The 54,774-nt window shown below is 71.3% G+C and carries 35 protein-coding genes; 14 read left to right on the top strand and 21 right to left on the bottom strand.

Annotation, left to right across the window (positions count from 1 at the left end):
• The first annotated feature begins 133 nt into the window (after positions 1-133).
• Both ACTB72_RS04160 and ACTB72_RS04155 read left to right on the top strand, forming a co-directional pair.
• On the top strand, positions 134-1,360 hold the full coding sequence (locus tag ACTB72_RS04160) for an RSP_2647 family RNA methyltransferase (protein ID WP_463035725.1): 1,227 nt from the start codon (positions 134-136) through the stop codon (positions 1,358-1,360).
• Entirely contained in the window at positions 1,357-1,956 is a 600-nt protein-coding gene (locus tag ACTB72_RS04155) for an RSP_2648 family PIN domain-containing protein (RefSeq protein WP_463035724.1), read from the top strand. The genes ACTB72_RS04160 and ACTB72_RS04155 overlap by 4 nt, the downstream gene beginning before the upstream one ends.
• 3 nt (positions 1,957-1,959) lie before the next feature.
• Here the strand turns inward: ACTB72_RS04155 and ACTB72_RS04150 are convergent, their stop codons facing one another.
• Positions 1,960-2,667, bottom strand: a complete 708-nt coding sequence (locus tag ACTB72_RS04150) for a M48 family metalloprotease (RefSeq protein ID WP_463035723.1) — start codon at positions 2,665-2,667, stop codon at positions 1,960-1,962.
• A gap of 109 nt (positions 2,668-2,776) precedes the next feature.
• Here ACTB72_RS04150 and ACTB72_RS04145 point away from each other — a divergent pair, with 109 nt between their 5' ends.
• Positions 2,777-3,670, top strand: a complete 894-nt coding sequence (locus tag ACTB72_RS04145; RefSeq protein ID WP_463035722.1) for a sulfotransferase domain-containing protein — start codon at positions 2,777-2,779, stop codon at positions 3,668-3,670.
• 126 nt (positions 3,671-3,796) lie between these two features.
• Here the strand turns inward: ACTB72_RS04145 and ACTB72_RS04140 are convergent, their stop codons facing one another.
• The 4 genes from ACTB72_RS04140 to ACTB72_RS04125 form a co-directional block, all read right to left on the bottom strand.
• The gene (locus tag ACTB72_RS04140; RefSeq protein ID WP_463035721.1) at positions 3,797-4,984 is read right to left on the bottom strand and encodes a vWA domain-containing protein; all 1,188 of its coding nucleotides are present in this window, start codon (positions 4,982-4,984) and stop codon (positions 3,797-3,799) included.
• Positions 4,985-5,248: 264 nt separating this feature from the next.
• Positions 5,249-5,419 (bottom strand): hypothetical protein, encoded by a 171-nt coding sequence (locus ACTB72_RS04135; protein ID WP_463035720.1) that lies wholly within the window; start codon positions 5,417-5,419, stop codon positions 5,249-5,251.
• Positions 5,416-5,856 (bottom strand): N-acetyltransferase family protein, encoded by a 441-nt coding sequence (locus ACTB72_RS04130; protein ID WP_463035719.1) that lies wholly within the window; start codon positions 5,854-5,856, stop codon positions 5,416-5,418. The genes ACTB72_RS04135 and ACTB72_RS04130 overlap by 4 nt, the downstream gene beginning before the upstream one ends.
• Before the next feature lie 158 nt (positions 5,857-6,014).
• The gene (locus tag ACTB72_RS04125) at positions 6,015-6,854 is read right to left on the bottom strand and encodes an AAA family ATPase (RefSeq protein ID WP_463035718.1); all 840 of its coding nucleotides are present in this window, start codon (positions 6,852-6,854) and stop codon (positions 6,015-6,017) included.
• A 415-nt stretch (positions 6,855-7,269) separates the two neighbouring features.
• On the opposite strand from ACTB72_RS04125, the gene dksA reads away from it, so the two are divergent.
• Entirely contained in the window at positions 7,270-7,692 is a 423-nt protein-coding gene (gene dksA / locus ACTB72_RS04120; protein WP_463035717.1) for an RNA polymerase-binding protein DksA, read from the top strand.
• Positions 7,693-7,882: 190 nt separating this feature from the next.
• On the opposite strand, the gene ACTB72_RS04115 is transcribed toward dksA, so the two are convergent.
• Positions 7,883-9,478 (bottom strand): 2-isopropylmalate synthase, encoded by a 1,596-nt coding sequence (locus ACTB72_RS04115; RefSeq protein WP_463035727.1) that lies wholly within the window; start codon positions 9,476-9,478, stop codon positions 7,883-7,885.
• Between the two features lie 359 nt (positions 9,479-9,837).
• Here ACTB72_RS04115 and ACTB72_RS04110 point away from each other — a divergent pair, with 359 nt between their 5' ends.
• A complete protein-coding gene (locus ACTB72_RS04110; RefSeq protein WP_463035716.1) occupies positions 9,838-12,426 on the top strand; it encodes a nitrate- and nitrite sensing domain-containing protein in 2,589 nt (862 codons plus the stop codon).
• 530 nt (positions 12,427-12,956) lie between these two features.
• Here the strand turns inward: ACTB72_RS04110 and ACTB72_RS04105 are convergent.
• Positions 12,957-14,723, bottom strand: a complete 1,767-nt coding sequence (locus ACTB72_RS04105; RefSeq protein ID WP_463035715.1) for an MORN repeat-containing protein — start codon at positions 14,721-14,723, stop codon at positions 12,957-12,959.
• 387 nt (positions 14,724-15,110) lie between these two features.
• Between ACTB72_RS04105 and ACTB72_RS04100 the strand changes: the two genes are divergently transcribed.
• The 8 genes from ACTB72_RS04100 to ACTB72_RS04065 all read left to right on the top strand — a co-directional run bounded on the left by ACTB72_RS04100 (position 15,111) and on the right by ACTB72_RS04065 (position 36,715).
• Positions 15,111-16,775, top strand: a complete 1,665-nt coding sequence (locus tag ACTB72_RS04100; RefSeq protein ID WP_463035714.1) for an NAD+ synthase — start codon at positions 15,111-15,113, stop codon at positions 16,773-16,775.
• 3 nt (positions 16,776-16,778) lie between these two features.
• On the top strand, positions 16,779-17,399 hold the full coding sequence (locus ACTB72_RS04095) for a hypothetical protein (RefSeq protein WP_463035713.1): 621 nt from the start codon (positions 16,779-16,781) through the stop codon (positions 17,397-17,399).
• Positions 17,396-18,712, top strand: a complete 1,317-nt coding sequence (locus ACTB72_RS04090) for a glutamate--tRNA ligase (RefSeq protein WP_463035712.1) — start codon at positions 17,396-17,398, stop codon at positions 18,710-18,712. The genes ACTB72_RS04095 and ACTB72_RS04090 overlap by 4 nt, the downstream gene beginning before the upstream one ends.
• 99 nt (positions 18,713-18,811) lie before the next feature.
• Positions 18,812-20,875: a CHASE2 domain-containing protein gene (locus ACTB72_RS04085; RefSeq protein ID WP_463035711.1), complete on the top strand. Its 2,064-nt coding sequence runs from the start codon at positions 18,812-18,814 to the stop codon at positions 20,873-20,875.
• A 261-nt stretch (positions 20,876-21,136) separates the two neighbouring features.
• On the top strand, positions 21,137-21,469 hold the full coding sequence (locus tag ACTB72_RS04080; protein WP_463035710.1) for a hypothetical protein: 333 nt from the start codon (positions 21,137-21,139) through the stop codon (positions 21,467-21,469).
• A 449-nt stretch (positions 21,470-21,918) separates the two neighbouring features.
• Positions 21,919-23,631, top strand: a complete 1,713-nt coding sequence (locus tag ACTB72_RS04075) for a ShlB/FhaC/HecB family hemolysin secretion/activation protein (protein ID WP_463035709.1) — start codon at positions 21,919-21,921, stop codon at positions 23,629-23,631.
• Positions 23,632-23,633: 2 nt separating this feature from the next.
• Positions 23,634-34,091, top strand: a complete 10,458-nt coding sequence (locus ACTB72_RS04070; RefSeq protein ID WP_463035708.1) for a two-partner secretion domain-containing protein — start codon at positions 23,634-23,636, stop codon at positions 34,089-34,091.
• Entirely contained in the window at positions 34,088-36,715 is a 2,628-nt protein-coding gene (locus ACTB72_RS04065) for a CHAT domain-containing protein (protein ID WP_463035707.1), read from the top strand. Before ACTB72_RS04070 ends, ACTB72_RS04065 begins: the two co-directional genes overlap by 4 nt.
• 197 nt (positions 36,716-36,912) lie before the next feature.
• Here the strand turns inward: ACTB72_RS04065 and ACTB72_RS04060 are convergent, their stop codons facing one another.
• The 12 genes from ACTB72_RS04060 to ACTB72_RS04005 all read right to left on the bottom strand — a co-directional run bounded on the left by ACTB72_RS04060 (position 36,913) and on the right by ACTB72_RS04005 (position 51,662).
• Positions 36,913-37,479, bottom strand: a complete 567-nt coding sequence (locus ACTB72_RS04060) for a hypothetical protein (RefSeq protein ID WP_463035706.1) — start codon at positions 37,477-37,479, stop codon at positions 36,913-36,915.
• 89 nt (positions 37,480-37,568) lie between these two features.
• The gene (locus ACTB72_RS04055; protein WP_463035705.1) at positions 37,569-40,595 is read right to left on the bottom strand and encodes a glycerophosphodiester phosphodiesterase family protein; all 3,027 of its coding nucleotides are present in this window, start codon (positions 40,593-40,595) and stop codon (positions 37,569-37,571) included.
• Between the two features lie 153 nt (positions 40,596-40,748).
• Positions 40,749-41,591 (bottom strand): carbohydrate ABC transporter permease, encoded by an 843-nt coding sequence (locus ACTB72_RS04050; protein ID WP_463035704.1) that lies wholly within the window; start codon positions 41,589-41,591, stop codon positions 40,749-40,751.
• Complete coding sequence (locus ACTB72_RS04045; protein WP_463035703.1) at positions 41,588-42,502, bottom strand: carbohydrate ABC transporter permease; 915 nt, start codon at positions 42,500-42,502, stop codon at positions 41,588-41,590. The genes ACTB72_RS04050 and ACTB72_RS04045 overlap by 4 nt, the downstream gene beginning before the upstream one ends.
• 85 nt (positions 42,503-42,587) lie before the next feature.
• Positions 42,588-43,853 carry an ABC transporter substrate-binding protein gene (locus ACTB72_RS04040; protein WP_463035702.1) on the bottom strand — a complete coding sequence of 422 codons (1,266 nt, stop codon included), beginning with the start codon at positions 43,851-43,853 and terminating at the stop codon, positions 42,588-42,590.
• A gap of 28 nt (positions 43,854-43,881) precedes the next feature.
• Positions 43,882-45,012, bottom strand: coding sequence for an ABC transporter ATP-binding protein (locus ACTB72_RS04035; RefSeq protein ID WP_463035701.1), 1,131 nt, complete (start codon positions 45,010-45,012; stop codon positions 43,882-43,884).
• Positions 45,009-45,791: a DeoR/GlpR family DNA-binding transcription regulator gene (locus tag ACTB72_RS04030; protein ID WP_463035700.1), complete on the bottom strand. Its 783-nt coding sequence runs from the start codon at positions 45,789-45,791 to the stop codon at positions 45,009-45,011. The genes ACTB72_RS04035 and ACTB72_RS04030 overlap by 4 nt, the downstream gene beginning before the upstream one ends.
• A 127-nt stretch (positions 45,792-45,918) precedes the next feature.
• Positions 45,919-47,292 (bottom strand): GTPase HflX, encoded by a 1,374-nt coding sequence (gene hflX, locus ACTB72_RS04025; RefSeq protein ID WP_463035699.1) that lies wholly within the window; start codon positions 47,290-47,292, stop codon positions 45,919-45,921.
• Positions 47,293-47,302: 10 nt separating this feature from the next.
• A complete protein-coding gene (hfq, locus tag ACTB72_RS04020; protein ID WP_463035698.1) occupies positions 47,303-47,545 on the bottom strand; it encodes an RNA chaperone Hfq in 243 nt (80 codons plus the stop codon).
• Between the two features lie 175 nt (positions 47,546-47,720).
• A complete protein-coding gene (locus tag ACTB72_RS04015) occupies positions 47,721-49,232 on the bottom strand; it encodes a potassium transporter TrkG (RefSeq protein WP_463035697.1) in 1,512 nt (503 codons plus the stop codon).
• A 15-nt stretch (positions 49,233-49,247) separates the two neighbouring features.
• Positions 49,248-50,594 (bottom strand): Trk system potassium transporter TrkA, encoded by a 1,347-nt coding sequence (gene trkA, locus ACTB72_RS04010; RefSeq protein ID WP_463035726.1) that lies wholly within the window; start codon positions 50,592-50,594, stop codon positions 49,248-49,250.
• 48 nt (positions 50,595-50,642) lie between these two features.
• Positions 50,643-51,662 carry a DUF2239 family protein gene (locus ACTB72_RS04005; protein ID WP_463035696.1) on the bottom strand — a complete coding sequence of 340 codons (1,020 nt, stop codon included), beginning with the start codon at positions 51,660-51,662 and terminating at the stop codon, positions 50,643-50,645.
• Between the two features lie 92 nt (positions 51,663-51,754).
• On the opposite strand from ACTB72_RS04005, the gene ACTB72_RS04000 reads away from it, so the two are divergent.
• Positions 51,755-52,093, top strand: coding sequence for a GIY-YIG nuclease family protein (locus ACTB72_RS04000; RefSeq protein WP_463035695.1), 339 nt, complete (start codon positions 51,755-51,757; stop codon positions 52,091-52,093).
• Positions 52,094-52,123: 30 nt separating this feature from the next.
• Here the strand turns inward: ACTB72_RS04000 and der are convergent, their stop codons facing one another.
• Positions 52,124-53,572 carry a ribosome biogenesis GTPase Der gene (der, locus tag ACTB72_RS03995; protein WP_463035694.1) on the bottom strand — a complete coding sequence of 483 codons (1,449 nt, stop codon included), beginning with the start codon at positions 53,570-53,572 and terminating at the stop codon, positions 52,124-52,126.
• Positions 53,573-53,693: 121 nt separating this feature from the next.
• Positions 53,694-54,774, bottom strand: a 1,081-nt coding sequence (locus ACTB72_RS03990; RefSeq protein ID WP_463035693.1) for an outer membrane protein assembly factor BamB family protein, incomplete at its 5' end; no start/stop codon positions are given.

Here is a 54,774-nt window from a genome sequence, read left to right as displayed (position 1 = left end):
CGACCCGAGCCCCCCTCCCCACGCCGCGCGGGCGCCCCGCCGCCACCTGCGCCGCGGCCGGCGCGCGGCCCCGCGCGAAGATCGCGTGCGCGAGCCGCTTCCCGACAGGCGCGAAACCGGCTAAGCCCCGCGCATGACAGATCTCGATGACCTCCCCGCCGACGACGCCGATCCCTCCGCGCGCCCCGTCATCCGCCTGAAGCCCAAATCCGGGCGCCGGTTCCTCGCCGGCGCGCCTTGGGTCTATCAGGACGAGATCGTCATGGACCGCCGCACCAAGAAGATCCAAGCCGGATCCGTGGTCGAGCTCCAGGACCCCGAGCGTCAGACGCTCGGCCTCGTGGCCTTCAACGCCGAGAGCGCGATCTCCGCGCGCCTGCTCGACGCCGATCCCAAGGCCGAGATCGACGCCGCTTGGCTCGACGCCCGCCTGACCTCCGCGCTGGCCCATCGCGCGCGCCTCTTCGACCGGCCCTTCTACCGCCTGGTCCATGCCGAGGCCGACTTCCTGCCCGGTCTCATCGTCGACCGCTTCGGCGACGCCGCCGTGTTCCAGCCCAACGCCGCCTGGGCGGACGCCCGCGCCGACCTGATCGCCGAGGCGATCATCCGCGTCACCGGCGTCTCCACCGTCGTGCTCAACGCCGGCTCCCGCGCCCGCGCGCAGGAAGGCCTGAACGCCGAGACCCGGATCATGGCCGGGTCCCTCGACGCGCCGGTCGAGACGTTGATGAACGGCGCCACCTATCTCGCCGACCTGCTGGGCGGCCAGAAGACCGGCCTCTATTACGACCAGCGTCCCAACCACGCCTTCGTCGCCCGCCTCGCGCGGGACAGATCGGTGATCGACGTGTTCTCGCATGTCGGCGGATTTTCGCTGGCGGCGCTCGCCGCCGGGGCCGCCTCCGCCCTCGCCGTCGACGGGTCCGAACCCGCGCTGGCGCTGGCCCGGCAGGGGGCGGAGCGCACCGGCGTCTCCGACCGGTTCGAGGCGAAGCGCGGCGACGCCTTCGACACCATGGCGGCGCTGGCCGAGGAAGGCCGGACCTTCGACGTCGTGGTCTGCGACCCCCCCGCCTTCGCGCCCAACCGCTCCGCCTTCCAGAACGGCATGCGCGCCTATTCCCGCGTCGCGCGGCTGGCGGCCAAGATCACCGCGCCGGGCGGCTACCTGACGCTCTGCTCCTGTTCGCATGCGGTGGACATGGAGCAGTTCCGCGGCGCCTGCGCCCACGGCCTGCGCACCGCGGGGCGCCCCGCCCAGCAGATCCGCGCCGGCGGCCCGGGCCCGGATCACCCTAGCCTCCCCGCGCTGCCCGAAACCTCTTACCTCAAAGCCCTCACCTGGCGGCTTCCTTGAGCGGCGAAGGCGACGAGGGGGCCGGCGCCGCCGCGCCCCGCGCCTTCCTCGACGCTTGCGTCCTCTTCCCGCCGCTGACCCGCGGCCTGCTGCTGTCGGCGGCGACCGAAAACCTGATCGACCCCGCCTGGTCCCCCGGCGTGGTCGCCGAATGGGCCCATGCCACCGCCCGCGACCATGGGCCGGAAGCGGCCGCCGCCGTGCATCGCGAGGCCGGTCTGATGGCCCGCCGCTGGCCTGCGGGTCTCGCCTCCCCGACGCGCGAGTCCGCCGACGCAATATCGCTTCCCGACGAGGATGACCGCCACGTGCTCGCCGCGGCGCTCGCCGCCGGGGCCTCGCTGCTGGTCACCGCCAATCTGCGGGATTTTCCGGGGGCGAAGCTGCGTCCGCTCGGCCTCGCGCCGATCCATCCCGATGCGCTGTTGTGGGAGATCGCGGGCAAATCCCCCGCGCCCATGGCCCGCGCGCTGACCCAGGCGTTGGCCGCCTTTCCCGCCCTGCAAGCGGACCGGTTCGAGATGCTCCGCGCCCTCAAGCGCGTCGGCCTGCCGCGCCTCGCGAAACTGATCCGTCAGGGCGCGCTCGACGCCTGAGCCTCAGCGCAGCCTCTGATCGCCGCCGCCGGGCCGGTCCCAGCTGGCCTGCAACGCCTCGATCGCCTCGATCCTGGCCTTCGAGGGCGGATGGCTCATCAACCAGGCGAACTGGCCGGCGCCGGGCGGGGACATCTTGTCCAGCTTGGCCAGCAGGCTCGCCTGCGCCGCGCCGTTCAGCCCCGCCTTGCGCATCAACGCCGCGGCGAAGGCGTCCGCCTCGAATTCATCCCGCCGGCTCAGCCGGGCCGAGATCAGCCGGGTCAGCGCCACCGCGATCCACGGCCCGATGAACGGGATCAGCCGCCCCAGCAGCGCGCCCAGCACCAGCCGCACCGCGTTCTGCCCGGTCCAGTCCACCATCCGCCGCTTCGAATGGCCCAGCGCCACATGGCCGAGCTCATGGGCGATGATCGAGGCGACCTCGTCGGCGCTCACCCGCCCCATCGCGTGCTGGTCGAGCACGCCGCGGGTGACGAAGACCCGCCCGTCGGGCGCGGCCAGCCCGTTGAACACCGGAATGTCGTAGACCAGCGCCCGCAGCTCCGGCAGATCCACGGCCCGCCCCAACCGGCGCACCGCCGCCTCCAGCTCCGGCCGGTCGAGCGGCGCGGATTTCTCGGAAAGCTCGCGCTTGAGCCGCCAGGTTGAGAACTGCCAGCTCAGCAGCCCGTAGGCGATCAGCGCGATGAAGGGGAGCAATTTCAACATGCCCCGAAGATAGGGCTCCCGACCGCTTCAGGCCAGCCTTCCGCGCATCACGCTTGCATGCGCGACGCCGCGCATTCACCCTCTTCGCCGTTCCCAGGGAGGGCATCACGTGACCGCGTATCCGACCAAGACCCGCGAGATCCACAGTCATCATTTCGATTCGACCGTCTGGAACGATTTCCCGTTCCGCGACGACGACATCGTCATCGCCACCTATGCCAAGTCGGGCACCACCTGGCTGCAGCAGATCGTGGCGCAGCTGCTGTTCAAGGGCGACCCGACGGTGGATGTCGGCGAGATGTCGCCCTGGCTCGACCTCCGCGTCCCGCCCGCCGAAGTGAAGCTCGCGGCGGTCGAGGCGCAAACCCATCGCCGCTTCCTCAAGACCCATCTGCCGGTCGACGCCCTGGCGATGTCGCGCAAGGCCCGCTACCTCTACGCCGCCCGCGACGGGCGCGATGTGGTGTGGAGCCTCTACAACCACCACGCCAACGCCAACGACCTCTGGTACCAGGCGCTCAACGACACGCCGGGCCGGGTCGGGCCCCCCATCGCACCGCCCGAGGGCGACGTGGTCGCCTATTTCCGCGACTGGCTGGCGCGGGACGGATACCCGTTCTGGCCCTACTGGGAGCATATCCGCGGCTGGTGGGCGATCCGCGATCTGCCCAATGTGCTGCTGATCAACTACGCCGATCTCAAGCGCGACCTGGCCGGAGAGATGCGCCGCATCGCAGGCTTCCTCGAGATCGAGGTGGCGGCGGCCGACTGGCCGGTGATCGTCGAGCATTGCGGCTTCGCCTACATGAAGGCCAACGCCGCCCGCAGCGCCCCGCTCGGCGGCGCCTTCTGGGACGGCGGGGCGGAGACCTTCATCCACAAGGGCGTCAACGGACGCTGGACGGACACGCTCCCCCAGACCGACCGCATGGCCTACGAGGCCCGCGCCGAAGCCGAACTCGGCCCCGACTGCGCCCGCTGGCTGGCGCATGGCAAGGGCTGACGGCGCAAAGGAAAAGGCCCCGGTTTGATCCCGGGGCCTCTTTCGTCGGGCGATCTCAAATCGAGGGATGGCGGGCGGGGCGTCGGCGCCAAGCCGCGCGTCCGGACGACATCCCGAAGCCGCGCCCTAGCGGCTCAGCTCCTTCATCGCGGCGCCGAGGCCTTCCAAGGTCATCGGATGCATCCGGCCGCCGAAAATCTCCTGCACCATCTGGATGGAGTGGGTGTACTTCCACTGCCGCTCCGCCACCGGGTTGATCCAGGTGCAGGCCGGCCATTTGGCGATGGCCCGCTTCAGCCAGACCTCGCCGGCCTCCTCGTTCCAGTGCTCCGACGCGCCGCCCGGATAGGCGATCTCGTAGGGGCTCATCGAGGCGTCGCCGACGAAGATGCACTTCCAGTCCTTGGGGAACTTGTTGAGCACGTCGATGGTCGGCATCTGGTCGGTCCAGCGCCGCTTGTTCTCCTTCCACACCCCTTCATAGAGGCAGTTGTGGAAGTAGAAATGCTCCATGTTCTTCAGTTCGGTCTTTGCGGCGGAGAACAGCTCCTCCATCACCTTGACATGGTCGTCCATCGACCCGCCGACATCGAGGAACAGCACCACCTTCACCGCGTTGCGCCGCTCGGGCCTTGTCTTCACGTCGAGATAGCCATGCTCGGCGGTGGAGCGGATGGTGTTGTCGAGATCCAGCTCCTCGTCCGCCCCGTCCCGCGCCCAGCGGCGCAGGCGCTTGAGCGCGAGCTTGATGTTGCGGGTCCCCAGCTCTACATCGTCGTCGAAATCGCGGAACTCGCGCCGGTCCCAGACCTTCACCGCGCGGCGGTTGCGCGATTCCCTCTGGCCGATGCGCACGCCTTCGGGGTTGTAGCCATAGGCGCCGAAGGGCGAGGTGCCGGCGGTGCCGATCCATTTGGACCCGCCCTGGTGCCGCTCCTTCTGCTCCTCCAGCCGCTGGCGCAGCGTCTCCATCAGCTTTTCGAAGCCGCCGAGCGCCTCGACCTCGGCCATCTCCTCCTTGGACAGGTGCTTTTCGGCGAGCCGACGCAGCCATTCCTCGGGCAGGGCGACCGCTTCGGGCCCCTCCTTGGCGCCGGAGATGGCCTCGAGGCCCTTGAAGACCTCCGAGAACACCCGGTCGAACTTGTCGATGTTGCGCTCGTCCTTCACCAGCGCGGCGCGCGAGAGGTAGTAGAACCCCTCCACGTCGTACTGGACCAGACGTTTGTCCATGGCCTCGAGCAGCGTGAGATACTCACGCAGGCTGACCGGCACCTTGGCCTCGCGGAGGCCCAGAAAGAGATCTACGAACATGGCCCGACACTAACGCGGCCGTGGGCCGGGCGTCGAGCGGGAAAGCGGTTTGGGACGGGCGCGGCGCGCAAATTTCAGCCGGCGGATATCGGGGCGGCCAACCGGGCTTGCCGGGCGGCCGCGGTCCAGATCGCCTGCCGGGCCCCGCGCAGAGGGAAGCATCCGGCGTCCAGGGATCGCCCTTCGCCCACCGCACGCTGTTTTTCCGCGATCCCGACGGCAATCTGCTGGAGATCTACGCCGAGATCTGAGCCGCCTGAGGCCTCAGAACAGCCCCTGCCAGTCGCCCAGCGAGGCGACGGCGTAGGCGACCAGCGTCGGCGCGAGCCCGAGGATGAAGCCGTAGCGCAGCCGGTCGGCGATCCCGCCCCCGGCGCGGCGCGCCTTGAACCAGCCGAAGACGAAGCCGGCGGCGAATATCGCAAGCAGGATCATCGCTGATACTTGATGAACGGGGTCAGGGTCGCGATCCGGTCGTAGAGCATCCGGGCCGTGTGGTTGAATTCCTGGGTCATCCAGTAGACCGAGGGGCAGCCGGCCGCGTCGGCGGCCTTGTAAACCGCCTCGATCAGCGCGCGCCCCGCTCCGGTGCCGCGGGCGCCCGGGTCGACGAACAGGTCCTGCAGGTAGACCACGTCCTCCACCCGCCAGTTGTGACGATGGAAGATGTAATGCACCAGCCCCACCGGCTTGCCGTCGCTCAGCGCGATCAGGCCGTGCAGGTCGGGATGGTCGGGCGACAGCATGCGCGCGAAGCTGTTGGCGTAGACCTCCTCGGCCACGGAGCTCTCGTAGAACTCCAGGTAGCCGGTCCAGAGGCGGCGCCATTCGGTTTCGTCGCCGGGTTCGAGCGGTCTGATGATCAAGGTCATGGCGCAGGTTCTGCCTTGCGCGCGCCCGCGCCGCAAGAGGACGCGCGGGCGCAGGGGCGCCCGGATGCGAGCCCCTGATGCGAGAGCGCCCCGGACGCGAAAAGGCCCCGGCGCGACGCCGGGGCCTTCTCAAATCCAGACGCCCGCCCCGAAGGGGCTCAGCGCTCGCGCCGCGCCATGAAGGCCAGCCGTTCGAACAGGTGCACGTCCTGCTCGTTCTTCAGCAGCGCGCCATGCAGGCGGGGCAGGGCGTCGGTGGGGTTGGCGCGCAGATCGGCCGCGTCCAGATCGTCCGACATCAAGAGCTTCAGCCAGTCCAGCACTTCCGACGTCGAGGGCTTCTTCTTCAGCCCCGGGGTGTCGCGCAGATCGTAGAACTGGGTCAGCGCCGCGCGCAGCAGGCTCTGCTTGATGTCGGGGAAGTGGACCTTGACGATCTCGGTCATGGTCTCGTTGTCGGGGAACTGGATGTAGTGGAAGAAGCAGCGGCGCAGGAAGGCGTCGGGCAGCTCCTTCTCGTTGTTCGAGGTGATCAGCACGATCGGCCGGACCTTGGCGCGCACCAGCTCGCCGGTCTCGTAGACGTAGAATTCCATGCGATCGAGCTCCTGCAGGAGGTCGTTCGGGAACTCGATGTCGGCCTTGTCGATCTCGTCGATCAGCAGCACCACCTTGTGGTCCTGGTCGAACGCCTCCCAGAGCTTGCCCTTCTTGATGTAGTTGCGCACGTCGCGCACCCGCTCGTCGCCGAGCTGGCTGTCGCGCAGGCGCGACACCGCATCATATTCGTAGAGGCCCTGCTGGGCCTTGGTGGTGGACTTCACGTTCCACTCGATGATCGGCAGATCGAGCGCCGAGGCCACCTGGCGGGCCAGCTCGGTCTTGCCGGTGCCCGGCTCGCCCTTGACCAGCAGCGGGCGCTCCAGGGTGATGGCGGCGTTGACCGCGATCTTGAGGTCATCGGTGGCGACGTAGTCGCGCGTGCCTTCGAATCTCATGGGCGTCGCCCGCTCCTTCGCGTCGGTTTCCTCCGCGCGCCCGACTTCGCGGACGCCGCTGGGGTCGATAGGTGGCACATACGGCAGCGTATGAGCAAGGGCGCCGGCGCGAGCGTCGGACCATATCCGCCGGCGGGCGCCGCGGGGCGCAGACCGCGCGATCCGGGCGCCGCGCGATTCGGCAAAAGCATGGTTGGGGCGCCCCCGATTCGGGCGTTCGGGGCCACGCGCCTGCGCCTGCGCCGCTTAAGGAACCTTTCGCGTGACTTAATCGCCCCCCGCGGCTATACGGACCGCGGCGGCGCGACGGGAGTGCGGCGCACAGGCCCTCCGCAGCGGGACCCTGCTGGAGGCCGCCGGCTCCCCTCGATCCCCCGTGCCGCGGGGTGGATGACGAGCATCGAGGTGCCTGGCGATGAAGTCCGAAATCGTGATGGAAAGCGAATACTTTCCGACGGAAGACGAACCTTTCATGAACTCCCGGCAGAAGGAATACTTCCGGCGAAAACTCGTGGACTGGCGTGACAGCATCCTGGCCGAGAGCAAGACCACGCTCGAGGGGCTCCAGGAAAGCGGCCAGTCGGTGCCCGATCTCGCCGACCGCGCGTCGGCCGAGACGGATCGTGCGCTCGAGCTGCGCACGCGCGACCGTCAGCGCAAGGTGATCTCCAAGATCGACCAGGCCCTGCGGCGCATCGAGGACGGAACCTACGGCTATTGCGAAGTGACCGGCGACCCGATCAGCCTCAAGCGGCTGGACGCGCGCCCGATCGCGACCCTGAGCCTCGCCGCCCAGGAGATGCACGAGCGCCGCGAAAAGGTCTATCGCGACGACTGAACCCGCGCCGCCGGACCCGCCGTTGGGAGCGACGACGGGTCCGGCGGAGCGCGAGGATGGCAAGGGCCGGCCTTTCGGGGCCGGCCTTTTTCGTGTCGGGACGGAAGCTGGCTTGCTCGAAGCGCTCGGCTTCGCCCGTCGCGTCGCCTGCCCCCCGGAGATGGAGAGGGGGCAGGGTGCGCCGCGCGGCTTACGCGGCCGCGGTTGGATGCGCTTTCTGGTTGCGGACCTGCAGCCGGTTCAGCGCATGCACATAGGCCCGGGTCGAGGCGAAGATGGTGTCGGTATGCGACGACCGCCCCGTCGCGATCCGCCCGTTCTCCTCCAGCCGCACCGAGACCGTGGCCTGGGCGTCGGTGCCCTCGGTCACAGCGCTCACCTGGTAGAGCTGCAGGATGGCGTTGTGCGGCACCAGCTTCTTGACCGCGTTGAAGCAGCTGTCGACCGGCCCGTCGCCCGAGGCCTCGGCCTTCAGCACCACGCCGTCGACCTCCATCTCGATCTTCGCCGACGGCGTGACCGAGCCGCAGACCACTTCCAGCGCCGTCACCTTGTAGCGCTCGGGCGCGCCGTCGGCCCCGGTTTCGGCCATCAGCGCCAGGATGTCCTCGTCGAAGACCTCCTTCTTGCTGTCCGCCAGCGCCTTGAAACGCACGAAGGTGTCGTTGAGCTGGTTGTCGCCGACCTCGTGCCCCAGGTCCTTCAGCTTGGCGCGGAAGGCGGCGCGGCCGGAATGCTTGCCCATCACCAGGCTCGACTCGGTCAGGCCCACCATCTCGGGCAGCATGATCTCGTAGGTCGACTTGTCCTTCAGCATCCCGTCCTGATGGATGCCGGCCTCATGGGCGAAGGCGTTCTTGCCCACCACCGCCTTGTTGTACTGCACCGGGAAGCCGGTGATCTGGCTGACCATGCGCGACGCCGCCATGATCTTGGTGGTGTCGATGCGGTTGTCCCAGGGCATGATGTCGTGGCGCACCTTCATCGCCATGACGACCTCTTCCAGCGCCGCGTTGCCCGCCCGCTCGCCCAGGCCGTTGATGGTGCATTCCACCTGCCGCGCCCCGGCCGACACCGCGGCCAGCGCATTGGCCACCGCCATCCCCAGATCGTTGTGGCAATGGGTGGAGATCACCACGTCGTCGATCCCCTGCACCCGCTGCTTGAGCATGCGGATGATCGCCGCGCTCTCGTCGGGGGCGGTGTAGCCGACGGTGTCGGGGATGTTGATGGTGTTGGCGCCGCTGTCGATGGCCAGCTGCACCGCCTGCACCAGGAAGTCATGCTCCGACCGGGTGGCGTCCTCCGGCGACCACTGCACGTCGTCGGTGAATTCGCGGGCGCGGCGCACGGCGAACTCGATCTTCTCCAGCACCTGCTCGGGCTCCAGCATCAGCTTTCGGGCCATGTGCACGGGCGAGGTGGCGATGAAGGTGTGGATCCGGCTGCGTTTCGCCTTCTCCAGCGCGCGGCCGGCGCGCTCCAGGTCGGCGGCGCCGGTGCGGGCGAGGCCGCAGACCACCGCATGGTCGATGATGCCTGAAATCGCCTGCACCGCCTCGAAATCGCCTTCGGAAGCGTTGGGGAAGCCGGCCTCGATGATATCCACGCCCATCTCGTCCAGATGGCGGGCGATGCGCAGCTTCTCGTCCAGGCTCATCGTGGCGCCGGGCGACTGCTCGCCGTCGCGCAGCGTGGTGTCGAAGATCAGCACGCGGTTGGGGTCGGCCTTCACCGCATCGGTGATCGGGCCGGAAGCGGGCGCGGAGGCGCCGGTGTCGGTCATGGTCGTCATGGGAATGATCCTTGCTGGCAGGGAGGTCGCGCGGCGCGTCTCATGTCCCCTGAGCGCGCGCGCCGACGTCCCGGCACGCTCAGGGGCGTGTAAGGAGAAGCGCGAGGCCGAGCCCGGTCCGCAGCGAGGCGGTGGCGGCTGTGCAGGCGTTCGTGACCATGGCGCGCAATATACGCGCGGCGCGACGGAAGGAAAGAGGAAAGCGCGGCGTCCTTCCGTCCCGGTTTTCGCCGATTTCGGACGGGCGCGGCGACGAAGCCTGGCTTCGTTGACCTCTTGGAAAGGCGAAGCGTTCATTTTCCGGCGACCATGACGCAGACGCACCGCCCCTGATCGTGAGGATCGCGCCCATGTTCCGACTGACCATCGCACGCCGATTCCTGATCGCCGTCGGCATCCCGTCGCTGATGCTGCTGGCCTTCGCGGCGATCGAGGCGCGGCAGGCCTGGCGGCAGGCGGAGATGGCCGCAGCGGCCGAGGAGGGGGTCGCGCTGGTGCGGATCGCGTCGGGACTGGTGCATGAGCTGCAGAAGGAACGCGGCGTGTCCGCCGGCTATCTCGGGTCCGGCGGCGCGGGCGACTTCCGCCAGCGGATGGACGGCCAGCGTCTGGCCACCGACGCGGCCGCGACCGACTTCGCCGCCCGGCTCGCCGCCTATCGCCGGGTCGGTCCGCCCGCGGTGGTGGCCCAGGCCGACGAGGCGCTCGCCATCGCGGCGGAGCTCGACGCCAAACGCCGGGCGGTGGATGATCTGGCGATTCCCCTGGGCGACATGGCCGGCTGGTACACGCGCCAGATCGCCGAGCTGATCAGCGTGGCGCCCACGCTGCGCACCGCGATGAGCTTCGCCGAGGGCGACGCGCTGCTCGCCGCGCTGACCGCGCTGATCAATGCCAAGGAACGGGCGGGACTGGAACGGGCGATGGGGGCCAACGGCTTCGGTTCGGGCGCCTTCGCGCCGGAGGTCTACGCCCGCTTCGCCAATTTCGCCGTGCGCCAGGACGTCTATCTCGACGAGTTCCGGGAGGTCGCGCCGCCGGACTTCGTCGAGGGACTGGATCGGCTGCTCGCCAGCCCCGAAACCGCGGAAGTGGCGCGCATGCGCGTGGTCGCCGCCAACGGCATGCGGCTCGGTTTCATGAGCGGGGTCGACGGGCCCGCCTGGTTCGACGCGATCACCGCCAAGATCAACCTGATGAAGGATCTCGAGGACCGGATCGCGGACCGGCTTCAGGTCGTGGCCGCCAGGGCCGGCGACGTGGCGCAGAGGTCGCTGGCGACGACCCTCGCCGTCATCTGCGCGGCGCTGATCGCCTCCTTCGCGCTCGCCTATGTCTCGGCGATGGGCCTGGTGCGGCCGCTGCGCGCGATCTCCGCCGCCTTCGTCAATATCAAGGCAGGGGCGGATCTCGGCCTTGACGAAAAGACCCTCGCGCGTCGCGACGAAGTCGGCGGCCTCGCCCGCAACGCCCGCGAGATGAGCCATACCGCCGACCGCGCCCACCGGATCACCTCGGCGCTCGACGTGTCTGCGGGGCCGATACTGGTTTGCAACAGCCGTTTCTTCATCACCTACGCCAACCCGGCCTTCCAGAAGATGGTCGACCCGTCGGTCGGGTATTTCTCGGCGATGGGCGCCGATGTCAGCGACATCAACGGCAAGAACATCGATATTTTCCACAAGGACCAGCCTCGCATCCGCCAGATGCTCGAAGCGTTGCAGGGCCAGCACAAATCGACCATCACCTTCGACGGGCGCATGTTCGACGTCACCGCCGCGCCCATCGTCGACAACCATGCGCGGCGCATCGGCTACGTCATCGTCTGGGACGACGTCTCCGACACCCGCCGGCTCGAAATCCAGCTGCGCGACATGCTGACGGCGGCCGGCCAGGGCGATTTCGCCAAGCGCATCGACATCCGCACCGAGGACGTCTTCCTGCGCGACGTGGCCACCGGCATGAACCGGATCTGCGAGATCGTCGCCGCCTTCTCCGCCGATGTGGACGCCGCGGTGCGCGCGCTGGCCGAAGGCGACCTCACCCAGCGGGTCAAGGGAACCTATGGCGGCGCGTTGCGCACGCTGGCCGAAGGCGTGAACGAGACGGTGGACCGGCTCGACGGCCTGATCACCGACATCAAGTCCGCCGGCGGCCGGGTGCGCAGCGCGTCGGACGAGATTGCGTCGGGCGCGGGGTCGCTCGCCGAGCGGGCCGAGAGCCAGGCCGCGGCGCTGGAGCAGACCCGCGCGCTGATGGAAGAGATGACCGGCTCGGTGAAAGCCAACGCCGTCTCCGCCCACGAAGCGCGTGCCGAGGCCATGGAGGCCGACGGCCGCGCCGATGGCGGACGCGCGGTGGTGGACGAGGCGGTCTCGGCGATGAGCCGCCTGTCCGAAAGCTCGCGCCGCATGACCGAGATCGTCGACGTCATCGCCTCGATCGCCACCCAGACCAACCTTCTGGCGCTCAACGCCGCGGTGGAGGCGGCGCGGGCCGGCGACGCGGGCAAGGGCTTCGCGGTGGTCGCCTCCGAAGTCGGAGCCCTCGCCCGACGGTCGCGCGAAGCCGCCGACGACATCCGCGGCCTGATCGCCGAAAGCGCGGAGCGGGTCGACGCCGGCGTCGGCCTGGTGGAGCGCACCGGCTCGGCCCTGTCCGAAATGGCCGAGGCGATGCAGCGGATTTCGGAACGGGTCGGCCGGATCGACCTGGCGAGCCGCGAGCAAGCCTCCGGGGTCGAGGAAATCAATCAGGCCGTGGTGCAGATGGACGAGACCACCCAGCGCAATGCGGCGCTGGCCGAAAGCTCGGCCCGTTCCGCCCGGTCCCTGGCCTCGGATTCCGAAGAGCTCGACCGCCTCACCGCGATGTTCCGCACCCGCGATTCCCTCCGCGACGCTGGCCGGGACGCCGGCCGCCAGAGCCGGGTGGCCTGACCCCGGCGCCCTCGCGACCCTGAACCTTCCGGTTCCGGTCAGCCAATGGCGGGATGTCAGGTGGCGTTGGAGGGCGATGATGCGCGGCCGACGATTCTGGCGCGACGGGTCCTTCCATCCTATATCAGGCAGGGATCGTCGGGATCGCGCTGCAGGCCGTCCGAAATGCGGGATTCCGATCTGCGATAGCCCTGGTTTCGGAAGGTTTCGACTGGCCGGCGCTCCGTTCCGCATGGCGCCGGACGCGACGTTCTCGCATTGCGCCTCGGACGGTTGGATATCGCGATGCGCCAAACCACCCGCGCAGGCGGCTGTTCCGGTGTCGCGAACTCGTCGCCACCTCGCGCCGCCATTGCGGTATCGGCCTCGCCCTGCGCAGCGGACGTTCCCGGCCCTTCGCCATCCGCCGGGATCCGCTCCTGATCCTCCGCCTTCATGGAAAGCTCACGTGCGCCGGTTCACCGACCGACCCGGTCGGGGGCGCCGCATGATCGCCGCGCGGTCGCGCATGGCATCCAGCGCAGGGCGGTTCACCCGCCGCTGGACTGGACGCCGCTGGCCGGGGCGCCGTCCAGCCATTCGCCCTCGAACACCGAGCCGTCCGCATAATCCATCCGGCCCTGGCCCTCGCGCCGGCCCTTCACGAAATGGCCCTTGTAGACGTCGCCGCTCATGTAACGGGCCTCGCCCACGCCATCGATCTCGCCGGCCGTCCACTCGCCCTCATAGGTCGAGCCGTCGGGGAAGGTCATCGAACCGCGGCCTTGCTGAAGGCCCGCCTGCCATTCGCCCTCATAAGCGTAGCCGTCGGCATAGATCAGCTTGCCGATCCCGTCATATTGCCCGGCCGCGAAATGCCCGACATAGCGCGAGCCGTCGGCGAAGCGGGCCTCGCCCGCGCCGTCGAGCCGGCCCGCCGCCCAGGTTCCCTCGAAGACGTCGCCGTCGGCATAGGTCAGCACGCCGGCCCCCTCGGGCTTGCCGTCGACGAAGGCGCCCTTGTGCACCCGTCCGTCGGGATAGCGCGCCACGCCCTCGCCCTGCATCGCGCCGGCCTTCCAGTCGCCCTCATAGACGAAGCCGTCGGGCAGGGTGAGCTTGCCCTGGCCGTCGCGCAGACCGTCGGCGAAGCTTCCTTCGTAGACCGAGCCGTCGGGGAACGCCTCGCGCCCCTGGCCGTGGCGGACCCGCGCCTTCCAATCGCCCTCGTAGACATAGCCGTCGGGATAGGTGAGCTTGCCCTCTCCCTCGTATTTGCCGGCCTTGAAGCCGCCCGCGTAGCGCACGCCGTCGGCATAGGCGGCGACGCCCTCGCCCTCCAGCCGGCCCTCCGCCCAGGTCCCCTCGAAGCGGTCGCCGTTGGGATAGGTCAGCACGCCCGCGCCTTGCGGCTTGCCGGCGACGAAGGCGCCTTCATGCACACGGCCGTCGGCGTATTTCGCCACGCCCTGGCCTTCGATCCGCCCGTCGGCCCAGCCGCCTTCGTAGGCGAATCCGTCGGCGGCCACGAACTTGCCCTGGCCGTGCCGGCGGTCTTCCTTGAAGTCGCCCTCGTAGACGTCGCCGTTGGCGTAGATGGCCTTGCCGCGCCCCTCGCGCTTGCCATCGACGAAGCCGCCTTCGTAGAGGTCGCCATTGGCCTGCGTCGCCGCGCCCGCGCCTTCGAACCGGCCCGCGACCCAGGTCCCCTCGTAGACGTCGCCGTCGGGCAGGGTCATCTTGCCGGCGCCCTCGCGCAGCCCGGCCTGGATCTCGCCGACATAGATCGAGCCGTCGGGATAGCGCAGCTCCGCCGCGCCCTGCGGCTCGCCGGCGACGAACCCGCCTTCGTAGCGATAGCCGTCGGGGCGCGTCAGCACGCCGTGGCCGTCGGGCTGCGAGTTCTTGAACGTGCCCTCGTAGACCATCCCGTCCACGTATCGCGCGACGCCGGCGCCCTCGATCCGGCCCTCGATCCAGTCGCCTTCGTAGCCGCCGCCCTCGGCATAGGTGATGCGGCCGTGGCCCTGCGGCTTGCCGCCGACGAACGCGCCTTCGTAGATCGAGCCGTTGGGGTATTTGGCGACCCCTTCGCCCTCGATCCAGCCGTCGCGGAATTCGCCGACATAGGAGAACCCGTCGGGCCGGGTGAGCGTGCCGGCGCCGTGCTGGCGGCCTTCCTTGAACTGGCCCTCGTAGACCTCGCCGCTGTCGTAGCGCTTGGTCTCGACATCCGATTGCGCGGCGAGATGCAGCGGCGCGACGAAGGGCGCGGCCGCGAACAGCGCGGCGGCGGCGCATATGTGACGCAGGCGCATGCCCCGGCGCTCCTCTCGGCTTGGCGACGGGCCGACCTGTCGCCAGGCGGCCCCGTTTCTGGGGGGAGCGGCGCATTCGCGACGGCTCCATGCGCGCCAGGCGGGGCCCGGCGCGGGATCGGCCAGACGATAGGGGCGGCGCGCGACGCTGGCAACCGGCGCGCGCCTGCGAAACTTCGTTCCACCGGGGGAGGATAGATGGAATTGTTCGCAAGCCCGACCGCGCCCCGACCTGTCGTCGACCTGGCCCCGACCGGACCCGACGCCCCCGCGTCGCCCCGCGGTCTTGCGAAGCGGCCCCGGGCGCCTGTAACTGCGGCCCCGGACCGACCCCCGGCCGCCTCCCCGACGCGGAGCGCGCGCGCAAGGCCCTGCGGAGACCCGAACATGCCCGACGCCTTCCGCCTCACTCTCGCCCAGCTCGACCCATCGGTCGGCGATGTCGGGGGCAATGCCGAGCGGGCGCTCGCCGCCTGGGCCCAGGGCCGCGAGGCCGGCGCGCATTTCGTGGCGCTGCCCGAGATGTTCCTCGCCGGCTACCAGCCGCAGGATCTGGTGCTGAAGCCCGCCTTCGTCGCCGCCTGCGCGCGACGGCTCGAGGCGCTCGCCGCCGCCACCGCCGAAGGCCCCGCGCTCGGCATCGGGGCGCCTGCCGTCGCGCTCGACCGCATCGAAAACGCCTATTTCGTGCTGCACAGGGGCCGCATCCACGCCCGCGTCGCCAAGCACCACCTGCCCAATTACGGGGTGTTCGACGAAAAGCGCCTCTATCGCTCCGCCGACCCGCACGGGCCGGTGCAGATCGGGCCGGTGCGCCTCGGCATCCCGATCTGCGAGGACGCGTGGTTCCCCGATGTGGCCGAGACCGCGGCCGAATCCGGGGCCGAAGTGCTGTTCGTCCCCAACGGATCGCCGTGGGAACGCGGCAAGCACGACCTGCGCATGAACCTGATGGTCGCCCGCGTGGTCGAGACCGGGCTGCCGCTGATCTACCTCAACCGCACCGGCGGGCAGGACGATCAGGTGTTCGACGGCGGCTCCTTCGCGCTCAACGTCCATGGCGGGCTCGCGGCCCAGCTGCCGATGTTCGAGGAGGCGACCGTCACGCTGTCCCTCGCGACCTCCAACGAGGGCTGGCGCTGCGCCCCCGGTCCGATGGCCCCGGTGCCCTCGACCGAGGAGCTGGAATACAAGGCCATGGTCATCGGCACCCGGGACTACGCGCGCAAGACCGGGTTTTCGAAGGTGCTGCTGGGGCTTTCGGGGGGCATCGACAGCGCCATCGTCGCGGCCATCGCCGCAGACGCCTTCGGGCCGGAAAACCTGCGCTGCGTGATGCTGCCGTCCCGCTACACCTCGCCCGAGAGCCTGGCCGATGCGGAAGCCGTGGCGAAGAACCTCGGCGCGCCGCTTTTCACGGTGCCGATCAGCCCCGGCGTCGATGTGGTGGAGGAGACCCTCGCGCCCGCCTTCGAAGGCCGCGCCCCGGACCTCACCGAAGAGAACATCCAGTCCCGCCTGCGCGGCCTCTACCTGATGGCGATGTCCAACAAGTTCGGCGAGCTGCTGCTGACCACGGGCAACAAATCCGAGGTCGCGGTCGGCTACGCCACGCTCTACGGCGACATGAACGGCGGCTGGAACCCGATCAAGGACCTCTACAAGACCGAGGTCTTCGCCGCCTGCCGCTGGCGCAACGCCAATCACCGGCCCTGGATGCGGGCCCCGGCCGGCGAAGTCATCCCGGCCCGGGTCATCGACAAACCGCCCAGCGCCGAGCTGCGCCCCGACCAGCGCGACGACGACAGCCTGCCGCCCTATCCGGTGCTCGACGCCATCCTGCGGATGCTGATCGAGGGCGACGCGTCCATCGCCGACATCGTCGCCGCGGGCCACGACCGCGCCACGGCGGAGCGGGTCGAGCACCTGCTCTACCTCGCCGAATACAAACGCCACCAATCCGCCCCCGGTCCGAAGCTGGGGCCCAAGGCCTTCTGGCTCGACCGCCGTTATCCCATCGCCTCCTCCTGGCGCGACCGCGAGAACGCCTGACCCGTGACCGACAAAACGCCCGACCAGACGCCCGACGAGACCCCGGGCACGCCGCCCAAGCCGACGCGCGAGCAGATGCAGGGCATGACCGACGACGAGATCCTCGCCGCCCATGGCATGGAACTCGGCCCCGCCCTGCCGGCCGAATTCCGGCTGATGGCGGGCAAGCAGGTGCTGCTCGCCTTCCTCTGCGCGCTGGCGGTCGGGCTGGTGATCTCGCGGATCGTCGACCCTGAGGCGTCGGGCGGGGATTCGGCCTTCCTGTGGCTCTCCGGCCTGGTGTTCCTCGCCGCCGGCCTGTTCTTCTGGCGGGAGGGGCGCAACCCGCGCCCGATCCTCATCGTCGACCATGACGGGATCACCGACCGCTCTTTCGGCCGGATCCCGTGGGGCGACGTGCAGGCGTTCCGCATGAACGGCTCGCTGTTCAACCCGGGCTTCGGCTACACCCTGCGCAAGGGCGTGCGCCCGCCGAAGAAGGCCGGGATCTACCGGCTGGGGGGGCTGATGAACCGGCTTTCCGGCCTGCCGGAGCGGACGTTCCGCAAACAGATGATCGCCGGGGGCTGCGACGCGATCCTGCTCGCCTTCCGCAAGGCGCGCCCGGATCTGGAGGGGAAATGACCCTCACCCGTTTCGCGCCCTCGCCGACCGGGCTTCTGCATCTGGGCAACCTGCGCGCCGCGCTGCTCAACTGGCTGATCGCGCGCAAGGCCGGCGGGCGCTTCCTGCTGCGGCTCGACGACACCGACCCGGCCCGCTCCCGCCCCGAATTCGCGGACGCGATCCGCGAAGATCTGACCTGGCTCGGCCTCGCCTGGGACGACGCCTTCCGCCAGTCCGACCGTCTGGCCGAATACGAGGCCGCCGCCGCTCGCCTGCGCGCCTCGGGCCGCCTCTATCCCTGCTGGGAGACGCCGGACGAGCTGGCGCTGAAGCGCCGCGTCCTCCTCTCCCGCGGTCTCCCCCCGATCTACGACCGCGCCGCGCTGGACCTGACCGAGATCGAGCGCGCTGCGCTGGCCGAGGCCCGGCCCCCCCATTGGCGCTTCAAGCTCGACCTCGCGCGGGTGGAATGGGTGGACGGCATCCTGGGCCCGCGATCCGTCGATGCCGGCTCCATCTCCGATCCGGTGCTGATCCGCGAGGACGGGCAGGTGCTCTATACCCTCGCCTCCGCCGTGGACGATGCCGGGATGGGGATCACCGACGTGGTGCGCGGCGCCGATCACGTGACCAACACCGCCGCCCAGATCCAGATCATCGAAGCGCTGAGCTTCATGCCCCCCCGCTTCGCCCACCACTCCCTGCTGACCGGCCCCGACGGCGAGGCGTTTTCGAAGCGCGCCGACGCCCTGTCGCTGCGGGCGCTGCGCGAGGCGGGGCAGGAGCCGATGGCGCTGCTCTCCCTCCTCGCCCGGCTCGGCACTTCCGACCCCGTGGTCGCGCAGCCGAGCCCCGAGGCGCTGGTCGCGGGCTTCGACCTTTCCCGTTTCGGCGCCGCCCCCACCCGGCTCGATCCCGCCGACCTCGACCCGCTGACCGCGCGTATCCTGCACGAGGCGCCCTTCGCCGCCGTCGCGCCGCGCCTCGCTCCGATGGGCGTGGACGAACCGCTCTGGCTCGCCATCCGCGGCAACCTCGCCCGCCTGACCGAGGCCGCCGACTGGGCCGCGCTCTGCGCCGAGGGTGCGATTCCGAAGATAGACCCCGAAGACGCGGCGTTCGTGGCCGAGGCTCTGGCCCTGCTGCCGCCGCGCCCCTGGGGCCCGACCGCGTGGAAGGACTGGACCGGGGCGGCGAAAACCGCCTCGGGCCGCAAGGGCAGGGCGCTCTTCCAGCCGCTGCGCCGGGCGCTGACCGGGCGCGATCACGGCCCGGAGATGGCGGCGCTGATGCCTTTGATGCGCGGCCCCGTCCCCAGGCTCCCTGCCTGACCCTGCATTCCGAAAACCTTGACGCCACGGCCCCCTCGTGATGATTCGTCGCTCGGGGGCGGCGCGCAGGCCGCATGGGGACGAGGGAGCTGGCCCGGCGTGAGCATCGACGCGGACGAGCCGATTCCCGCGCCCGCGGCCCGTTCGCGCCCGCCGCCGGTGCGCCTGCTGCTCGGCCTCGCCATCGCGCTTTGCGTGGCCGCCGTCGCCATCTCCGGGTTTCGCGGCCTCTCCACCCTGCGCAGCCTCGAAGCCGGCCTCAACGACCGCCTCCGGGTGATCCTCTCGCCCTATTCGGAAACCCAGGACCCGCGGATCTCGATCCTCACCGTCACCGAGGACACGCTCGCCCGGTTCCCCTACCGATCCCCCGTCGACCGCGACTTCCTCGCCGACCTGATCGGGCTGCTGAACGACGCCGGCGTCGCCGCCATCGGCCTCGACATCCTGATCGACCAGGCGACCGAGCCCGCCAAGGACCAGCGCCTGATCGACGCCATCCGCGCCTTCCCCGGCCCCCTGGTGCTCGCCTGGGCCGACGCGCGCGCGGGGCTGCGCCCGGCGCAGGAGGCGTTCCTCGCCGAATTCATGGAGCATTCCGGCGCCACCCCTGGCTTCGCCACCGTGCGCTACGATCCCGACGGCGTGGTGCGCCGCTTCGAAAGCCGCCTGCCGGGGGCCGAGCCGATGAGCTTTTCGGCCGCGCTTCTCACCGCGACGGGCCGCGACCTGAACCCGACCGAGGGCCTGGTCGACTGGCGGCGCGAGACCCCCGACGGCTCCGACGCCTTCCAGAAGATCGCGAGCCAGATCCTGCTCAACCCCGCGATGCCCCGGCAGATGTTCAAGGCCTGGTTCGCCGGGCGCTATGTGATGATCGGCGCGGATCTGGAGCAGACCGACCGGCACCAGACCTCGCTGTCGGTGGACCCGACCATCTCCAACCGCACCAATCCCGGGGTGTTGCTGCACGCGCATATCCTTTCCCAGATGCTCGACGGGCGGGTGGTGCGCGATTTCGACGTGGACGGGGCGCCGGGCGCAGCCATCGTCGGGGTGATGGCGCTGCTCGGGGCCGCGGTGGGCATCTGGAACGCGGCCCTTCTCTGGCGGCTGATCGCGCTGGGGGCGGGGGTGGCGGGCTACGTGGCGCTGGCCATCGGGCTCTCGTCGCTCGCCGGGCCTTACCTGCCGGTCGCCCCGGCGCTGCTCGCCTTCATCCTGTCCTTCGGCCTCGGCGGCGCGGCGGAGGCGGTGCTGTCCTCGCGCGAGAAGCAGTTCATCCGCATGGCCTTCTCCCATTACCTCGAACCCGCCATGGTCGACCGCCTCGCCCGCGACCGGTCATCGTTGCGGCTCGGCGGAGAACGGCGCGAGATCTCCTTCATCTTCACCGATGTCGCGGGCTTCACCGACATGTCCGAGAACCTCGAGCCGGAGGTGCTGGCCGAGCTGCTCAACGGCTATTTCGACGGGATGTCCGACATCATCTCCCGCCATTCGGGGACCATCGACAAGTTCATCGGCGACGCGGTGGTGGCCCTTTTCGGGGCGATGACGCCCGAACGCGACCACGCCCTCAACGCCATCCGCTGCGCCGCCGAGATGGACGCGTTCGCCGAGGACTACCGGATCCGCATGGCGCATCTGGGCCTAGGCATCACCCGGATCGGGGTGCATAGCGGCGTCGCCTCGGTCGGCAATTTCGGCGGGCGCAAGCGCTTCGACTACACCGCCATGGGCGATGCCATGAACACCGCCGCCCGGCTGGAGAGCGTCAACAAGCGCCTCGGCACCCGGATCACCGTGTCGGAGGCCGCCCGCATCGCCGCCCTGCGCCATGCCGACGAGTCGCGGCCGCTGCCCGATCTGCGTCCCGTGGGCCGGGTGATGCTGAAGGGCAAGGTCGAGCCGGTGCCGGTCTGGAACCTCGACCGCGTCACCCCGCAGGCCGAACGCGACGCCTATGCCCGCGCGCTCGCCCTGATCTCCCAGGGCGGATGGGGGCAGGGCGGGGCCGGGGCCGAGATGACCTCGGACCCCGAGGCCGCGCGCAGCGCCTTCGCCGCTCTCGCCGCGACCGCCGAGGGCGACGTCGATCCGCTGGTGCGTCTGCATCTGGACCGGCTGGATGCCGGGGCGCGCGACGACCGAATCGTCTGATCCCCAGACGGGGCGCCGAAGACCTGCATCGAATTGTGAAGACCCGCCCCTCGAAATGAGCGTGGAGCGGTGTTACCTTCATGCTGCGTTACAGTGAGACAGCTTAACGTAAGGAAGCCAGGGTCACGGCGCGTGCGTCCTGCCTGAAGCCGTCCGGAGAATCTTTCCGGAAAAACGCAGCCCCGCCGGGAGCGTCTGTATTTTCGCCGCGTTTTTGATGTCAGAGGGCACGGATGTCGCCTTTACCTTGGAGAGTTTGAGATGAACCGGCTAGTCGCAGCCTTGTTCGTCGCAGTCGCAGCGTTGACGGCCCAGGTCGCCGCCGCTTCGGATTTCGTCGTGCTCGAAAGCAATGTCGCGTCCTACGCGCCCGGATCGGTGATCGCGGGAAGCCAGAAGGTGCAGCTCGACGGCGGCGCGCGCATCGTGATGATCGCCGCGGACGGGTCCACCCGTTCGATCTCCGGCCCCTATGCCGGCGCCATCGCCGACGCCGGCGCCGACGCCCCGGGCGCGCTGGAGCGTCTGGTCGCCTCGCGCGAAGAGAAGAACCATGTCGTCGGCGCCATCCGCGCGCCGTCCTGGGACCAGTGACGCGGCGCCGGGGCCGGTGACCTCGACGCCCTCGACCTGAGCGGCCCCGACTAGAGCGCCGGCAGCGGACCGGCGGAAGCCGACGCGGCGGCGGACGATGGCGAGTCCGCAGGCGCCCTTGCCGCTTCACGCGGCGAGGCGCATGAGTCCAGGCCTTTCCTCGCCAGAAATTCCCAACTGATCTCAAATGCTTAACCCTGTTGATCAGGGTCTTGCGGTTTGACCGCGGCCCGTCGCCGGTGCTATTAACGTTTCGGTGACTTCTGGTGTGGACGGGGGACTGGCTTTTGCAATCGGAGGGGCGCGTTTGCCGGAGGGCGTCCTCGCGGCACTCTGCAGCATGCGCCTTGGCGTGCGGCCATGGTCTGGCATCCGCGCGTCCGGGCCCGGTCGCAGCCTTCGCCGGATCGCGCCGCGCCGCCCGAGCAGGCCTTGCCGCAGCGGCGGCATTGGGCGCGGCTTCCGCGCTCCACGCTCAGGCGCTGCCGGGGGCGCAGCTGCCTTCGACCCTCTCCAACGCCCCCGCCGCCCTGCGCGCCGCCACCGACCGCTCCCGCGCCGAAGCGCCCGGGCCGCTCGGCCCCGACACCGAGCTGCGCTTCACCTCCCAGACCCCGCCCGCCAACGCCCGCGAGATCCGATTCGTGCTGCGCGGCGTCGAACTCGCCGGCGGCACGCTCTACGCGGACGCCGAGCTCTCCCCGCTCTGGGACGCCGAACTCGACCAGGAGATCGACCTGGCCGAGGTCTTCGCCCTCGCCGCCCGCATCCAGAACCGCTACCGCGAGGACGGCTACCTGTTCACCCGCGTCGTGGTCCCCGCCCAGCGCATCGGCGGCGGCCAGGTGCGGTTCGAGATCGTCGAGGCCACCATCGCCGACGTCTCCATCGAGACCCCGGGCCTGCCGCTCGGGCCCATGCGCGATCTGGCCGAACGCACCATCGCCCCCCTGCGCGGCCTGCGGAACCCGACGCTCGCCCAGATCGAACGCACGCTGCTGCTGCTCAACGACATTCCGGGCGTGACACGCGCCGCCGCCGTGCCCAAACTCGGCGACAGCGAACGGGGCGCGGTGGACCTGCACATCAACATGGAACGCAAGGCGGTCGGCTTCACGGTCTTCGCGGACAACCGCCAGTCGCCGATCATCGGCCGGGGTCTGGTCGGCGGCGTGCTGGCGCTCAATTCCTGGTCGTCGGCCGGCGACACCACCACGATCAGCGCCTTCAACTCCGCGGATTTCGACGACCCGTTCCCCGAGGATTTCACCGAACGCCACACAATCCAGGTGGAGCATCGCCGGATCCTCGACCCCTCGGGCCTGTGGGGGTCGTTTCGCGCGCTCTATGCCGAGAGCGCGCCGGGCGACAAGGTCGAGATCTTCGACATCACCTCCGACCAGACCGAGCTGACCGCAACGCTGGGCTACCCGGTGATGCGCACCCGCCCGCTGTCGCTCGACCTTTTCGGCGGCGTGCAGTCGGTGTCGGTGAATTCGGTGACTCCGGCCATCGGCGGGTTCGGCACGGATCTCGTCACCGACGACCGGCTGCGGGTCCTCTTCGCGGGCGCCCATCTCGACTATCGGGACGCGCTCGGCTCCGGCGACGGCCGGATCGAGCTGCGCCACGGCCTCGATATCTTCAACGCGAGCCCCTTCGGCGGATCCGAGATCAGCCGTCAGGACGGCGACCCGGAGTTCTTCTCGCTGCGCGCCGAGCTGTCGCGCACCCAGCCCTTCGACGATCATCTCAGCTTCTGGGCCAAGGGCTGGGCGCAGGCCGCCGACCGGCCGCTGCTCGCCTCCGAGGAATTCGCCATCGGCGGGCCGGAGCTGGGGCGGGCCTATCACCCTTCCGAACTCAGCGGCGATCTCGGCGCGGGGATCTCGGTGGAGGTGCGCTTCGCCGACGAGGCCAATCTCGGCGACGCCCGCGTGCCGTTCGAGCTTTACGCCTATGGCGACTTCGCCGAAGTGCGCAATCTGGACGGCGGCGAGCCGGTGCATGCCTCGCTGATCTCGGCCGGCGTCGGGGTGCGCGCCCAGCTGCCGGGGCGGCTGTCGCTGAACATGGAGCTCGCCCGCCCCATCAACCGGCCGCTGGCGCATGACCAATCGGACGACTGGCGCCTGCTGTTCAGCGCTTCGAAGGATTTTTGACGATGCGGGCCCCCCATTTCCCCCTGATCCGCGCCGCCCTTCGCCCGGCGCTGGCGTGCAGCGCCGCCACCGCGCTGGGGCTCGCCGCGCTCGGGTCCGCGGGCTTCTTCGCCCTGCCGGCCGCAGCCGGGCCCACGGGCGGCGAAGTGCGCGGCGGCGAGGCCCGCATCGTCACCCGCGGCAACGTCACCATCATCCGCCAGGGCAGCGAGCGGGTGGTGATCGACTGGTCGAGCTTCGACATCGACGCCAACGACGTGGTGCGCTTTCTGCAGCCGGGCGGAAACGCCGTGGCGCTCAACCGCATCCTGTCGGGCATGCCCAGCCATATCCGCGGCAAGCTGACCGCCAACGGCAACGTCTGGCTGGTGAACCCGTCGGGGGTGATGTTCCACGCGGGCTCGGTCATCGACGTGGGCGGGCTGATCGCGACTTCCGCCGATATCGGGAACGCGGCCTTCATGGCCGGCTCCGGCGCCTTCGACAAACCCGGGGAGCCGGGCGCCCAGGTCATCAACGAAGGCCGCATCACCTTCGCCGAGGCCGGGCTCGTCGGCCTCGTCGCCCCCCATGCCGAAAACCGCGGGACCATCCGCGGCAAGCTGGGAAAGATCGTCATCGCGGGGCAGGAGAGCCTTTCGGTCGACCTCTCCGGCGAGGGCCTGTTCGAAATCGACCTGCGCGACGCGGCGAAGATCGAAGGCGCCCATGCCGGCAATTCCGGGGTGATCCTGGCCGAGGGCGGCACGGTCGTCATCTCCGCCGCCGCCGCGCGCGACGCGGTGGAGGCGGCGGTCTCGGTCTCGGGCGTCATCGTCGCCTCCTCCGCCCGGGTGGAGGGCGGGACCATCGTGCTCGACGGCGGCGCCGGCGGGGTGGAGGTCTCGGGGCGGCTTGCAGCCACGTCCGACGTGGCCGGCGGCGGCGCCATCGACGTCTCCGGCGCGCGCATCCGTCTGACCGAGACCGCGCGGCTCGACGTCTCGGGCGAGACCGGCGGCGGGCGGGTGCGGATCGGCGGCGACATCGCCGCGATCAAGTCGGGGACCGCGCCCGCGATGGCCGAGGCCAGGCGGACCGAAATCGCGGCCGGCGCCCGGATCCGCGCCGACGCGCTCGGCGCGGGGCAGGGCGGCGAGGTCGCCGCCTGGTCCTCGGAGGCCACCGTCGCCAACGGCGCGATCAGCGCGCGCGGCGGGCGGCTCGGCGGCGACGGCGGCTTCGTCGAGCTCTCGTCGCGTCTCGGCCTCGGCTTCGCGGGAACCGTGGACCTCTCCGCCGCCGACGGGCGCACAGGGCTTCTGCTGCTCGACCCCCGCGACGTGATCATCCAGACCGGCGGCGCGCCGATCACCGGCGACGTGGATGGCGGCGACGGCGCCCTAACCCTGGTCCTCGACCCCGCCGCGCTGGCGGCCTCCCACGCCGATATCCGCATCGAGGCGACGCGCGACATCGACGTGCGCAGCGCAGTGACGATGCGCGAGGCCGACGCCTCGCTGACCCTCGCGGCCGGGCGCAACATCCTGCTGAAGGCGAATTTCGACATCGCCGGCGACCTGTCGCTGATCGCCGACGCCGAAGTTCAACTCAGCGACGGCCCGCTTGTCGGCGACGGCATCGGCCGCATCATCCTCTCGGGCGACATCGACCTGCGCGTGCCCACCGGGCGGCTGGTGCTGAGCACGCCGCAGGGCATCGACGGCTCGGCCATGTCCGCGGGCGCGCGGCTGCGTCTGGTTTCGGGCGAAAGCCTCGACCTGCCCGAAACCTCGCTCGCGGGCGGGCTCGAGATCGACGTGGCGGGGGACGTGACCCTGAACGGGCTGACCGCCGCCTCGCTCGACATCGTCGCGCAGGCGACGACGACCTACGGGACGTTCTTCGCCGGCGACATCGGCCAGACCGCGGCGGTCACCGTCGCGGGGACCACGCATCTGGAGACGCCGGGCGACGTGACGCTCGACCTCGGCAATGATTTCGGCGGCGCGGTGACGGTGCAGGCCGCGAACGCCAGTCTGCGCGACGTGAATTTCCTGGAGATCCGCGACTCCGACCTCTCCGGAGACCTGATCGCCGCCGCCGGAACCGCGGCCGAGACGGTGCTGATCGGCGGCCGCGCTTCGCTGGCCGCCCTGCTGCTCGACGGCGTCGACGTGGGCTCGGGCGCGGGCGCCCTGACGCTGACCACCGTCGAGGGCGGCGTGGCGTTGACCGGGATCCGCGCCGGCGCGACCCGCATCGCCGCGGCGGGCGGGGGCGCCGTCGCGGGCGACGTGCAGGCCGGTTCGATCTGGACCCGGGACCTCCGCATCGCGGCCAGCGGCGCTGCGGCGCTCGGCGGCATTCTGCTGGAAGACGCGCGGATCGACGGCGCGCTGACCCTGTCGGACGCGACCGACGTGACCCTGCTCGGCGTCACCGCCAATGCCGAGGCCGGCATCGACCTCGGCGCCGTGCCCGGCCTGCTGACGCTCGAGCGGGTGCGGATCTTCGGCGACGCCGCCATCCATGTCGACGGGGACATCGACCTCGCCCTGGTCGAGACCCTTGCCGGCGACGCCACCGCCGGCAGCCTGACCCTTTCGGCCGGGGGCGACCTGCGCCAGCGGCGCAGCGACGCCATCGCCCTCGCCGCCGCGGGCGAAGGCGCGGGCGCCTTCGCCCTGCGCCTGTCCGCCGACGAGACCGTCCTGGTTTCCGCCGCCCATGCCGGCGCCTACGCGCGGCTGCTGGCGACCGCCGGCGACCTCGATCTTTCCGCCAGCGGCGACCTGCTGCTGCCGGGGATCGCCTCGCCGTCCGACCTGCGCATCGCGGTCGGCGGCGAGACAAGGCTCGCGGCCAATGGCGCGCTGGTCGCCGATTTCGTCGGCGACGTCACGCTGGCCGGGCTCGACGCCGGCGCCGGCGCCACCTTGCGGGTCGAAGGCGCGCTGGGGCAGAGCGGGGCGGCGGTCGTCGACGGCCGGCTCGACCTGCTGGTCACCGACACGGTGACGCTGACCGACGCCGGCAACGATTTCGCGACCGTGGCCGGGTCGCTCGGCTCGGCCTCGGCCACCTTGGTCGACGCGGACGGCTTCACCGTCGCCGATTTCCGCGGCGACGGGCTGAGCGCGCGATCACTCGCCGGCGACGTGACCCTGCGCGACGTGGCGCTCACCGGGGCGCTGGGGGCCGAGGGCGATCGCCTGACGCTGTCCCGCGTCTCCGCCGCCGGCGGCGCGACGCTCACGGCCCGCACCGGCGATCTCGTCGCCCGCGATTTCGCCGCCGGCGCGCCGGCGTCGGTCGTCGCCGCGGGCGGCGCGACGCTCAAACGGGTCGCGCTCGACGCGCTGTCGGTCGAGGCGACCGGCGACGTGTCCCTGACCGACGCGGGCGCGGCGGGCGTGGTGTTGACCTCCGCCACCGGCGCGGTCTCGGTCGCCAACCTGCGCGCCGCATCGCTCGACGCCACCGCCGGAACCGGGATTTCCGCGGCCGGGGTCCTGGCCGGCGCGATAGCGCTCGACGCGCGGAACGGCTCGGCGACGCTCGGCGGCGTGGTCTCGACCGGCGCGCTGCGGGTCTCGGCGTCGGGCGACGTGCTGTCGCTCGCCGACGGCCCGTCCGCGATGGACGCGGTCACGGTCGCCGGGGCCCGCGCCGCGCGGATCGGGCAGCCGGTGGACGCGCTTCTGGGCGATGCTGCGCAGGACCGGATCGTCGCGGACCTGACGGCGGTCTCCGCCCGGACCCTCGCGGCCGAGGCGCTGACCTCCCTGGTCCGGGCCGACGGCGACGCCGCCTTCGTCGCGGGCGGCGACATCTCGATCCGCTCCGGGGCCCCTTCCACCGGCGGCCTGCTCAACCGCTTCGCGGGAACCCTGGCGCTCAGCTCCGGCGGCTCGGCCACGGTCGAGGCGGCGGGCGCGGTGACCCTGGCCGCCTCCGCCATCGCCTCCGACCTGTCGTTGCGCGCCAATGCCGGCGGCGAGACCACGGCCGGCGGCGCTCCCGGCATCGGTCAGGTCGGCGACGTCTCGGTCGGCGGGACCGCGCGGTTCGTGACCGGCGCGGGCGCGACGCCCCCCGACGCGCAGCGCGGCGACGTGGCGCTCTCCCGCGCCGGCAACGCCTTCGGCACGGTCACGGCCGTGGCGGGCGCGCTGACCCTGCGCGATGCCGACGGGTTTTCGTTGATCGGCGCCGATCTTGCCGGGCGCCTTCGCGTCGGCTCGGCCGGCGCCGCGCAGGAAGGCGACGTCATCCTCGCCAACGTCGCCGCCCAGGGCGGCGCGTCGGTGCGGGTGGCGGGCGGGCTCGACCTTTCCGACCTGGCGCTCGGCGCGGCGTCGCGGCTGGAGGCCGGCGGCGCGCTGACCGCCACCCGGATCGCCGCCGGAGCCACGGCGCTTTCGGCCGGCGCAGGGCTGACGGCGTCGAACCTCGACACCGGCCCGCTCGTCGTCTCCGCCGGCGACGCCCTGTCGCTGACCGACGTCATCTCGACCGGCGACGCGACTCTCGCTTCCGGCGGCGCCCTGAGCGCAAGCCGCCTGACCGCGACCGGCGCCGTCTCCGCCGCAAGCGGCGCGGCCATGACCCTGTCCACGCTGGACGCCGCCTCCCTCTCGGCCCGCTCCGGCGGAGCGCTCGCCGCCGATGCCATCCGCTTCGCCACCGCCACCCTCGCCGCCGCCGATGCCGCGACGCTCACCGGATTGTCCGGCGGCGATCTCGCGCTCACCGCCCGATCCGTCTCCCTGACCGCCTCGAATCTCGGCGAGACGACCGTCTCATCCCGCTCCGACCTTGTCGCAAGCGACCTCAGCTTCGCCTCGCTCATCCTCGATGCCGACCGCGACGTGACCCTGAAACGCCTCTCCGGCGGTCGGCTCGAGGCTGCGTCCGGCGGGGCGACGACCGTCGGGACCGCGGTCCTCCACACCGTCGACCTCTCCGCCGCGACCCTCGACCTGCGCGAGGTGGCGACGACCGGGAGCCTTGCCGCCGAGGCCGGCGGCGTCCTCTCCGCCGCCGACATCGTCGTCGGCGGAGACGCGCGTCTCATCGCCGGCGGCGCGCTGACCGCCGCGCGCCTCGCCATCGGCGGCGCCTTGGCGCTGGAGGCGGCCGGCGATCTCTCCGTCGTCGACGCGACCTTCGAGACCGCCGCGGCCGATACCCGCGGCGACGCCACCCTCGCCCGCCTCGCCGGCAGCACGTTGACGCTGTCGGCCGATGGCGACGCGACCGCGGCGGCGCTGGACCTCGACCGCGCCGATCTCCGAGCCGGCGGCGCGCTGAGCCTCGTCGACAGCCGCCTCGGCGATTTCGAGCTCGTCGCCGGCGCCGCGCTGGACCTCTCCGATACCGATCTCGGAACCGGCGCCGCGACCGCCGGCGCCGGCGCCGACCTGCGCGACGTGAGCGCCGTCGACCTCGCCCTGATCGCCGAGGGCGACATCTCGGCCGAGGACCTGTCCGGCGGCGCCATCTCCCTGACCTCCGCGTCGGGCGATATCGGCGTGCTGCGCGCGAGCCTGCCCACCGGCCGGCTCGACCTTCTCGCCGCCGGAACCCTGGACCTGGCCGAGGCGCGCTTCGCCACGGCCACCCTCGAGGCCGGCGGCGATCTGAGTCTGTCGAAGCTCACAGGCGGCGTCGCCACGGCGCGGTCAGGCGGGATGCTCGATGCCTCGGATCTCGACCTGGTCGCCGCGGATTTCACCGCGGGCGCCGGCGCGACGCTCGCCCGGATCGAGACCGACGCCCTGACGCTCGTCGCCGGCGGCGACGCGACGGTCAAGGCTCTGGACTTCGGGACCGCGACCTTGTCCGCGGGCGGCGCGCTGTCGCTGACCACGCTCGAGGGAGGGCGTCTGACCGCCTCGGCGCATCAGCTCGAAGCAACCGGGCTGACCGCGACCCGGGCCGATCTCGGGTCGGTCGGCGAGACGGTCCTGTCGGGTGCGACCGTCGGCGCGCTCACCCTCGCCGCGGGCGGGGACGCCTCGGCGAGCGACGTCGAGTTCGGGACCGGGCGCCTGTCCGCCGACGGGACCCTCGCGCTCAGCGGGCTCGACGGCCGCGCGCTCATCGCTTCGGCGGGCCGCACGATGACCGCAACCGATATCGTCGCGGCGCGCGCCGAGTTCACCGCCGGCGCCGGCGCGACCCTCGCCCGGATCGCCGCCGGCACGCTTGACCTGACGACCGCCGGCGACGGGGCGGTGTCCGGGACGACGTTCGGCCGCGCCGATCTCGCCGCCGCCGGCGCGCTGACCCTCCGCAACCTCGATGGCGACGCCCTCGACGCCGCCAGCGCGCGGCTCGATGCGGCGGACATCCGCGCGGGCCGGGCCGGGTTCGCGACCACCGGCGACGCCAGGCTGGCGCGGATCGCGGCCACGACGCTCGACCTCTCGGCCGGCCGCGACGCCGACGTCTCCGCCACCCGCTTCACCGAAGCGCGGCTCTCCGCCGGCCGCGCCCTCGCGCTCGCCGAACTCGACGGCGAGGGGCTCGACGCGCAAGCCGGCGCCGGGGGCCTTTCGGGGACCCGCCTCGACGTGGACCGGCTGGACATCGGGTCGGCGGGGGCGGTCGCGCTCGACACCATCGCGGCGCAGACCCTGGCCCTGACCGGCGGCGGCGACGCCCGGGTCGGAACCTCGTCCCTCGGCGAGGCCGTCATCGACGTCGCGGGCGACCTCGCCCTCGTCGATCTGCGGGCGACGCGGGTCGAGGCGGTCGCCGGCGGCGCGGTCTCGGTCGCCACCTCGGTCATCGCGACGCTGGACGCCGAGGCCGGGCGCGCGCTGTCGGTGGTCGGCGGCGCGCTGGACCAGGCGACGCTGGTCTCGGGCGGCGATCTCTCGGCCACCGGCGCGCGCGGCGCCGACTGGGCGATCGAGGCGGGCGGCATGGCGATCCTGAACGACCTGGCGCTGACGCGCCTCTCGGCGCGGTCGGGCGGGGCGATGCGCGTGGCTGATCTGACGGCCGGGACCGCGACGCTGGCCGCGGAGGGATCGGCGCGGCTCGACCGGGTGCGGGTCGACACGCTGGGTCTGGAGACGGGCGCCGGGGCCAGCGGCGCGGCCCTGACCGCGGGGCGCGCGACGGTGCGGGCCGGCACGACGCTGAGCCTCTCCGACGTCGCGTTCGACACGGCCGATCTCGGAGCCGGCGAGGATCTCACGGTCTCCGTCGGCGCCGGGCGCGACTGGACCGTCGCCGCCGGCGCGGACATGACGCTCGACGATATCGCCACCGGGGCGCTGACCGCCGACGCCGGCCGCGGCCTCGTCATCGCCGACCTCGACGCCGATGCCGTCGCGCTGACCGCCGGCGCGGCGGCGCAGCTCGACCGGGTGACCGCCGTCAGCCTGACCCTCGATGCTGGGGCAGGGATCGGGGGCGCCGACCTCACGGCCGACACCGCGCGGATCGAGGCCGGGGCCGGGCTGGCGATCAGCAACGCAACCCTCGGCGCTGCGGAGCTGATCGCGACCGGCGCGATCTCGGTCGAGGCCGCCCAGGGCGGCGCCTGGCAGGCGGTTTCGGGCGCGGGGATGACGCTGACCGATGCCGCCCTCGACCGTTTGAACGCCATCGTCGGCGGCGCGCTCGCGGTCACCGATCTGACCGCCGACAGCGCCGGGTTCGACGTCGCGGGGGCCGCGTCGCTGACCCGGATGAGCGCGACGACGCTCGGCCTCGACGCCGGCGGCGCGGTGCAGGGCGTGGCGCTGGACGCCGACGAGGCCAGTCTCGCGGCAGGGGCCGGACTGGGCCTGAACAATGTGCGCTTCGGGACCGCCGCGCTGCAGTCGGGCGGCGATCTGACCGTCGCCGACGCCGCGGGCACGGACTGGACGACGGTTTCCGACGCCGCCACCCGCCTGTCGCGCATCAGGCTGGACGCGCTCGACGCGCAGACCACCGGCGCGATGACCGTCGCGGATGCGCATATCGACGCCGCCGCGCTGACCTCCGGCGGCGCCGCGCGCATCGACCGGCTGGAAGCCGGGCGTCTCGACCTCGTCGCCGGCGGCGCGCTCACCGGCGGCGATATCGCGGTCGGGTCCGGGGCGCTCGCCGCGCGCGACATCACGCTCGCCCGGCTCGCCGCCGATGACGGGCTGCGCATCGACGGCGCACGCGTGGTGCTGGAGGATCTTTCCGCCGGGCGCCTGGAGATCTCGGCCGCCGTCCGCGGCCTCGCGCTCGACCGGGTGCGGGTCACGGGGGACGCCGCGCTGACCTCGGGCGGCGCGCTGGCGCTGTCGCGCGGGCGGATCGGCGGGGCGCTGACGGTCGCCGCTTCGGGCGCGGGGCGCGTATCGGACGTGACCGCGGCGACGGCCGCGTTCGATGCGACGGGGCGGCTGGATCTGGCCCATGTCGCCACCGACGGCGACCTGACGGCCCGCGCCCGCGGCGGCGACCTGACGCTCGGCCCGATCGCGGTCGGCGGTGCCTTGCGGGCGCGGGCCGGCGCCGGCGACATCCTTTCGCGCGACGGCGCCGCGATCACCGAGGCATACGCCGTCGCCGCCCCCGGCGCCGCCGCGATCCCGGGGGAGGCGAGCCCCTCCGCCGCCGAAGCCGCCGCCCCCACCCAAAGCTTCGCCGAGCTGATCCGGGTCGAGGGCGCCGCCTGGTTCGACGCCTCGGGCGCCGTTCTGCTGCCGGCGGGCGCCACCCTCGGCAACGATTTCCGCAGCGGCGTCAGCGTCTTCGCGGGCGATGTCGTGGCGCTGTCTGATGTCAACGATCTGATCATCGGGGCAGGGGCCGCCACACTGCCCGGCCGCGGGGCCACGACCCGCACCGGCATCAACGGCTTCGACGAGGCCGCCCCCGCCTCGGTGCGCATCGACGCCGGCGGCGCGGTGACCGAGGCGGCGGGCGCCCGCATCGTCTCCGCCGGCGACCTGCTGGTCACCGCGGGCGGCGACATCATGCTCGGCTCCGCGCACAACCGCATCGCGGGGGCGGCGGGGCTCGTCGGCGCGAACGTCACGCTCGCCAATATCGGCGACCTCACGCTCGGCCCGATCCGGGCGCGCGGCGACCTGACGATCCTCGCAGGGGCCGAGGGCGCGCCCGCCGCCGTCACCCAGACCGCCAGGGTGGATACCGTCTCCCTGACCATGACCGAGGGCCTCGCCGCCCGCGGAACCGCGACGCGCACCGGCGCGCTCGATATCCGCGGCGACGCCGCCTTCTCCACCGGCGCGCCCGCCGGCCGCACGGCCGAGGATCTGGGCAAGGGCCTGATCCTGAACCGCGAGGACAACGTCTTCGGCGGCGCCGTCTCCGCCCAGCGCTTCTTCGGCGACGTGCTGATCGTGGAGGAGGCGACCGCCGACACCATCGGGCGCGATTCCGTCGACGGCGGCGTGCTGACCATCGGCGCGCTGGAGGCGGCGGGGAACATCACGATCCGCACCTCCGACGACCTCGTGCTCGCCGGCCGGATGACCGCGCTGACCGACGACATGGCGGGCGAGCGCATGGACGCCCCCGGGCCCGCCACCGACGCCGACTGGCGCGCCCAGGGCGCGGCCGGCATCGCGGAATCCGACCTGCACCTGTTCATCGCCGATGGCAAGCTGCTGACCCTCGACGCCACCGCCGGCGGCGCCGATGCGGCCGGCGGCATGATCCGGATCGACCGCGCGGTGGACGGGGCCAACGCCCTCTCGACCGCGCGCGACCCCGCCGCGGTCGCCGCGCGCGGCGGGGCGGGGTCGATCAGCCTCGACGCGGGCGCCAAGGGCGACGTCAGGGCCCGCGACTGGCTCGGCGCCGCCGGCCCGCTGGGCGAGATCCGGGTGATCGAGGCGATGGATGTCAGCTTCGGCCAGACCTTCGCCGGCCGCGACGCCGATCCGGGCGAGGACCGCAACCGCTTCCTGATGGGCGGGTCGGGCGAGGCCAGGGACGTGATCACCGCCTCCGGTCTGGTGGTGGACGCTCATGGCGAGGTGGCGATCCACGCCCCCGCCGGCCTCGTCTCGGTCTGGGAGAACGCCGACGATTATTATGGCCTCAACGTCGCTTACGTGACCTATGGCCGGAATATCAAGCCGTCAGGCCTGTCGCTTTACGGCTTTATCGGCGAGAGCGGCCAGAAGGCGGCGGGCCTGTTCCCGGTTGGACCCGAGGGCTCGCAGTTCAAGACCAACGGCTGCGTGGTCGGCGATGTGCAGGACTGCACCGGCGTCTCCCAGCCCCGCGTGCTGACCCTGGTGCGCCTGCAGCCCGCCCAGATCCTGAGCGTGGACGAGGACGACTTGCTGGAGCTCTTCGTCTCCTACGGCAACGAGGAGCTCTGGGGGATCCCGCAGAACAGTTTCTCGGATGTCGACCTGGCGCGCGCGCGGGAGGAGGCGAGCCGTCAGGCCACCGGCGACCAGGCCGCGGCGCCGCCGTCGACCGAGCAAAGGCCGGGGCGATGATCCTGCGCCGCCTCGCTCTGGTCGCGGCCGCTTCGGGGCTGCTCGCGGCCTGCGAGGGGGCGTTCCCGACCGACGCGGGCGACCCGCAGGCCACCGGCGACGCCGCCATCTGCCGGCAGGTGGACGAGGCCCTGCTGCGCGGCCAGCGCAACAGCTTCGGCCTGAATTTCCGTTCCGCCGAAGACGCTTTCACCAATCTGCTCACTCTCTACACGCTCGACGACGTCGCCGCGAAATGCCCCGACGCGCCGTCGCAGGCCTTCATCCTGATGAACCAGGCGCTGGCCCATTCCAGCCAGGAACGCTTCGTCACCGCCGACGGCCTTTTCGACCGCGCCGCCGAGCTGCTTGGCGGGCCCGAGGCCGGGCGCGCCGATCATGCCCGCGATCAGGCGCTGCTGATCTCCTATCGCGCCCAGGACCAGCTCAACCGCTCGGTGCTCGAAGGGGCGCGGGCCTTCGTGGAACAGGCGGCGAGCGGGCTCGACGACGCCTCGGGCGGCGCGTCGCGGTTCGCCTTCGGGGCGTCGGGGCCGGGCGCGGGGCAGGGCGTTGGGCAGGGTGGCGGGGGCTTCGGCGGCGGGTTGATCGAAGCCTCCGGCGCCGAACAGCTGCAGGTGATCGAGGAGGCGTCGAACCAGCACACGCTCGCCCATGTCCGCCTGCTGGAGGGCGATCCGGAGGGAGCCGAACGCGCGATCGACACCGCGCTCGACCTCATCGCCCTGGTGCCGCGCGCCGCCGCCGCCTACCGTCCCCGGTTCCTCTCGCAGCGCGCGCTGATCAAGCTGGAGCGCAAGGATTTCGACGCCGCCCGCCGCGACGCCGCCGAAGCCGCCGAAGCCTTCGCCGCCCTGTTGCCCGACACGCCGCTCGAGGCCCGCGCCCGCCTGCGCGAGGGGCGGGCGCTGGTGGCGCTCGGCCGGTTCGACGAGGCGCTGTCGACCTTCGAGCGCGGTTTCCTCGTCTATGAGGAGAACCCGGTGGTCGTGGAGTATGGCTCGCTCTGGCCGTTCTTCTCGCTGGCGCTCAACACCGTCGCGCAAGACCCTGATCGCGATCAGGAAATGGGGGAGCGTATCTTCCGCGCCGCCCAGCTGGTCCGACAGTCGATCACCGCGCAGACCGTGTCGGGCGCGGCCGCGCTGCTCGGCGAAGGCGACGGCGACAAGGCCCGGGCCGTGCGGGCCTGGCGGGATTCGAACGAGCGCTACGCAACGCTCAAAGCCCTGCAGGTCCTCCAGCTCCGCGATCCGCTGAGCCAGGCCGAGCAGGCCCGCAGCGTCGCCGAAGCCGTGGCCCAGGCGCAGGCCGAGGTCGATCGTCTGCGCGCCGCGCGCGACCGCATCGCCCCCGAATACCAGTCCGCCATCGCCAGCCCGGTGACGCTGCAGGCGTTGCAGGATGTGCTGGGCGAGGGCGAGGCCATGGTGCAGGTGCTGGTCGGCTGGCCGCGCAGCCTGATCCTGATCATCGACCGCGAGCAGGTCACCTACACCGCCCTTCCAGTAACTGACGCGCAGGTCAACGTGCTCATCGGCCTCCTGCGCCGCGGGATCGAGACGGACCGCGAGGGCAGGGTGCCCGACTACCGCGCCGACGTCGCGTTCCAGGTGTTCAACCTGCTGTTCTCTGCGCAGCGCGAGCGGCTGATGAGTTTCGACAGGCTGATCTTCTCGACGTCGGGCGCGCTGCAGTCGCTGCCGCTGGAGCTTCTGGCCACTGCGCCGCCGGACGAGGCGTGGAAGCGCGGCGACTATACCGGGGTGCCGTTCCTCGGCGCGCAGAAGGCGGTGAGCTATGTGCCGAGCCCGCGCAACCTGGTCGATATCCGGGCGCGGGCGGGCAAATCCTCGGCCGCCGGCGCGGTCGCCTCCTTCTCCGATTTTCGCTCGGGCGTGGACCCCGACAAGGTGCTGCGCGTCTCGCGCCTGCCGCAGACCTGCCGGCGCCTGGCCGAGGCGGTGGACCGGGTCGGCGAGCTGCCGGGCACCGCCGCCGAGGGCCGGGTCATCGCCGACATCTTCGGCGACGATGCGCTGCTGGCCACTGGCGCGGGCTTCAACGAGGATGCGGTCAAGCAGGCGGGCGCGGACGGCATGCTCGCCGACTACAAGGTCCTGCATTTCGCCACCCACGGCATCCTGTGGCCGACGCCCGATTGCTTCACCGACCCGGCGCTGACCGTGACGGCGACCGGGGCGGAGGACAGCGACGGGCTGCTCACCGCCTCCGAGATCCGGCTGATGACGTTGGACGCGCAACTGGTCGTGCTCTCGGCCTGCAACACCGCCTCGGGCTATCTGACGGTCGCGTCGAACTCGATCAATGGCGCGCGGCAGGCGGCGGGCTTGTCGGGGGCGGGGGGCGAAAGCCTGTCCGGCCTCGCGCGGGCCTTCTTCGCGGCCGGCGCGCGCGCGGTGCTGGCGACGCACTGGCCGGTGGCGGACAAGGAGACCACGGCGCTGATGGGCCGGTTCTTCCGGCTGATCCAGGACGGCGACATGGATTTCGCCACCGCGTTGCGCCTGGCCCAGACCGAGCTGCGCGAGCGGGTCGAGACCTCGCATCCGGTGTTCTGGGGCCCGTTCGTGCTGATCGGCGACGCGGCCCAGACGCTCTGAGGCCGGCTGCTCCGGCGGCGGGAGATGCGGCGCAGAGGGTGCCGGCCAAAGCCATTTGAAATTCGTGTAATCAATATTATGTTAAATTTATGCTTGACGGATATCGGATCGCAGCGTGAAAAACCTCCCCTAAATCCTTCATTAATAATGAAAACCGGCCTGCGCGACGTTCCCTCGTCCCGCAGACCGGCATGGCATCAGGACCGGCGCCTGCGCAGCCCGACCAAAGCGCCGAGCGCGCCGAGCATCAGCGCGGCGGCTCCCGGAACCGGAACCGAGGACACGCTGAGCTCTGCGGTCACGCCCTCCGCGAGCGCGCCGTCCGTCGCGAAGGGCGTGGCGCCGAACTCGCCGACCATGACCGCGATCGCTTCGGCCCGGAACTCTCCCGCCGCCGCGCCGGTCAGGTCGCCGAACCAGAGCCGCAGCGTATCGTCGCCGCTCGGGTTCTCCTCGTAGACCATCCGGGCGAGCGAGCCGACCAGCCAGTCGACGCCGCCGTCGGACAGCGTCAGGTCGGCCGTGTCCAGCCGCACGCCGTCGGCGCTGGCGAAGCCCGTCAGGAAGATCTCGAGCGGCGCGTCCGCGATCGGCGTCGCGGCGAGCGCTTCGGACGCGGTCCCGTAGACGTCGAGATAGTCGCCGAACAGCACCGCGTCCGTCGTGGCGCGCACCACCGGCAAGGCCGAAGCGCTTGGCGCGATCAGGCCCGCGGTCAGCAGCGGCGCGACGAAGGCCAGCGCCGTGAGCGTGTGAAGTTTCATGGACAAGCTCCTGATATGTCGTGGAATTAATTCGGGTGTCACGCGCCAGGAAATCATCCGGGCGCGCGCTTTCGGACCCGTGGGGCCGGTCACAGCAGGAAGGTCAGCTCGGCCAGATCGGTGACGCCGTGCACGGTGATCATGTCGTTGTCGCCGCCGTCGAGCTGCAGCAGAAGCCGGCCGCCCGAGGCGCGCCAGGACGCCACGTCGCTCTCGGCCAGGTTCAGCGCATCGATCCCGACCTGATAGTCCGTGATCGTCGCCACGTCCCGCGCCCCGTTCGACCCGAGACCGGCGAAGTCGAACACGTCGCCGCCGCCGCCGCCGGTCAGCTTGTCGCCCATGCCGCCCAGGCCACGGATCAGCTCGGCCGCATCGGTCCCCACCAGCGCGTCGCGGCCGGCGGTTCCGGTCACCTCGGTCCATTCCGGCGTCTCCGGCTCCGTCGAGGCGTCGGCGATCTTGACCAGCGACACCGCGTCGAGCGCCACGCCGTAATAGTTCTCCACCTCGGAGACCTGCTCGAAGATCAGCGTGTCGGAGCCGTCGCCGGAGCCGCCCTTGACCTCCAGAGACACGGTTTTCCATTCGTTTGCGGGCAGATCCTCATAGATCACCTCGCCGTTCCAGCGCACCTCGATCGCGTCGTCGGAGGTCGCCAGATCCGCGTCGGCGATGGAGAAGCGCAGCCGGTAGGTCGCGCCCTCCTCGACGCCCGAAATCGCCTGGGCAATCTCGTTCAGGCGAAGATAGCCGTCCATCTCCATGAAATGCATGCCTTCCAGGGCGGAGATATTGTGGTAGGGCTCCGAATGCATCTCCACCCGCGCGCCGTTCAGATCGGTCCAGCCGGTGAGCGTGCCGGCGGAATTGTAACGTCCCCAGGCCCGCGAGGCCGTGCCCGCCGGATCCTCGAAGCCGCCGTTGACGATGAGATCCTCGCGCTCGGTCGCATCGGCGGTCTGGGTCAGCGACGCCGCGCTGACCGCCGCCGTGGCGCCGGTCTCGAGCCCCTCGAACCGCAGCGTGTCGGATCCGTCTCCGGCCCCGCCTTCGACGCTCACCTCCACGCTCCGCCCGCCCGCATCGGCCGCGCCTTCCCCGACCACCGCGCCGTTCCACCAGGCCTTGACCACGTCGCCCTCGGCATCGGCCACGGTGAAGCGCAGCGCGTAGGCCGCGCCATCCTGCACGCCATCGGTCCCCACGCCGGCGACGAAGTCGGTCCCGGTCAGCAGGTCCGGCGCGGTTTCCGGCGCGATCACCGCCTGCATGCGCACATCGTCGAGCGCGAGGCCCGCCAGGTTCTCCAGGCCCGAGCTGTGTTCGAGGCTCAGCGTGCCGGAGCCGTCGCCCGCCCCGCCCTTCGCCACCAGCTCGATCCGCCGCCAGTCGGCGCCCTCGATCACGGCCTCCCAGATCGTCTCGCCGTTCCAAACGACCCGCACGGTCTCGCCGGCCTCCAGCGGGTCGGTGTCGGCGATGGAGAAAGAGATCACGTAGTCGCGTCCGTCCTCGATCCCCACCACGTTCTGGGTCAGCGCGACGTCGTTGCCGTAGCCGTCCATGTCGAGGAAGAACGTGCCCTGCGCGGCCGAAACCCCGCCCACCGTGTCGGCATGCAGCTCAAGCCGCTTGCCGCCGGCGTCGGTCCAGCCCGCGATGTCGCCGCCTTCGTCGAACCAGCCCCAGTCGCGGTAGCTCAGTCCGCTGTTGTCCTCGAAATCGCCGTTGATCAGCAGATTGGCGCCGCGCAACCCGTCGACTTCCGCCAGAACGTCGCCGTCGACCGCATCGGGTCCCTGCGACGGGCCGGCCGCGACGGCCGCCTGAGCCTCCGCCAGCCGCGCCAGCAGTCCGGGAATGGACGCGGCGACGCCCGCGTCCATGGCCGCCGTGGCCATCGCGACCAGCTCGGCGCCGGTCAGCGTTGCGCCATCGGCGAAGACCACGGCGCCGGGCTTCGCCCAGAAGCTGCGCGCCGCGTCCTTCAGGATCACCGCGTCGCCCGCTCCGCCCTCGATCGCCAGATGCCCGTCCTGCAGGCTCAGCCGCGCGTCGGCCAGGCTCAGGTCGGCGAAGCGCAGCGTGTCGTTGCCGTTGACGACCGCCAGGTCGACGCCGTCGCCCGCCGCGAAGACCAGCGTGTCGGCCCCTTCCGAGGCCAGCACGTCGGCGCCGCGTCCGCCCTCCATCCGGTTGACCCCGGCGCCGCCCAGCAGCGCGTCGTCGCCGGCGCCGCCGGTCAGCGCGTCGTCGCCGCCCTGCCCCGCCAGCAGATCCGCGCCGCCGTCGCCCCAGACCGCATCGTCGCCCGCGCCGGCCCAGACATGGTCGTCGCCCTGCATGGCGTAGATGACGTCGTCGTCCGCGCCGCCAACGCTCTCGCCCGCCTCGGCGTCGCCATAGATCAGCGTCGCGTCCGCGAGCCGGGCCGTGCCCTCGCGCGCGATGTCGGAATTGTCGGTGTAGATCGCGTCGACGCCGTAGCCCGCGAAGGTCAGGAACTGATCCACGCCGCCGGCCTGGGTCCAGATATGCACCTCCAGCCCCAGCGCATGGGCCGCGGCGACCACGTCGGCGTTCACGACGTTCGAATTCAGCGCGATCCCGTCGGCATAGGCGGCCAGCGCCGCCAGATCGGGGACCGTGTTCGCCAGCAGCAGGGTTTTGAAGTCCACGCCGGCGGCCGGCATGATGTCCTGCGTCAGCGTCCGGATCAGACCGTCGTTGAAGACATTGACGTAAACCCTGTCGGGGTCGGTGAAACCGGCCTCGACCAGCGCGTCGATCGAGGCCTGGGCCGTCGCGACCTGCTGGTCCTTCACCTCATAGGCGATCCCGATGTTGCGGCCGGTTTCCTCGGACCTTGCCACGGTCAGCGCGATGATCTCCTCGAAGGTCAGCACGTCGGGATGCGCCGCCTTGACCTCTTCATAGGTCATCGACGGGATGTCGCCCACGTCGTGCAGCGACACCAGCACCCCGTCGGCGGTCATGATCAGATCGGGCTCGATGAAGTCCGCGCCCAGGTCGATGGCATGGTCATAGGCGGCGGCGCTGTGATCGGGATAGGGATTCGCGCCGCGATGGGCGAGGATGAGGGGCAGGCTCATGCGAAGGGCTCCGGGTTCAGCAGAGGGCCGGCGTCGATGGCGACGGCGCCTGCTTTCGCGCCGTGCCCGCATTCATGCGAAACCCCTAGCTGCGATGCGCGACGTTCATACGAAACCTGCCCTCAGTTCATGTGAACCTTCCATGTCGCCGGTTCAGCGGATGCCGGCGCGCAGGAAGGCCTGGACGAACTGGCGCTGGAAGATCAGGAAGGCCAGCAGCAGCGGCGCGATCACCATCAGCGTCGCGGCGGAGATCACCGCGATGTCCACCCCGCTTTCGGGTGCGCCGAACAGCGACAGGCCCACGGTCAGCGGCCGGGTCTCGGTCGAGTTGGTCACCACCAGCGGCCACAGGAAATTGTTCCAGTGCGTCGCCACCGACACCAGCGCGTAGGCGATGTAGGTCGGCCGCGCGGCCGGCACATAGACCCGCCAGAGCACGCCCCACCAGCCGCAGCCCTCGATCCGCGCCGCCTCCTCCAGCTCCCGCGGGACCTGCTTGAAGGTCTGGCGCAGAAGGAAGATCCCGAAAGCCGAGGCCATGTAGGGCGCGCCCACCCCCAGGATGGTGTCGAACAGGCCCAGACGTGAGACCATGGCGTAGTTCTCGACGATAAGCACCTCGGGCAACACGAAAAGCTGCAGCAGCACCACCACGAAAAGCGTATCTCGCCCACGGAATTCGAACCGCGCGAAGGCGAAGCCCGCCAGGGTGCAGAGCGCCAGCTGGCCGATCAGCACCGAGCCGGTCAGCATCGCGGTGTTGGCCAGATAGCGCGGCCAGGGCGCGCCCTCCCAGGCGGTGCGGAAATTGGCGCCGGTCAGGGGCGCGCTCAGATCGAAGCTCAGCGCGGCGGCGACGTCATGGACCGACGCCCAGACCGCGAAAAGCAACGGAGAGATCCACACGAAGGCCAGCGCCAGCGCCCCGACGGCGTCGAGGTTCAGCCGGGGCGCGCGCCTGAACAAGGCCGGAGCGGCAGGGGAAACGGTCATCGGTAATGGGTCCGGCGCTCGGCGAGGAAGAACTGCGTGGCCGCCACCAGCCCCAGCGCGACCAGCACCAGCACCGTCATCGCGGCGGCGTGCGGCCCGTCGAAATAGGCGAAGGCCATCTCCCACACCCAGTAGAGGATCAGCTTGGAGGCGTCGTCGGGCCCGCCCTTGGTCAGGATGAACAGGTGGTCGATCAGCTTGACCGAGTTGATCGCGGCGTTGATCGCCACGAACAGCGTGGTCGGCGCCAGCAGCGGCAGCAGCACCCTGCGGGCGTAGGTCCAGCGCGACGCGCCCTCGATCCGGGCGGCCTCGCGCAGCTCGGGCGGCACGGTCTGCAGGGCGGCGAGGTAGAAGATCATGAAGAACCCGCTCTCCTTCCACACGGTCACGGCGATGACGCTCCACAGGGCGGTCTCGGGCTGGCCCAGCCAGTTGGTCGGACCCGCGCCGAAGAGCCCCGCGATCTGGTCGAGCGCGCCGAGGCCGGGCGTGTAGAAGAACAGCCACAGATTGGCCGCGGCGATCATCGGCAGCATGGCGGGGGTGAAATAGGCGGCGCGCGCAAGGCCTCGCGCGGGGATCTTCGCGTCGGCCCACAGCGCCATGATCAGCGCCAGCGCCATCGACAGCGGGATCGAGACGCCCGCATAGATCAGATTGTTGATCACGACCTTGGCGAAGGTCGGATCCGCGAACAGGTCCAGATAGTTGTCGAAGCCGGTGAATTCGGAAGGGTGGCGCCGCGTGCCCCGGCTCCACAGGCTGTTCACGAAGGTCGCCACCGCCGGGATGAAGGCGAAGACGCTCATCGCCGCCAGCGCCGGGGTCAGCAGCATCCAGCCGTAAAGCGCCATGCGCCGGCGGGCGGCGCGTGCGGGATCGGCGGCGGGGGATGCGGCTGGGGACATGGGTCGGCTCCGGAAGCGAAGGGCCCGGAGGCGGCGCGCGGCCGCCTCCGGGCGAAGGGGCGCATGGCCCGTCGGATGGCCCGGCTCAGCGGTAGGGCTTGAGCAGACGCTCGGCTTCCGCCTGGGCGTCGGCCAGCGCCTGGGCCGGGGTCTTGGTTCCGGTCAGCGCCGCCTGGACCGCGTTGCTCAGCGCCTCGCGCACCCGCGCCGTCTCGAAGGTCGAAAACTCGGGCACGGCCACTTCCAGCTGATCGCGCGCGACCAGCGCCGGCGGGAACTCGGCGGCGTAGGTCTTCAGCGCCTCGGTCTCGTAGGCGGCGGGGCTGACGCCGACATAGCCGGTGGCGATCGACCAGGCGGCGGCGCGCTCCGGCGCGGTCATGTACTGGATCAGCTTCAGGGACGCGGCGCGCTCTTCCTCGGAGGCGTTCTTGAACACATAGAAATTCCCGCCGCCCGTGGGCGAGCCCGCCCGCTCGGCCGAGGGCAGCATCGCCACGCCGAAGTCGAACTCGGCGCCCTTGCGCACCGCGCTCAGGTTGCCGGTCGAATGCCACATCATCGCGGTCTGGCCCTGCAGGAAGGCCTGGCGCAGCGTGCCCCATTCGATCGCGCCCTCGGGCATCACCTTGTCGGTGACGGCCAGATCGCGCCACAGTTCCAGCGCCTTCACCGCGCGCGGGTCGTCGAAATAGGTCTCGGTCCCGTCGGCGCCCATCAGCTCCACGCCCTGCTGGATCGCGAAAGCCTGGAACATCCAGTAGGGATAGCCGGTCGACGGCACCATCAGGCCCCAGGTCCCGTCATGGGTCAGCGCCTTGGCGGCGGCGATGGTCTCGTCCCAGGTCTCGGGGGCCTTTTCCGGATCCAGACCCGCGGCTTCGAACATGTCCTTGTTGTAATACATCACGATGGTCGAGCGCTGGAACGGCACGCCCCAGACATGGCCCTCGATCTCGCCATTGGCCATCAGCGCCGGGTAGAACCCCTCCAGCCAGGCCTTGTCCTCGGCCGAGGTCGCCAGTTCGTCGAAGGGCACGATCAGGTCGCGCTCCAGCAGGTCATAGGCGTCGATCGAGAACATGACGGCCAGCTGCGCCGGCTCGCCCGAATTGAGCGCCGACAGCGCGCGCACGCGGGCGTCGTCGTAGTTGCCGGCATAGACGGCGGTGACGTCGATGCCGGGATTCTCGGCCTCAAAGCCCTCGACCATGCCGTCGACCACTTCGGTCAGCGGACCGCCCACGGCGATCGGGTAATACATGGTCAGCGACACGTCCGCGGCCCAGGCGGAGGGCGCGGCGAAAAGGCAGGCGGCGGCGAGCGCGGCCCGCGCGGCGATTCTGGTCATGGAGACGTCCCTCGATCGGTTGAATGGGTCAATGCGACGACGGCCCGGCGGCGACCGGAGCGTCGGGGCCGGAGACCGGCGCGGCGCCCGGGGCGGGGGCGCGCGGCTCACCTGCCTCCGGGATGTCGGGATCGGGGCGGCGCAGGCCGCTCGCGCGATCGAAAAGATGCAGGTCGGCGTCGGACCAGATCAGCCCGACCTCCGCGCCCGGGACCAGCGCGGCGCGCCCGTCGAGCCGCGCCATCAGCGGCGCCGCCTCCGCCCCGCTGCCCGGCAGCGTGACCGAGGCGAAGCTCTCCGAGCCCAGGAACTCCACATCCGCCACCCGCGCCCGCGCCCGGCCTTCGCCGGGGGCGACCACGCCCAGATGCTCGGCCCGCACGCCCGCCAGAAGCTCCGTCCCCAGCCCGGGAACCAGCGCCTCGGCCGGGACCAGCGACATCGGCGGCGCGCCCACGAAGCCCGCGGCGAAGGCGGTGGCGGGGCGCTGATAGAGCGTCTCGGGCGGCCCCGCCTGCTCGATCCGGCCGTCGCGCATCAGCACGGCGATGTCGGCCATGCTCATCGCCTCGGACTGGTCGTGGGTGACGTAGATCACCGTCATCCCCAACCGCCGCTGCAGGGCGCGGATGTCGCGGCGCACCGACTGGCGCAGCTTGGCGTCGAGGTTCGACAGCGGCTCGTCCATCAGGCAGATCGGATGATCGGCGACCACGGCGCGGGCCAGCGCCACCCGCTGCCGCTGCCCGCCCGAAAGCTGGCCGGGGCGGCGTTTCTCCAGCCCCTCCAGCCCGGTCAGGGACAGCGCGCGGGCCAGCCTTTCGTCACGCTCGGCCCGCCCGGCGCCGCGGACCTTCAGCCCGAAGACGATGTTCTCGGCCACGTCCAGATGCGGGAACAGCGCGTAGGACTGGAACACCATCGACAGCTTGCGCGCCGCCGGCTCCGCCCCGGTCATGTCGCGCCCGTCGATCAGCACGCGGCCCGCATCCGGCGTCTCCAGCCCCGCGATCATGCGCAGGGTGGTCGATTTCCCGCAGCCCGAAGGGCCGAGCAGCGCCACGAAGGCCCCCGCCGGCACGTCGAGGCTGACCGCCTGCACACCCGCGCCGTTCCAGCGCTTCGACAGGCCCTGCAGCTCGATGCGCGCGCCGGTCATGCCGCGCCCTCCGCCGTCATCTCCGGAAACAGCGTCTCCACGCCGGTCCGCGCGATCAGCGCGGCCAGCTCGCCCTCGGGCGGGCCGTCCAGCACCAGAAGGTCGACATCCTCCAGCCGGCCCTCATGCGCGGGGGCGGAGCGGGCGAATTTCGAGCGGTCCGCCACCAGGATCGCGCGCCGGCAGCTCGCCCGGATCGCGGCGCGGGCGAGGCACTCGGCCCGGTCGAAATCCACCAGCACGCCGTCAGGCTCGATCCCGCCGACGCCGAACACGCCGAAATCGGCGCGGTAGCCGGCGAACATCGCCTCCACCTGCGGGCCGAGCAGGTCGCGGTCGGGCAGCCGCAGCATGCCCCCGGGAATGAAGATCCGGTTGGAGACGTTGCCGCTGAGAATCATCGCGACGTTGAGGTTGTTGGTCACGACCGTCAGGTCGTCATGCTCGGTCAGGCAGGAGGCGACCATTTCCGGCGTGGTGCCGATGCTCAGCATCACCGAAGCGCGGTTGGGGATCAGCCCCGCCACCAGCGCCCCGATGCGCCGCTTGGCTTCGGGCTGGGCCAGGCGGCGCGCCCCGTAGGCGAGGTTCACCGTCGCCTCGACCCGCTCCACCCCCCCGTGCCGGCGGCGCAGAAGGCCCGCGTCGCAGAGCGCCCCCACGTCGCGGCGGATGGTCTGCGGGCTGACCGAAAAGCGGTCGGCCAGCACCTCCACCGTCACGAAGCCCTGATCGCGGGCCAGCGTGACGATGGCTTCCTGGCGGGGGGACATGTTCATTCGCGCTCTCTCGAAACCATCCGGGGGCTCGAGCGAAACCTGCGCGCGTTCGTTGAAGGCCTGATGTCAGGCGGATGACATTCGGATGAAGATCATCCGCGCCCGAGGCGGGCGCGGATGCGCGCGCTCAGCTGCGGCTGGGATCGTAGGCGACCCCGGACTCGGCGTCGTCCTCTTCCTGCTGCACCCGGTCGCGGGCCTGTTCGGCGGTCGGCCAGCCATCGCGAGGAACGTTCGGGAAACGCTTGTAGAACTTGCCGAAATCCTCCGGGTCGCCGCGCACGTCGAGACGCATCGCGGCCTCCAGGCTCTCGACGCGCTCCACCGTCATATGCGCATGCAGCCAGGCCAGCGCCGCGCCCTCGGAGGACGGAACCTCCAGGCTCCGCTCCACCTCATGCGTTCCCAGCCGCGCATCGACCACCGCCAGCAGCGCCTTCATCCCCTCGCCGGTCAGCGCCGACACGCCGACGGTCTGCGCGCTGCGCCCCGCCTGGTTCAGCATCGCCATCCGCGCGTCGTCGTCCAGCAGGTCCAGCTTGTTGCGGACCTCCAGCATCGCCGAACGACGTTCGTCGCCGACCCCCAGCGCCTCTAGCACCGCGGCGACGTCGTCGTCCTGCGCGTCCGCGTCGGGATGGGACATGTCGCGCACATGCAGGATCAGGTCGGCTTCCAGCACCTCCTCCAGCGTGGCGCGGAAGGCCGCGACCAGCTGCGTGGGAAGGTCCGAGATGAAGCCCACCGTGTCCGACAGGATCACCCGGCGGCCCGACGGCAGCCGAACTTCGCGCATGGTCGGATCGAGGGTCGCGAAGAGCATGTCTTCGGCCATCACATCCGCTTCGGCGAGGCGGTTGAACAGCGTGGATTTGCCGGCGTTGGTGTAGCCGACCAGCGCCACGATCGGATACGGGATCTTGCGCCGCGCGCCGCGATGCAATTCCCGCGTTTTCACAACGGTCTCAAGGCGTCGCTCAATCTTCTTGATGCGCTCCGACAGCGCCCGGCGGTCCGCCTCGATCTGGGTTTCGCCGGGGCCGCCGACGAAGCCGAGGCCGCCGCGCTGACGCTCCAGGTGAGTCCAGGACCGCACCAGCCGGGTTTTCGCATAATTCAGATGGGCGAGCTCCACCTGCAGCACGCCCTCTCGGGTCCGGGCGCGCTCGCCGAAGATCTCGAGGATCAGGCCGGTCCGATCAAGAATCTTGACCTTCCAGGCCTTCTCCAGGTTGCGCTGCTGGACCGGCGTGACCGGGCCGTCGATGACGACCAGCTCGATCTCGGCCGCCTTGAAGCGCTCGCCCAGCTCTTCGACCTTGCCGGAGCCGAACAGACGCCCTGGATGCGCCTTGGCGAGCGGCACGACGTCGAAGGCCACCACCTCCAGTTCGATGGCGGCGGCGAGACCCACGGCTTCTTCGAGCGACCGCGCAGGCGGTCGCGCGTCGTCGCGGCGCGGAGATTTCAGGTCGGGATGCAGAACATGGGTTCGGGTCATCCCCGATGCGTTACGCCTGCTCTTCGGGCTCGTAAAGAGAGATTGGCTGCGACGGCATCACGGTGGAGATCGCGTGCTTGTAAACCAGCTGGCTCTGACCATCGCGACGCAGAAGCACGCAGAAATTGTCGAACCAGGTGATCACGCCCTGAAGCTTGACGCCGTTCACGAGGAAAATGGTCACCGGAACCTTGTTCTTGCGAATGTGGTTCAGGAAGGCGTCCTGGAGGTTCTGCTGCTTTTCGGCCGGCATTTTTTCGCTCCCTCTCTGGGGCTCAGTCTTATGGGTCGGACGCCTGCGGCGCCTCTTGGGTCCGTCGCCCCCGACGAGGTCGGGAACGGGCAGAAGCCGCCTTTATCGCGGATGAAGGGCTTTGCTGCAACTGCGAAATGAACCGGCTCCGCATAGGGCGCCGTTCACGGTCGCGTCAACGGCGCCAGTAGGCGGGGTTGCAGAGCGCCACGGCCGCCAGAACCTCGATCCGACCCAGCACCATGGCGACCATCATCACCGCGCGCGCCGCCTCCGAGGATCCCGGATAGGTGAAGCCGGTGGCGAGCGGGAACAGCGGCCCGGTATTGGACAGCGCCGCCACCGCCGCCGCCATCGCCGCGTCGAAGGTCATCCCGCAGAGCGTCAGCGCCAGCAGCGCCAGCGCCAGCGCCACCATGTATAGCATCACGTAGACCCAGGCGTTGACGATGGCCCGGCGCGACAGCTTCCCGCCCTCGGTCCGCGCCAGATCCATGCGCGACGGATGCGGCAGCCGCACCAGCTCGCCCACCCCGTGCCGGTAAAGCGCATAGGCGCGGAACAGCTTCACCCCCCCCGCCGTCGTCGCCACTCCGCCGCCCAGCGTGGCGAGGCCCATCAGCATCATCGCCGGCGCCTCCACCTGGGTCCAGGACGCCGCCGCCGACCAGTCCGACGAGATGAACCCCGAGGTCGAGAGCACGCCGATCGAGGTCACGAGCCCGCCCCAGAGCGCGCGCAACGCGAAGACCGGCTCGCGGCTGGCGACGCCGAAGCCGCCCTCCACCCAGATGCCATGCAGGAAAAGCCACAGTGTGGAGATGCCGACCGCGATGACCATCAGCTGGATCTCGGGGTCCTTGCGCGCGCCCCGCCAGTCATGCGCCGCCTCCGGTCCCGCCGACGGCCCGCGCCGACCATAGGTGAGGCGCGAGGCCCCCAGCACCAGCGCCACCACCGCCACCGCCTCCGCCGCCCGGTTGCCCTGCCCCGCGAGCCCGCCCGACAAGGGCGAGATGCCCGAGGTCGAGATCAGGCTCATCGCATGGCAGAGCGCGGCGAAGCTCGGCGTGCCGACGGCGGCGAGCGCCGCGGCGGTGGCCGCGGTCAGCCCGACATAGACCGGGATCAGCGCCCGCGCCGCGCGCGTCGTGCGCCGCCCGCCCTGCCCCAGCGCCATGATCCGGCCCGCGGCCGCGACCGGCGACGCCCCCGGCATGTCCAGCAGCTCCCGCGGGGCGAGAATGGCGACCGCGGCGACCAGCGTCGCGAAGCCCCCGGTCCAGCCCAGCAGCGCCCGCCACAGATGCAGCGACGGCGGGGCGGCTTCGGGGGCGATGATCATGCTCGCGCCGGTGGTGGTCAGGCACGACACCGCCTCGAAATACGCGCCCGACCAGCCCAGTTCCGGGGCGACCAGTCCGATCGGCACGGCGGCGAAGGCTGGGGCGGCGGCGAAGACGCCCAGCAGGGTCAAAAGTTCCGCGCGCGCATGCACCCCGATCTGGCCCTTGCGCGCCGCCATCCCCAGCGCTGCGGCGCAGAGCATCACGAAGAGGCCCGAGAACAGGAACAGCCGCGACGCCCGCCAGTCCCGCTCCAGCGCCGCCTGCAGCGAGGGCGCCATCATCAGCAGCCCCAGCCCGAAGACCACGATCAGGAAAACGGGAAATCCGCCCAGCCGCATCGGACCGGCCGGCGTCTAGAAGAAGTCGACCGAGACGCGGAAGAGCTGCTCCACCTCCCGAACCACGTCGCGGCGCGCGAAGACCACCACCCGGTCGCCCTCGCGGATCACCAGATCGCCATGGGGCATCTTCAGGCCGTCGCGCCCCAGCACCGCGCCGGCGATGGCGCCCTCCGGAAAGGCCGCGGCGCGCAAGGCCTTGCCGGCGATGGGCGAGGTCGCCAGCACCTGCGCCTCGATCACTTCGCCCTCGGCGTCGCCGACCGCGTGCACGGCGCGCACCCGGCCCCGGCGCACATGGCGCAGGATGGATGAGACGGTCGTCGCACGGGGCACCAGCAGGGCGTCGATGCCCAAGGACTCCGACAGCTCCGACCAGCTCGGGTCGTTCGCCAGCGCGATCGCCACCCGGCACCCGGCCTGCTTGCCGCGCGCGGCCGACAGCAGGTTGGTCTTGTCGTCGTCGGTCAGGCTGAGGATGGCGTCGGCGTCGCGCACATTCGCCTCCTCCAGCAGCACCGGGTCGAGCCCGTCGCCGAGCAGCACGATGGTCCGCTCCAGCGCCTCCGCCGCCGCCTCGGCCCGCGCCTTGTTGCGGTCGATCAGCTTGACCCGGGGCCGGTCGGGCCGCGCCTCCAGCATCTGGGCGACCTGACGGCCGACATTGCCGCCGCCCACGATCACCACGCGCGCGATCTTGCGCCCCTCGCGCCCGAAGAGGCTGAGCGTGCGGCTCACATCCTCCGCCGCCGCGATGAAATAGATCTCGTCGCCCGGGATCAGCTGGTCCTGGGGGGAGGCCACATGCAGCTGACCGTCGCGCCGATAGGCGACGACGATGGCCTTGAGGGTCGAGAACAGCTCCGACAACTGCCGCAGCGGCGTGTTGATCACCGGGCAGTTCTCATCCAGCCGCGTGCCGACCAGCCGCGCCTTGTGGTCGAGGAAATCCTCGATGTCGAAAGCCTCGGGGTTCGCCAGCCGGCGCATCGCCACCCGCGCCACTTCCAGTTCGGGCGAGATGATCACGTCGATCGGCATGTGATCGCGGCGGAAGAGGTCCGCCCATTGCGGGGCCAGATAGGACTGCGCCCGGATGCGGGCGATCTTCTGGGGCACCGCGAACACCGAATGGGCCACCTGGCAGGCGACCATGTTGACCTCGTCGGCGAAGGTCGCCGCGATCAGCATGTCGGCGTCCTGCGCCCCCGCCCGTCGCAGCACGTCGGGATGCGAGGCGAAGCCGACCACCCCGTTCACGTCGAAGCTGTCGGTCACGCGCCGCACCAGACCCGGATCCTGTGGCCCGCGCCGCAGATGATGATCTTCATGGGCCCTCGGGCGCGACGCCGCGCGCGAGATCCGCGCGGCCGTGGTCGGGCGGAGACTGCACCTGCGCGGGCGCCGCTGTCAAACCTCCGCGATGCCGCTGGCCGCATCCCGCATCCAGGCCTCCGGATCGAGCGGGCGGAGCGGGATCAGCCGCGATTCCTCCAGCGCCGCGGTCCGGTGACCGAGGCCCGCGAGGTATTCCGCATCATCCGCGAACCGCAGGAAGCCCTGGAGGCTCGCCTGCCGCACCACCATCGCCAGATCCCAGCGCTCGGTCTGCGGCCCGATCAGCGGCGGGCCGCCTTCGCCGATCAACAGGATCTCGCCGCTCGACGCCTCCAGGAACGGTTTCGCGTGGGCCATGTAGCGGGCATAGGCGGCGCGGCCGGTGATCGGCGTTTCGGGGGCGAGCTCCGGATGCGCCGAATAATCCGCCGCGTCGCGAAAGCGCATCAGGTTGAGCATGTCGACGGGCCCGCCGAGCGCCCGGCGCATCAGCGCGGCGCCGCCGGATTCGGTCGGCTCGACATGGCGGGCGGGGGCCGGCGGGAAGGCGAGCCGCAGGACATAGGCGCGGATATCCGCGGGCCAGCCGGAAGCGTGGCCCGCCATCGCCGCCCGGTCGCCGGCGAAGAGCGCGCGGGACGCCTCCTCGAAGCCCGGAAGGTCGCCGGCCAGCGCCGCCATCGCCTTGTATCCCGCCGCCTGCGCCGCGCGCGGATCGGGGGCGCCGGCGCGCCTTGCCGCATCGACCAGGCCGCGGATCTCGGCCGAAGCGCCGCGCCCCCGCCCCGCCAGCCAGTCCCATTGCGTGGGCGTCAGCGTGATCTCGCGCGCCGCCACGCCGAGCTTCGGCCGCCCCCTGCCCCGCTTTTCCGGCGCGGGGGGCGCGAGCCGCGCCAGCGCATCCTCCGGCCCGCCGCGCAGGTCGAGGTCGATGACCGCGCCCGTCGCGTCGTCGAAGACCAGCGCCGCGGCCTCCGGCGCGCCCGCCAGCGCCGCCTGCACCGCGACCGCCACGCGCCCCAGCGGCCCGGCGGCCAGCTGGCGCCCCTCGGAGAAGGCGGTCGCCGGCGTGGTCGCGTCGGGGCGGGTCATCATGCGGCTCCTTTGGATCGGATCGTCTTGGCCATTGACCACGCCCGCTCAGGTCTGTCAATTAAACCCGGATAAAATAAGGAGCCCCGCCGATGTCCGTCCCCCCCGACCGCCGCGCCCTCGCCGCCGGCTGGAAAGCGCGCAAGGCCCTCGCCGGCGCCTACGTCCTCCGTTGCCGCCCGTCGGGCGAGGCCTGGGTCGGTTCGTCCCCCGACCTGCCGGCGATGGAGAATCGCACCGCCTTCACCCTGCGCATGGGAAAACCGCCCCATGCCGCAATGGCGGAGGCGTTCCGCGCCCATGGGCCGGAGTCGTTCGAATGGGAGATGTTGGAGACGTTGCCCGCCGACGCCGAGGCCATCGCGAGAAAGCGCCTGCTGCGCGAGATGCGCGACGCCTGGGCGACCAAACTGGGCGCCGGAACGATCTGAGGGGGGCCGCCGCCCCCCCCAACAAGAATATCAGCCGATCTTGCGGGCCTTGGCCTTGCCCTCGTAGGGGTTTTCGCCTTTGCGCCACAGCAGGCGGATCGGCGTCCCCTCCATCTTGAAGTCGCGCCGCAAGCCGTTGACGAGGAAGCGCTTGTAGCTGTCGGGCAGCTCGTCGGGGCGCGAGCAGAACACGATGAAGGTCGGCGGCCGCGTCTTCGCCTGGGTCATGTAGCGCAGCCGGATCCGACGCCCCCCGGGCGCGGGCGGCGGATGGTTCACCGTCATTTCGTAGAGCCAGCGGTTCAGCTTCGCCGTGGTGATGCGCAGCTGCCACTTGTCGCGCGCCCGGATGATCGCGGTCCGGAGCTTGTCGAGCCCCTCCTTGCGCAGCGCCGAGACCGGCACCAGCGGCGCCCCCTTCAGCTGCGGCAGCAGGCGCTCGAATTCCGAGCGCATCAGCTTCAGCGCGCCGGTCTCGCTGACCAGATCCCACTTGTTGATGGCGATCACCACCGCGCGGCCCTCGCGCTCGGCCAGATCGGCGAGCCGCAGGTCCTGGGTCTCGAACGGCTTGTCGGCGTCGAGCAGCAGCACCACCACCTCGGCGAACTTCACTGCCCGCAGCCCGTCGGAAACCGACATCTTCTCAAGCTTCTCGGAGATCCGGGCCTTCTTGCGAATGCCTGCGGTGTCGAAGATCCGCATCGGCGTGCCGTCCCAGTCGGTGCGGACCGAGATCGCGTCGCGGGTGATCCCCGCCTCGGGCCCGACCAGCAGGCGTTCATCGCCGATGATGGCGTTGATCAGCGTGGATTTCCCGGCGTTCGGCCGGCCGACCACAGCCACCTGCGCCGGCCGCTCGACCGAGATCGCGAAGAACGCGTCGTCGAGCGCCGCCTGATCCTCCGCGGTCACGCCCGCTTCCAGCACCACGTCGACATCGGTCACCACATCGACCCGCGCCTCGTCGGGCAGCGGCTGGTTCAGCTCTTCGCGCAGCGCGTCGAGCGCGGTGTAGAGGTCGCCCATGCCCTCGCCATGCTCGGCCGAAATCGGGATCGGCTGGCCCAGGCCCAGCCGCCAGGCGTCCATGGACGCGTCCGCGCCCTGCCGCCCCTCGGCCTTGTTCACCGCGAGCAGCACCCGCGCGCCCTTCTTGCGCAGGATGTCGGCGAAGACCTCGTCCTGCGGCAGGATCCCGGCGCGGGCGTCGACCACGAAGAGGCTGGCGTCGGCCATGTCCACGGCGCGCTCGGTCAGCGCGCGCATCCGGCCCGGCAGGCTGGCGGGGTCGGCCTCTTCGAGGCCGGCGGTGTCGATGATGGTGAAGGTCAGGTCGCCGAGCCGGGCCGCGCCTTCGCGCAGGTCACGGGTGACGCCCGGCTGGTCGTCGACCAGCGCCAGACGCTTGCCGACCAGCCGGTTGAACAGGGTCGACTTGCCCACATTGGGCCGCCCAACGATCGCGAGCGTGAACATTCCGCGTCTCCCCGGCGCATCGCCGGACACAAGGGGGGACGGCGCCGCGCGCGCATCCCCGAAAAAAGGCAAAGGGCCGGCCCGCGTGATGCGGCCCGGCCAAACCATCATGAACCTGCGCTCAGCGGTAAGCCAGCAGGTCCCCGTCGTCGGTCTGCACGTAGACCGTGCCGCCGGCGACCGCCACCCCGGTCCGCGAGCCGCCCGACATCTCGATCACGCCCAGCTCCGCGCCGGTCTGCGGATCGAAGGCCATGAGACGACCGTCCGACGCGGTGACCAGCACCCGCCCGCCGGCCAGCACCGGCCCGCCATAGCCGATGGGCCGCTCGCGGTCGTCGGGATCCTCCCACTCGGTCAGGGGCGTGCGCCACAGGATCGCGCCGGTGGCGATGTCCACCCGCACCAGCGACGGCTCGGACGTGGCGGCGAAGAGCGTGTCCTCCGCCTCCCAGACCGGGGCGAGCGAGCCGAAGTTCAGCTGCCACACCCGGCGCCCGTTGCGCCCGTCGAAGAGCGCCAGCGCCCCGCCGGCATTGGCCGTGACCACCGACGGCCCCGGTCCCAGCGCGGGGGCGGAGGTCACGTCGGGAAACGCGGCCATGCCCTCGGCCTTGCCGGGCGAGACCAGCGTCGCGGTCCACAAGGTCACCCCCGACGGGGTGCGCGCCAGCATCAGCTCGCCCGAGCCGAAGGGCAGCGCCACCACGTTGTCGGTGGCCGCCGGGGCCGCGCCGCCGAGATTGCCCTGGCGGTTCAGCCCCGAGTCCTTCTGCCACGCCACGGTCCCGTCGGCGGCGTTCAGCGCCACGGCCTTGTTGTCGCGGGAGACGACGATGACCATGCCCCCCGCCACGGCCGGGGCCGAGTGGATCGGGGCCTGGACCCGATGACGCCAGATCTCCGCGCCGTCGGCCGCGTTCAGCGCCGCCACCATGCCGAAGCCGTTGGTGACGTAGACCCGGTCGCCCGCGACCGCGAGCCCGCCGCCGAAGCCGATGTCGGACCGCTCTCCCTCCGGGGTCAGATCCACCGACCAGCGCCGCGCGCCGGTGCCCGCGTCGTAGGCGCGCACGCCCGCCTCGCCGTCGCGCAGATAGACCGCGCCGCCGGCGATCACGGGGCCTGAGTCGGTCAGCCGGTCCTCGGTCCCGGGTCCGGCCGAGACGCGCCAGGCGAGGCTCAGCGCGGCGGGCGCCGCG

It is taken from the genome of Albimonas sp. (genome assembly GCF_055129145.1).
Note: the sequence above shows the minus strand (reverse complement) of the source record. Positions and strands in the feature narration are given on the sequence as shown.

Coding starts and splice junctions, on each gene's coding strand:
- ACTB72_RS04130 (WP_463035719.1), bottom strand. CDS start 5,856: ATGACCTTGATCATCAGACCGCTCGAACCCGGCGACGAAACCGAATGG.
- ACTB72_RS04035 (WP_463035701.1), bottom strand. CDS start 45,012: ATGACCGGCGCGCGCATCGAGCTGCAGGGCCTGTCGAAGCGCTGGAAC.
- ACTB72_RS04080 (WP_463035710.1), top strand. CDS start 21,137: ATGAACCGGCTAGTCGCAGCCTTGTTCGTCGCAGTCGCAGCGTTGACG.
- der (WP_463035694.1), bottom strand. CDS start 53,572: ATGTTCACGCTCGCGATCGTTGGGCGGCCCAATGTGGGCAAGTCGACC.
- hfq (WP_463035698.1), bottom strand. CDS start 47,545: ATGCCGGCCGAAAAGCAGCAGAACCTCCAGGACGCCTTCCTGAACCAC.
- ACTB72_RS04105 (WP_463035715.1), bottom strand. CDS start 14,723: ATGCGCCTGCGTCACATATGCGCCGCCGCCGCGCTGTTCGCGGCCGCG.
- ACTB72_RS04045 (WP_463035703.1), bottom strand. CDS start 42,502: ATGTCCCCAGCCGCATCCCCCGCCGCCGATCCCGCACGCGCCGCCCGC.
- ACTB72_RS04090 (WP_463035712.1), top strand. CDS start 17,396: ATGACCCTCACCCGTTTCGCGCCCTCGCCGACCGGGCTTCTGCATCTG.
- ACTB72_RS04030 (WP_463035700.1), bottom strand. CDS start 45,791: ATGAACATGTCCCCCCGCCAGGAAGCCATCGTCACGCTGGCCCGCGAT.
- dksA (WP_463035717.1), top strand. CDS start 7,270: ATGAAGTCCGAAATCGTGATGGAAAGCGAATACTTTCCGACGGAAGAC.
- ACTB72_RS04100 (WP_463035714.1), top strand. CDS start 15,111: ATGCCCGACGCCTTCCGCCTCACTCTCGCCCAGCTCGACCCATCGGTC.
- ACTB72_RS04115 (WP_463035727.1), bottom strand. CDS start 9,478: ATGACCGACACCGGCGCCTCCGCGCCCGCTTCCGGCCCGATCACCGAT.
- ACTB72_RS04040 (WP_463035702.1), bottom strand. CDS start 43,853: ATGACCAGAATCGCCGCGCGGGCCGCGCTCGCCGCCGCCTGCCTTTTC.
- ACTB72_RS04070 (WP_463035708.1), top strand. CDS start 23,634: ATGCGGGCCCCCCATTTCCCCCTGATCCGCGCCGCCCTTCGCCCGGCG.
- ACTB72_RS04125 (WP_463035718.1), bottom strand. CDS start 6,854: ATGAGATTCGAAGGCACGCGCGACTACGTCGCCACCGATGACCTCAAG.
- ACTB72_RS04060 (WP_463035706.1), bottom strand. CDS start 37,479: ATGAAACTTCACACGCTCACGGCGCTGGCCTTCGTCGCGCCGCTGCTG.
- ACTB72_RS04065 (WP_463035707.1), top strand. CDS start 34,088: ATGATCCTGCGCCGCCTCGCTCTGGTCGCGGCCGCTTCGGGGCTGCTC.
- ACTB72_RS04000 (WP_463035695.1), top strand. CDS start 51,755: ATGTCCGTCCCCCCCGACCGCCGCGCCCTCGCCGCCGGCTGGAAAGCG.
- ACTB72_RS04110 (WP_463035716.1), top strand. CDS start 9,838: ATGTTCCGACTGACCATCGCACGCCGATTCCTGATCGCCGTCGGCATC.
- ACTB72_RS04160 (WP_463035725.1), top strand. CDS start 134: ATGACAGATCTCGATGACCTCCCCGCCGACGACGCCGATCCCTCCGCG.
- ACTB72_RS04015 (WP_463035697.1), bottom strand. CDS start 49,232: ATGCGGCTGGGCGGATTTCCCGTTTTCCTGATCGTGGTCTTCGGGCTG.
- ACTB72_RS04050 (WP_463035704.1), bottom strand. CDS start 41,591: ATGACCGTTTCCCCTGCCGCTCCGGCCTTGTTCAGGCGCGCGCCCCGG.
- ACTB72_RS04140 (WP_463035721.1), bottom strand. CDS start 4,984: ATGTTCGTAGATCTCTTTCTGGGCCTCCGCGAGGCCAAGGTGCCGGTC.
- ACTB72_RS04150 (WP_463035723.1), bottom strand. CDS start 2,667: ATGTTGAAATTGCTCCCCTTCATCGCGCTGATCGCCTACGGGCTGCTG.
- ACTB72_RS04005 (WP_463035696.1), bottom strand. CDS start 51,662: ATGACCCGCCCCGACGCGACCACGCCGGCGACCGCCTTCTCCGAGGGG.
- hflX (WP_463035699.1), bottom strand. CDS start 47,292: ATGACCCGAACCCATGTTCTGCATCCCGACCTGAAATCTCCGCGCCGC.
- ACTB72_RS04135 (WP_463035720.1), bottom strand. CDS start 5,419: ATGATCCTGCTTGCGATATTCGCCGCCGGCTTCGTCTTCGGCTGGTTC.
- ACTB72_RS04055 (WP_463035705.1), bottom strand. CDS start 40,595: ATGAGCCTGCCCCTCATCCTCGCCCATCGCGGCGCGAATCCCTATCCC.